44 protein-coding genes and 1 tRNA gene (1 of these 45 running past the window's edge) are annotated in these 49,810 nt (G+C 53.1%); 20 read left to right on the top strand and 25 right to left on the bottom strand.

The window, feature by feature from the left end; genetic code table 11:
* Window positions 1-160: 160 nt before the first annotated feature.
* The gene (locus tag BMX00_RS10740) at window positions 161-517 is read left to right on the top strand and encodes a site-specific integrase (RefSeq protein ID WP_177171841.1); all 357 of its coding nucleotides are present in this window, start codon (window positions 161-163) and stop codon (window positions 515-517) included.
* A 96-nt stretch (window positions 518-613) separates the two neighbouring features.
* On the opposite strand, the gene BMX00_RS10735 is transcribed toward BMX00_RS10740, so the two are convergent.
* The 5 genes from BMX00_RS10735 to BMX00_RS10715 form a co-directional block, all read right to left on the bottom strand.
* Complete coding sequence (locus BMX00_RS10735) at window positions 614-1,048, bottom strand: DUF488 domain-containing protein (RefSeq protein WP_090829015.1); 435 nt, start codon at window positions 1,046-1,048, stop codon at window positions 614-616.
* Window positions 1,045-1,656: a DUF488 domain-containing protein gene (locus BMX00_RS10730; protein WP_090829014.1), complete on the bottom strand. Its 612-nt coding sequence runs from the start codon at window positions 1,654-1,656 to the stop codon at window positions 1,045-1,047. Before BMX00_RS10730 ends, BMX00_RS10735 begins: the two co-directional genes overlap by 4 nt.
* A 57-nt stretch (window positions 1,657-1,713) precedes the next feature.
* Window positions 1,714-2,400 (bottom strand): dual OB domain-containing protein, encoded by a 687-nt coding sequence (locus BMX00_RS14400; protein ID WP_143053094.1) that lies wholly within the window; start codon window positions 2,398-2,400, stop codon window positions 1,714-1,716.
* Window positions 2,401-2,465: 65 nt separating this feature from the next.
* Window positions 2,466-3,620, bottom strand: a complete 1,155-nt coding sequence (locus BMX00_RS10720; RefSeq protein WP_090829012.1) for an XRE family transcriptional regulator — start codon at window positions 3,618-3,620, stop codon at window positions 2,466-2,468.
* The gene (locus BMX00_RS10715; RefSeq protein WP_090829011.1) at window positions 3,580-4,233 is read right to left on the bottom strand and encodes a hypothetical protein; all 654 of its coding nucleotides are present in this window, start codon (window positions 4,231-4,233) and stop codon (window positions 3,580-3,582) included. Before BMX00_RS10715 ends, BMX00_RS10720 begins: the two co-directional genes overlap by 41 nt.
* Window positions 4,234-4,763: 530 nt before the next feature.
* Between BMX00_RS10715 and BMX00_RS10705 the strand changes: the two genes are divergently transcribed.
* The 4 genes from BMX00_RS10705 (at window position 4,764) to BMX00_RS10690 (ending at window position 8,224) form a co-directional block, all read left to right on the top strand.
* Window positions 4,764-5,195 (top strand): hypothetical protein, encoded by a 432-nt coding sequence (locus BMX00_RS10705; RefSeq protein WP_090829009.1) that lies wholly within the window; start codon window positions 4,764-4,766, stop codon window positions 5,193-5,195.
* 635 nt (window positions 5,196-5,830) lie between these two features.
* Window positions 5,831-6,712 (top strand): recombination-associated protein RdgC, encoded by an 882-nt coding sequence (locus tag BMX00_RS10700; protein ID WP_090829008.1) that lies wholly within the window; start codon window positions 5,831-5,833, stop codon window positions 6,710-6,712.
* 68 nt (window positions 6,713-6,780) lie between these two features.
* Window positions 6,781-7,644 carry a DUF4747 family protein gene (locus BMX00_RS10695; RefSeq protein WP_090829007.1) on the top strand — a complete coding sequence of 288 codons (864 nt, stop codon included), beginning with the start codon at window positions 6,781-6,783 and terminating at the stop codon, window positions 7,642-7,644.
* The gene (locus BMX00_RS10690; protein WP_218141541.1) at window positions 7,622-8,224 is read left to right on the top strand and encodes a hypothetical protein; all 603 of its coding nucleotides are present in this window, start codon (window positions 7,622-7,624) and stop codon (window positions 8,222-8,224) included. Before BMX00_RS10695 ends, BMX00_RS10690 begins: the two co-directional genes overlap by 23 nt.
* A gap of 568 nt (window positions 8,225-8,792) precedes the next feature.
* Here the strand turns inward: BMX00_RS10690 and BMX00_RS10685 are convergent.
* The 11 genes from BMX00_RS10685 to BMX00_RS10635 all read right to left on the bottom strand — a co-directional run bounded on the left by BMX00_RS10685 (window position 8,793) and on the right by BMX00_RS10635 (window position 19,443).
* A tRNA-Ala gene (locus tag BMX00_RS10685) sits at window positions 8,793-8,868 on the bottom strand.
* Between the two features lie 121 nt (window positions 8,869-8,989).
* On the bottom strand, window positions 8,990-9,889 hold the full coding sequence (gene hemF / locus BMX00_RS10680; RefSeq protein WP_090829005.1) for an oxygen-dependent coproporphyrinogen oxidase: 900 nt from the start codon (window positions 9,887-9,889) through the stop codon (window positions 8,990-8,992).
* A gap of 39 nt (window positions 9,890-9,928) precedes the next feature.
* Window positions 9,929-11,239: a phosphoribosylamine--glycine ligase gene (gene purD / locus BMX00_RS10675; protein ID WP_090829004.1), complete on the bottom strand. Its 1,311-nt coding sequence runs from the start codon at window positions 11,237-11,239 to the stop codon at window positions 9,929-9,931.
* 112 nt (window positions 11,240-11,351) lie between these two features.
* Window positions 11,352-12,914, bottom strand: coding sequence for a bifunctional phosphoribosylaminoimidazolecarboxamide formyltransferase/IMP cyclohydrolase (purH, locus tag BMX00_RS10670; RefSeq protein ID WP_090829003.1), 1,563 nt, complete (start codon window positions 12,912-12,914; stop codon window positions 11,352-11,354).
* A gap of 77 nt (window positions 12,915-12,991) precedes the next feature.
* A complete protein-coding gene (locus BMX00_RS10665; RefSeq protein WP_090829002.1) occupies window positions 12,992-13,234 on the bottom strand; it encodes a helix-turn-helix domain-containing protein in 243 nt (80 codons plus the stop codon).
* The gene (gene dusB, locus BMX00_RS10660) at window positions 13,231-14,244 is read right to left on the bottom strand and encodes a tRNA dihydrouridine synthase DusB (protein WP_090829029.1); all 1,014 of its coding nucleotides are present in this window, start codon (window positions 14,242-14,244) and stop codon (window positions 13,231-13,233) included. The genes BMX00_RS10665 and dusB overlap by 4 nt, the downstream gene beginning before the upstream one ends.
* A gap of 180 nt (window positions 14,245-14,424) precedes the next feature.
* The gene (locus tag BMX00_RS10655; protein ID WP_090829001.1) at window positions 14,425-15,741 is read right to left on the bottom strand and encodes an FAD-dependent monooxygenase; all 1,317 of its coding nucleotides are present in this window, start codon (window positions 15,739-15,741) and stop codon (window positions 14,425-14,427) included.
* Between the two features lie 114 nt (window positions 15,742-15,855).
* Window positions 15,856-16,236, bottom strand: coding sequence for a hypothetical protein (locus tag BMX00_RS10650; RefSeq protein WP_177171840.1), 381 nt, complete (start codon window positions 16,234-16,236; stop codon window positions 15,856-15,858).
* A 1-nt stretch (window position 16,237) separates the two neighbouring features.
* Window positions 16,238-17,557 carry a Xaa-Pro aminopeptidase gene (gene pepP, locus BMX00_RS10645; protein WP_090829027.1) on the bottom strand — a complete coding sequence of 440 codons (1,320 nt, stop codon included), beginning with the start codon at window positions 17,555-17,557 and terminating at the stop codon, window positions 16,238-16,240.
* A 79-nt stretch (window positions 17,558-17,636) separates the two neighbouring features.
* Window positions 17,637-18,362: an N-acetylmuramate alpha-1-phosphate uridylyltransferase MurU gene (gene murU / locus BMX00_RS10640; protein ID WP_090829026.1), complete on the bottom strand. Its 726-nt coding sequence runs from the start codon at window positions 18,360-18,362 to the stop codon at window positions 17,637-17,639.
* 19 nt (window positions 18,363-18,381) lie between these two features.
* Window positions 18,382-19,443 carry an aminoglycoside phosphotransferase family protein gene (locus BMX00_RS10635; RefSeq protein WP_090829000.1) on the bottom strand — a complete coding sequence of 354 codons (1,062 nt, stop codon included), beginning with the start codon at window positions 19,441-19,443 and terminating at the stop codon, window positions 18,382-18,384.
* Window positions 19,444-19,485: 42 nt separating this feature from the next.
* Here BMX00_RS10635 and BMX00_RS10630 point away from each other — a divergent pair, with 42 nt between their 5' ends.
* Window positions 19,486-19,854, top strand: a complete 369-nt coding sequence (locus BMX00_RS10630) for an accessory factor UbiK family protein (RefSeq protein ID WP_245728015.1) — start codon at window positions 19,486-19,488, stop codon at window positions 19,852-19,854.
* A 144-nt stretch (window positions 19,855-19,998) separates the two neighbouring features.
* Window positions 19,999-21,543 (top strand): YifB family Mg chelatase-like AAA ATPase, encoded by a 1,545-nt coding sequence (locus BMX00_RS10625; protein ID WP_090828999.1) that lies wholly within the window; start codon window positions 19,999-20,001, stop codon window positions 21,541-21,543.
* Window positions 21,544-21,599: 56 nt separating this feature from the next.
* On the opposite strand, the gene BMX00_RS10620 is transcribed toward BMX00_RS10625, so the two are convergent.
* Entirely contained in the window at window positions 21,600-22,832 is a 1,233-nt protein-coding gene (locus tag BMX00_RS10620) for a DUF445 domain-containing protein (RefSeq protein ID WP_090828998.1), read from the bottom strand.
* Window positions 22,833-23,270: 438 nt separating this feature from the next.
* Here BMX00_RS10620 and BMX00_RS10610 point away from each other — a divergent pair, with 438 nt between their 5' ends.
* From BMX00_RS10610 to BMX00_RS10590, 5 genes are all read left to right on the top strand, one after another.
* On the top strand, window positions 23,271-23,744 hold the full coding sequence (locus BMX00_RS10610; RefSeq protein ID WP_090828996.1) for a DUF5132 domain-containing protein: 474 nt from the start codon (window positions 23,271-23,273) through the stop codon (window positions 23,742-23,744).
* The gene (locus tag BMX00_RS10605; RefSeq protein WP_090828995.1) at window positions 23,744-24,262 is read left to right on the top strand and encodes an HMA2 domain-containing protein; all 519 of its coding nucleotides are present in this window, start codon (window positions 23,744-23,746) and stop codon (window positions 24,260-24,262) included. The genes BMX00_RS10610 and BMX00_RS10605 overlap by 1 nt, the downstream gene beginning before the upstream one ends.
* A 168-nt stretch (window positions 24,263-24,430) precedes the next feature.
* Window positions 24,431-25,420, top strand: coding sequence for a hypothetical protein (locus tag BMX00_RS10600; RefSeq protein ID WP_090828994.1), 990 nt, complete (start codon window positions 24,431-24,433; stop codon window positions 25,418-25,420).
* A gap of 170 nt (window positions 25,421-25,590) precedes the next feature.
* Window positions 25,591-26,580, top strand: coding sequence for a magnesium transporter (locus BMX00_RS10595; protein ID WP_218141538.1), 990 nt, complete (start codon window positions 25,591-25,593; stop codon window positions 26,578-26,580).
* Between the two features lie 86 nt (window positions 26,581-26,666).
* The gene (locus BMX00_RS10590; protein WP_090828993.1) at window positions 26,667-27,032 is read left to right on the top strand and encodes an HMA2 domain-containing protein; all 366 of its coding nucleotides are present in this window, start codon (window positions 26,667-26,669) and stop codon (window positions 27,030-27,032) included.
* A 158-nt stretch (window positions 27,033-27,190) separates the two neighbouring features.
* Here the strand turns inward: BMX00_RS10590 and BMX00_RS10585 are convergent, their stop codons facing one another.
* The 3 genes from BMX00_RS10585 to BMX00_RS10575 form a co-directional block, all read right to left on the bottom strand.
* Window positions 27,191-27,529, bottom strand: coding sequence for a DUF3562 domain-containing protein (locus BMX00_RS10585; protein ID WP_090828992.1), 339 nt, complete (start codon window positions 27,527-27,529; stop codon window positions 27,191-27,193).
* 298 nt (window positions 27,530-27,827) lie between these two features.
* Window positions 27,828-29,015 carry a methionine adenosyltransferase gene (metK, locus tag BMX00_RS10580; protein WP_090828991.1) on the bottom strand — a complete coding sequence of 396 codons (1,188 nt, stop codon included), beginning with the start codon at window positions 29,013-29,015 and terminating at the stop codon, window positions 27,828-27,830.
* A 2-nt stretch (window positions 29,016-29,017) separates the two neighbouring features.
* A complete protein-coding gene (locus BMX00_RS10575; protein WP_090828990.1) occupies window positions 29,018-32,125 on the bottom strand; it encodes a cation-translocating P-type ATPase in 3,108 nt (1,035 codons plus the stop codon).
* 703 nt (window positions 32,126-32,828) lie between these two features.
* On the opposite strand from BMX00_RS10575, the gene BMX00_RS10570 reads away from it, so the two are divergent.
* The 8 genes from BMX00_RS10570 to metH all read left to right on the top strand — a co-directional run bounded on the left by BMX00_RS10570 (window position 32,829) and on the right by metH (window position 44,683).
* A complete protein-coding gene (locus BMX00_RS10570; protein WP_143053093.1) occupies window positions 32,829-33,566 on the top strand; it encodes a hypothetical protein in 738 nt (245 codons plus the stop codon).
* Window positions 33,567-33,599: 33 nt separating this feature from the next.
* On the top strand, window positions 33,600-34,736 hold the full coding sequence (locus BMX00_RS10565) for a hypothetical protein (protein WP_090828988.1): 1,137 nt from the start codon (window positions 33,600-33,602) through the stop codon (window positions 34,734-34,736).
* Window positions 34,733-36,316, top strand: coding sequence for a radical SAM/SPASM domain-containing protein (locus BMX00_RS10560; RefSeq protein ID WP_090828987.1), 1,584 nt, complete (start codon window positions 34,733-34,735; stop codon window positions 36,314-36,316). The genes BMX00_RS10565 and BMX00_RS10560 overlap by 4 nt, the downstream gene beginning before the upstream one ends.
* A complete protein-coding gene (locus tag BMX00_RS10555) occupies window positions 36,313-37,560 on the top strand; it encodes an aKG-HExxH-type peptide beta-hydroxylase (protein WP_177171839.1) in 1,248 nt (415 codons plus the stop codon). The genes BMX00_RS10560 and BMX00_RS10555 overlap by 4 nt, the downstream gene beginning before the upstream one ends.
* Complete coding sequence (locus tag BMX00_RS10550; RefSeq protein WP_090828985.1) at window positions 37,557-38,219, top strand: hypothetical protein; 663 nt, start codon at window positions 37,557-37,559, stop codon at window positions 38,217-38,219. The genes BMX00_RS10555 and BMX00_RS10550 overlap by 4 nt, the downstream gene beginning before the upstream one ends.
* A gap of 6 nt (window positions 38,220-38,225) precedes the next feature.
* Window positions 38,226-38,813, top strand: a complete 588-nt coding sequence (locus tag BMX00_RS10545) for a tetratricopeptide repeat protein (RefSeq protein WP_090828984.1) — start codon at window positions 38,226-38,228, stop codon at window positions 38,811-38,813.
* Window positions 38,803-40,770, top strand: coding sequence for a flavin monoamine oxidase family protein (locus BMX00_RS10540; RefSeq protein WP_090828983.1), 1,968 nt, complete (start codon window positions 38,803-38,805; stop codon window positions 40,768-40,770). Before BMX00_RS10545 ends, BMX00_RS10540 begins: the two co-directional genes overlap by 11 nt.
* Before the next feature lie 181 nt (window positions 40,771-40,951).
* On the top strand, window positions 40,952-44,683 hold the full coding sequence (metH, locus tag BMX00_RS10535; RefSeq protein ID WP_090828982.1) for a methionine synthase: 3,732 nt from the start codon (window positions 40,952-40,954) through the stop codon (window positions 44,681-44,683).
* Between the two features lie 35 nt (window positions 44,684-44,718).
* On the opposite strand, the gene BMX00_RS10530 is transcribed toward metH, so the two are convergent.
* The 5 genes from BMX00_RS10530 to BMX00_RS10510 all read right to left on the bottom strand — a co-directional run.
* Complete coding sequence (locus BMX00_RS10530; protein ID WP_090829023.1) at window positions 44,719-46,860, bottom strand: RelA/SpoT family protein; 2,142 nt, start codon at window positions 46,858-46,860, stop codon at window positions 44,719-44,721.
* Between the two features lie 152 nt (window positions 46,861-47,012).
* Window positions 47,013-47,219 (bottom strand): DNA-directed RNA polymerase subunit omega, encoded by a 207-nt coding sequence (gene rpoZ / locus BMX00_RS10525; protein WP_090828981.1) that lies wholly within the window; start codon window positions 47,217-47,219, stop codon window positions 47,013-47,015.
* Between the two features lie 147 nt (window positions 47,220-47,366).
* A complete protein-coding gene (gene gmk, locus BMX00_RS10520) occupies window positions 47,367-47,999 on the bottom strand; it encodes a guanylate kinase (RefSeq protein WP_090828980.1) in 633 nt (210 codons plus the stop codon).
* Between the two features lie 112 nt (window positions 48,000-48,111).
* Window positions 48,112-48,537: a thioredoxin TrxC gene (gene trxC, locus BMX00_RS10515; protein WP_090828979.1), complete on the bottom strand. Its 426-nt coding sequence runs from the start codon at window positions 48,535-48,537 to the stop codon at window positions 48,112-48,114.
* A gap of 199 nt (window positions 48,538-48,736) precedes the next feature.
* Window positions 48,737-49,810, bottom strand: partial view of a type I restriction endonuclease subunit R gene (locus BMX00_RS10510; RefSeq protein WP_090829022.1) — the 3' portion only. Its footprint extends 1,782 nt past the window's final position; the window shows 1,074 of its 2,856 coding nt (coding positions 1,783-2,856); the start codon falls outside the window, past its right edge — the gene reads right to left on this strand; the stop codon is at window positions 48,737-48,739.

Here is a 49,810-nt window from a genome sequence, read left to right as displayed (position 1 = left end):
CTGACCCCAAGCGAATACGTTAAAACCAAGCAGGTCAGACTGCCAGAAGCGGCCAGATTCTAGTTTTGAATCCCAGCAGAATTGGGGGGACGTCAAGCAGGGAAGAATTCTACTTCTGAACTGTCTACTTGACGGGGAAGCTTACGAATTATTGGAATTAATGAAGAACTGGCGCATGGGCGATTATGTATTTAGTTCGATGGGCAAGGATGGCAACGCAGGACGAATTTGTGAGCCACGCAAGGCGATGCTGAGGGCCAACAAAGCTGCCGGCAGTGAAGTCACTGTGCACGGCCTAAGACGAACTTTTGCAACAGTGCTAGAAAGTCTGGATTGTCCAGCCTATCCGCTTAAGGCATTGCTCGGGCATAGTATGAAGGGTGATGTGACTGCATCTCATTACACGCAAATTGGAGTGGAACGTTTGCGGCCGTGGTTGGAAAAGTATGAGCGTTTCATGCTCAAACTTATTGACGGCCGCCCAGAAGCCAAAGAAGTTGATACTACTGAAAATTAGTTACTTGCGCTTTCTTTCCTTAGGATGAGAATATACGATTGCCTCAAAATATACCTTATTGAGAGATTAACTAGGTATTGATAGTGTAGGTCACGATCATAAGTGGCAAATGTTAACTTCCCCCCACTTGTCTCCAAGATATTCTGCAACCAACCTACGATGACAATGATGAGGTGTCGCTTCACTACAAAGCAAACATCCTCCCTCAATAACGCTTCTATCTATTGTCGTTTCAATGCGACGCTGTGCTATTAGATCCAGGTACTGTTTCTCGTAAACATCCCAATCACCGCCATTCTTTCTGTACGCGTCTAATATATCTTTGGTAGGTGCCAACTGGGGCAGATGGAGGTAATCTAAGTTTCCAATCTTACGGCTAAAATATCTTAGATCATTCATTTTTGTGAAACCGGCAAGCTGGGAAGTATTGTTGAGTCTGGTATCAATAAGACGAACAAGCCCGGGCTGATTTAGTCTCGTAAAAAACTGTTCTGCACTCTTTTGGGTAAATCCAATAGTGAAGATTTTCATGAAGTGGCGAGTTGTTCCTCTTGCCTCATTGCTTCGTCTTGATAAGCAACGCGTTGCCCTTGAATAAAGTATGCCTCAGCAACAAATTGTTCTCGTGCCTTAAACATGTCACCTTCCGGTAATTTACATATAGCAAGTAATCTGGACTCCAGATGCTCATGGCTTTCAAGAACACCATCAGCATGAATGTGATCAATAGATATGCCTGAATCAAAAATATTACGTGCCACTAACAACGCTCTGTGACAATCTAAAGGGTCTTTTTCTGAACACATCAGTGCAATGCTATAACGATTCATGCCTTCGTTAATTCGCTGGATTCCAGTTCTAAAACCTGGCTGCTTGGCTAACCGGTCATACTGAACCTTCCCATGTAGGTAACATGCGGGATCATCACTTCGTGCGCCCAATTCCTTACCAAGAAACACATAGGCAATTCCTGCATCAGCTAAAGATACTTTTAAGGTTTCTCTTGAATACTGCGGCGCGAAGCGACTATAAGGGTGTGACCGCACATCAGCAAGAGCACTTATATCGTAGCGTTTTAGTAACGCAATAAAAGTATTAATGTCGTGATTAGAGTGTCCGATGGAGTAAACAGCGGTCATATTAAATTGCTCCTCGAAATCAAACAAACAAGCCACGAATTAGGTTCAATATCCAATCTAAACTATCCGTAAGCTCCTTATCTCTCTATGGTAATTAGGGAAAGTGTATATTCCATTTACTTGCATCCAATACCCAGGGCGCTGATCCCAGTTTCTACTTAAACCTATCCGTATATAAACTTCTTCTTGTTTATAGATGAACGAATTCAAACTCTCTAGATCACCAGCCTTTTGATGTGTCATTGCATGACGGTAAAATCCTAAATCGGTAATTGGAAGATATCTAAAATTGCGACCTGAGCCATCTGTAAGGTGCAATTTTATTCTGCCAGGGCTATATGCATCTTCCTCTAGTTCAATATTAGCTGGTTTGATGCGAATTGTGATAATCGATCGTCCCAGTTTATGATCAAGAGGAATATGCTTTTGATCGACAGCAAGGTTTATTTCGAATCCCCTCTCGATACTACTGAACAATCCTGCCTCCAATGCCCACTTGAATTGATCAGAAGTACATGCGCCATCACCGTGCAGGTCTATATGACTTGTGTCTTCTTGATGCGGGCCAGTTAAATGAGGAATAGGGTTGAATGTTCCTGTAAGAATTGTGCCAGGCAGAATTTGCAATCTTTCACACTCAGCTGGTGCCAAATAGGGCCATGGTCGAACACATTGTCCAGTCACAATATCTGTACCAGCAATACAAACTCTCTGGCCGTTTTTAAACCTTGTAAAGTCTGTCACGATAATGCTGCGCGTCGGCATGTCCCCCCCAATAACCTGGCTATTGCATCATTGGTTTGCAATCTTCATTTAACTATGGAAAATATTGGCCTCGGCGGCTGATGTGAATTGTTTTTTCTTACGACATCATCGCGCTCAGGAACTGGCCCAATTTTAAGTAAGCCATAGGTCAGCTCATCGATTTCATAAGGCGTAATTTTAAGATCACGTGCGATATCTCCCTTACCTATGCCTTCAGTTCTTAGTGCATTGAACACTTTATCTAGGACCTGAGAAGTCTCGCGCTGTACCTCATTGGGCTCACGCGTTCTGTAGCCCGCCTGAGAAATCTGTATACAAAGACTTCTGTTAATCCATTCACTAGTCAGGCCGAGTGAATGAAGTCGATAATTAAGTGCCGCAACAGAAACCGACCAGTACCTTTTAGCTTTAATCAGCCCATCCAGCGTAGGAAAGCGGAATTGCTTCGACATGACACTTCTCGACGGCATTAGAAATGCTGAAGCAAAAGTATTCGCTTCTTTCTCAGCTTCCTGTCCATGTGGCTGGCCATGTCGATGCATCACTAAATGACCCAGTTCATGCGCGGCATCAAAGCGACTGTGTTCTGCAGACTTCTGCGTATTTAGAAAAACGAAAGGAGTCCCATCCCACCACATGGAAAAGGCATCTACTTCTTTAGCTTCAATTGCCAAGGAAAATACACGCACTCCCTTTGCTTCTAATAAGTGAACCATATTACTAATTGCTTGTTCACCAAGTCCCCAGTATTTACGAAGCGCCTCCGCTGCTGCCTCTGAATCAATATCGCGCCCAAGCTCGGGTAAATCCGGCGAAGGCAGCTGAAACTTATTTTCTATCCAGGAATTAAGCTGTACAGCAATCGTACCCGCCCCAAGCGCCATATTCTTTAATGTGGCGCTCATCTTAGACATTGCCCTGAAGCTAACGGCATCTGACTCAATTTGTTCTATAGGGTCTTCTTCAAAGAAAAAGTCTCTCGGAAACTTTAAGGCACCTGCAATCTGATCAAGTCTTTCCAACTCAGGGGGAAACTCACCGCTTTCATAACCCGTCATTGAGCGGGGAGTTACACCAATTTTCTTTGCTAGATCGGCTTTTTTATAACCTCTACGAGTTCTAGCGAACGTCAGCCGGTTAGGGTTAAACTTTTTGATATTAGCTTTTTCGTTCAACGTCAATATCAAATTCTTGTCCATTATCATTTCCGCCATTATTATCCCCAATCTCAATATCAATCTGATCAAGTGTTATCGCGGGAAACACTAGTCTTTCATGCCATGAGCGGATTTTCCCATCGACTATATCGAACGGTAGAGAAAGCTCAAATCGGATTTCATATGGAGTGACGTGGTAAAGCAAGATCCACATTATTCTATTTGCACTGCCATGAACTAATGGGATCTCAGGTAAAGCATCAAACAGAGATAATTGTTTTTGATTTGTCCAAATAGCCTGCTCTGTATTAGTACCTTTTGCGGCACGATTAGAAGGATTATTTCCGGATATTCCTGCGTCTTTATCACCAGTATGAACCGCTACAACTATGTTGCCAGAAGGATGTATGGAAAGCGGAAAATTATTATCGTCGCTACTTGACCAACCCATAGGCAATGTCTTATCCCTTAGAGCTCTTATCGTTTCAGCCCATTGAGTCAGCCCAGGGTAAATTCTTGGGTGGTGGGACGTGCAAGTCTTTCGCGCAAATAGCCCTTGCATAATAACGTCCTTTACGTCTTCAGTCTCTAAGCCAAAAACCTCATTAAGCCGATATTTGCATTCAAACTCTTCATTGCGAACCAAAAGTGCCATTTATCTACTCCCGAAGGTTACTTCCGGTTATTATTCCTCATATGAGGTAAAAAAACAAGAAGCAACGCCTTTTGTTGACTTACGAATCTGAACTAATTGCTAGTCTAAAACTTACATTGCGACAGCAGAACTGTCGGTCAGATGAATTTGAGTGTCGCAAAATCTGGGATGTCTGCTGGTTTCTTTTCTAGTTCCAGCAAAATATTTTCAAATAATTCCCCTCATTTTTGTCGAACTTTCCTGTAACGGTAACAGTTACAGCACATATCACTTTTTTTCCAACTCTTGCATTCTTTCTCCTCCAATTAACAACCTGTGGAGACAGAAACCATGCAAGAGAATTTACTCTCAACTAGAGAAGCTGCTTTATACCTCGGCGTCAGTGAAGCGTTCCTTGAACGTGATCGATGGGTCGGAGCACGTGTGCAATACATCAAGATTGGTTCACGTGCGGTGCGTTATCGCTTGCAAGACTTGGAAAATTACATTCAGTCATGCATTTGTAAACCTACTAGTTATACGGACCGGAAATGAACAAGCTAAATGGCCCCGAACAGTGCCTGTACCAATTCTCTGCGATAACACATATGAGTATGGCGCTACTCCGCAATGGATGGATAAATGACGGAAAGCCAGCATTCCTATCCGTAACGGTAACGGAACCATATAAGTATCAGGACCGTTGGTACGGTAACAGGAAAAATATTCCACCCGTTCCTGTAACAGGAATAAACATCCCTGTAACGGTAACTGGGAAAAATATCCATTTCATTCCCGTAACAGGAATGAACACTCTTGCTGATCCTGTAACGGTTACAGGAATTCTCGCGCGTCTTGCCGTGAATATTGGTGGCGTCGCTCTTTACGTAAAGTCCATGTCAGACTCTTCGAACATGGCACTATCCGACTCGGGCTGGTTCATGGCCGCAAGGGGTAAGTACGTCAATGACGAAAACTTGTAAAGGCGACGGAAACAAAACCGTGGTAACCGGACCATCCTCCAACTACGGCAACGAACGAGCTGGGGCAGGAATTTAAAAAAAGCGTTTCCAATATCTGGCTAAGCAATGGAACGGTAAGCCGAACCGTTATAGGCAACCTAAAAGGTACGAAATCACCGGCATAACATGGGAAAGGATTGTATTCCCCTACCCGAATTCGTTAGTGGACCACAAGCACAAATGCGACCCGGATGAAGAAGTCAGCAGAGCTTGGGGGGCTGTTAACGAGCGCTCAGTCATAATCACAATACATCAAGGCCGACCGATGCTGCAGCCTTAGAGTACTGTCAATAACTGTACAGTACGGTAAGTAGATCAGGGGAAAAGATACTTCATTGGAATAGCTAGCCGAAGAATAGCTAATCTTTCGCGTGATTCAAAATAAATTGGCCGAGAATATCCCTACTCATAGTTAGGTGTACCAACGTCCAATGGTCATGGGTATCGAAGTAGGTAAGATGGAACCCATTCGCATAAAATAACATCGTCGAAGCTCTAGAGAACGCTGTTCTCACGCGGAGTACTTTGGTACGGGGTAATCCAAAAGCGTTGCTTCTATTTCAAACAATATTTGTACCGATTCCCTTAAGGAAATTATGTGGTTTAAAAATTTAAAGATATATAAAATCAATATGTTAGATCAAAGTCTAGATTCTCTTGACGAAATATTTGCCAAGAATTCTCTTAGAGAGCTGGGATCACACGAAATTGAGGTTCAGGGATGGATTCCTCCTAAAAAAGATACCGATAGTTATGTTTATAAGTTTCGCGAACATTTAATGATTTGTTTGGCTCAGGAAAAAAAACTCTTGCCAGCTACTGTAATTAATCAATATTTAAATTTACGATCTGAAGCATATACAGATCAAAAAGGACAAAAACCTGGTCGCAAACTCTTGAAGGAAATGAAAGAAGCAGTAGTCGGCGACCTCATACCTAAGGCATTTTCCTTGCTGTATAAGACATATGCATGGATTGACCTAGTTCATGGTTGGCTTGTGATTGATACAACGAACGTCACTAAAGCAGATGAATTAGTATCGTTTCTACGTAAAAGCTATCCGGATTTTGAACTGTCATCCCTGAATACGAAAACGTCTGGCTCAGTTGCAATGACCGAATGGGTAATTACGGAAGCCCCTACCTTTTTCACGGTAGATAAGGACTGTGAATTACGCGGAAGCGATATTGAAAAATCTACCATTCGATATGTTCGACATTCACTTGATTCCAAAGAAATTCAAAATCATATAAGAACAGGTAAGGAAGTAACCAAATTAGCTCTTACATGGAATGACAAATTATCTTTTGTATTAACCGAAAATCTTCAAGTTAAGAAAATAATACCGCTAGATATTCTGAAAGAAAATGCGGAGTCCGACGAAGATATTTTTGACAGCGATTTTGCAATTATGACTGGGGAGTTGAGTCAGCTTATAGCCGACCTAGTGGGAGTTCTAGACGGAGTAGCCGAATAGCAGAATTACAAGAAATAATAAACTGGGTATAGATCAATAATAATTTGCTTCCTATCAATGGAAATTTCATGGCTCAGAATCGGAAAATTACAATTTCAGGATTGAACATTGTTACGCACCCTCATTCACCGCAAAAATATGTAGATTTGTTCCGAAGCGCGTATCGTATGAAGAAGAGCGTTGCGCTAAGAACAACCCAGCGATTGATGATTGGTGAGTTGAGGCGTTTGGACTCAGACAAAGAAATGATAGAAGGTATATATGGCCGTATATATCGTTTTGATCAAATCGATCCAAATGCTCCGTGGTTTAACGTCGAGACAAATGAGGTTGCCACTCAGGATGAAATAGCTGCGATAACGATCCCAGATGAGTTAAAACCGAATCTAGCAATGTCTGATTATGTCTTCTATCCACGTACTCATAAGCTTTATTATGTTTCTTACCACACCGGTGTCGTGCTATCTCCAGGTTCGCTGTTGAAGCTCTTTGATAACTTGTTCAGTACCCCCACAATTACGAAAGAGTTTGGAAAAGTTGAGATAACAATAATCCCAGATCGTACTCAATTATCAAAAATATTAGCGCTACATAGATTGGCTAAACTTACGATTGATGTGGTTCGACCTAACCCTGACGACAATCACGATGATGAGGAAGAGGTTTTTAGACGATTTGATCGACTAAACGTAAGAAGAATTTTCCAAGTTTATACAGCCGAATCAATGGAATCGATTAAGCCAGATCATGATACAACGTTACTTGCAAAAGTCGCTGCCGACAACGGAAAAGTAACTGCAATTGGTTACACGGCTAGTGGTCAACGTGTTGAAGAATCTACTTCCTATGCTCCCTGGAAAGAGTCGATTACTTATAGCCCTGATGAGCAAAACTCGCCCGATGTTCTAGTTGGCTATACGTCAGCCTTATAAGATGGCAGCAGGAAACCCTTATGCTGGTGTTATTAGTATCCTGAATAGATATTGGACCATCTATGGTGGCATAAGAGCTCTTATAACTTCACCATATGCACATTTTGCGTTATTGCTGTCCATTTTAACCGGAGATTTTTGGCTTCACCATGAATGGTGGGATCAACCAATAATAGTTCTACCTAATCTATTAGGATTTACACTTGGTGGATTTGCCGTATTTGTATCATTTGGGGATGAAAAATTTAAGGCTCTTATAGCCGGCAATGACCCAAATGGTAATGGTAGAAATTCCCCTTACTTAAATATCTCCGTAACTCTTCTACATTTTGTTTTATTTCAGTTAATTGCTCTGGTTTGGGCTGTGGTTACTAATGCACTTCACTTTGATGCCCCAGCTTGGCTTGATTGTTGCAGCCATGTTTTCTTAAGGCTTGAGCCAATAGGTAATGGTATAGGTTATTGGTTATTCCTCTACAGTATTTGTACTGCTGTTGCGGCTGCTCTAAATATTTTTAGGTTGACCTTCATTTTTGATGCCTTTGTAACTCGTTCAAAACAAGACAACAAGGACCAGTGATCTTGGTATACGCTCCGTGGCTCCATAATGGACTTCCCCAATTTGGACAGGCTATAGTCGACACACCAGCACGGGTGTTAGCTTCGCTGACAGGAATCTTTGTGTTCTACCCAACTCAATCAAATTCGAGTCCAGGTACGGCGTTCCATATTCAGCGGTTCGTATTTTCTGACGGCTCTTTGATCTTGGGTGCGGGCGCGTGGATGAGACGCCGGATAGCTAACAAGGAGTAAGTCTGACGGGGGGAAAATTGATTTTGGCACGCAGTACGTTTGCTGGTGGTTCCTGCGCCCTCAGCGCCGCTTTCAGCGCAAAAAATCGTTGTAATAGTAAGTAGGGGGAGAATCCTACTATGAGGCTACTAAACTTAAAACACCAAAGACTAGCATTCGGCAAGTCCTCGTTTAAATGGTGGGTCGTGAGCGTCCCAAACGCTCTATCTAGGATTAAGAGTTAGGAACTAGCCACCTCTAGAGTAGCCTACTTGATTTCCTACATAATTACTACGCGTACTTATTTTTACGGACCGATATTGTTGATGTAGTAACAAAATATCGTTTACAATCAGTGGTGGAGACGAGGAGGATCGAACTCCCGACCTTCGCATTGCGAACGCGACGCTCTCCCAGCTGAGCTACGTCCCCATTTAGGCTTATTTTATAACAAAAAGCCCCATCATTTACGCTATTCCCGAAGCAGAAGACGAATGCAAGCGGGTCTGCCTCAGCCGATGAAAATTTAGCCAGCAAAAAGGCTCAAGCCTTCTTACACCCAATCCCTGCCAATCAAGAAGTGGGTGTAGAGTTTACCCTCCGGACTGCCCGCCAGCGGGTGCCAGTCGTAGCGCCATTTCACTATGGGAGGCAGCGACATGAGGATGGATTCGGTGCGCCCTCCCGATTGCAATCCGAATAAGGTGCCACGGTCCCACACCAGGTTGAACTCCACGTAGCGGCCGCGGCGGTATGCCTGGAAATCCCGTTCGCGCTCGCCGTAGGGCGTGTTCAGGCGCCCCTCGAGAATGGGGACATAAGCGGACAGGAAATGGTCTCCGACACTCTTGGTCAGGCTGAAACAGGTGTCGAAATCCGGTTTGCCTAAATCATCGAAGAAAATGCCGCCGATGCCGCGCGGCTCCCCGCGATGCTTCAGGTAAAAATATTCGTCGCACCATTTCTTGAAGCGACGATGATAGTCCTTGCCAAATGGTTGCAGCGCATCTTTGCAGGTCTGGTGGAAGTGTATGGCGTCTTCTTCAAAACCATAGTAAGGGGTCAGGTCCATGCCGCCGCCAAACCACCACACCGGCTCGGCGCCTTCCTTGCGCGCTTCGAGATAGCGCACATTGAGATGCACGGTGGGTGCATAAGGATTGCGGGGGTGCAGCACCAGCGACACACCCATGGCCTCGAACGAGCGCCCGGATAGTTCCGGCCGGGCGGCCGTGGCGGAGGCGGGCAGCCCACCGCCAAACACATGCGAATAATTGACTCCGCCGCGTTCGAGCACATTGCCCTCTTCCAGCACGCAGCTTAAACCCCCGCCGCCCTCGGGTCGCTCCCACAGATCCCGGCGAAAAAATTTGCCGTCTATGTCTTCCAGGCAATCGACGATGCGTTGCTGAAGTCCGGTGAAAAATTCTTTAACGAGTTGTGTTGAACTCATTGCACTCCCGATACGCTCGTACAACAAAGTACTAAGCCGTTATTTCCGATTATTGATAGCCCGATACCCTATATCGCGCCGCATCTGGCAGCCGTCGAAGTGGATCTGCTCGGCAATTTCATAGGCGCGGCGCTGAGCCATTTTCACACTATCGCCCAACACGGTCACGCACAGCACACGCCCCCCCGCCGTGACGATTTCCTTGCCATTCTCTTCGTCCAAGGTCGTGCCTGCGTGGAATACGTAATAGTCTTTTTCCTTTGCCGGCATAGAGGGGAGCTCAGCCAAGCCACGGATCACGTCACCCTTCTTTGGCGAGTCGGGATAACCATGCGCGGCCATGACCACACCCAAGGCAGGGCGGCGGTCCCACTCGGCCTCCACCTTATCGAGGGTTCCGTTCAGCGCGTGCTCCAGCAGCGAAACCAGACAGCTTTTCAGGCGCATCATGATGACCTCGGTTTCCGGATCACCCATGCGGCAATTGAACTCCAGCACCTTGATGCCGCCGTCTGGCGCAATCATCAGTCCGGCATAGAGAAAACCGGTATAGTTTTCGCCTTCCTGCTCCATGCCGTTGATCGCCGGGTCGATGACTTCTCGCATGATCCTGGCGTGCAGGGCGGGGGTGATCATTGGCGCGGGAGAATATGCGCCCATTCCGCCTGTGTTCGGCCCGTTATCGCCCGCTTTCAGACGCTTGTGATCCTGGCTGGTAGCAAGCGGCAAGACGTGGCGGCCGTCGGCCATGACAATAAAACTGACTTCTTCACCTTCCAGAAACTCCTCGATGACCACCCGGGCTCCTGCATTGCCGAGCTGGTGGGACACCAGCATTGCGTCGACCGCTGCATGCGCTTCTTCCAGTGTCACAGCAACTACGACGCCTTTTCCAGCGGCAAGACCGTCGGCCTTGATGACAATGGGCGCGCCTTTCTCGTCCAGATACTGATGGGCTTCGGCAGAGGAATCGAAGGTTGCGTACGCAGCGGTAGGGATGCCATGGCGCTGCATGAATGCCTTGGAAAAATCCTTGGAGGCTTCCAGTTGAGCGGCTTGCCGCGTCGGGCCAAAAATTTTCAGGCCTTCAGCGCGAAACGCATCCACAATGCCGGCGACCAGAGGCGCTTCCGGCCCGACGATTGTGAATGCAACGGCCTCGTTTTTGGCAAATTCCAGCAGCTCAGGAATAGCCGTGAGCGCAATGTTTTCCACGCCATCTTCCAATGCTGTGCCGGCGTTTCCGGGTGCGACAAAGATCTGTATGGGGCGAGTGATGGTTGACGACTGGAGCAGTTTCCAGACCAGGGCATGTTCTCTGCCGCCTCCACCAACTACGAGCAATTTCATCAAGGGTATGTTAACGCAGAGATATAAAAAGAAACCGGGCCTACTCGGGCTTATTCGGGCTTATTCGGGCTTATTGAGGTTTACAAAGGCTGGCAGCATCATCTGTCGATAATTAATGCCTGAAATGCCGCACGCCGGTAAAAACCATCGCGACACCCTGCTCATCGGCTGCGGCAATAACTTCCTCGTCACGCACGCTGCCGCCCGGCTGGATGACTGCCCGGGCGCCCGCCTGAACGACCACGTCCAGCCCGTCGCGAAACGGGAAAAACGCATCGGAGGCAACCGCCGAACCGGCGAGGTCGAGCCCGGCATTCTGTGCCTTGATTGAAGCGATGCGTGCGCTATCCACGCGGCTCATCTGGCCTGCCCCAACTCCCAGCGTCTGGCCGTTGGCACAAAACACGATAGCGTTGGATTTGACGAACTTCGCCACCCGCCAGGCAAACAGCAAATCATTCAATTGCTGTACCGTTGGCTTTACCTTAGTCACTACCCTCAATTGGGAGGCGGTAATATTGAGATCATCCGGCGTTTGCACCAGCAGCCCGCCGCCCACGCGCTTTAAGTCGTAGGTATTGCTGCCGGCCTCCAACGGTACAGTCAAAACGCGCACGTTGGCTTTGCGGGCGAGTATCTGTTGCGCCTCCGCGGTGAATTGCGGCGCAAGGATTACCTCGACAAATTGCTGGATCACCGCTTCCGCGGCAGATTCATCCACCGTACGATTGAAAGCGATGATGCCGCCGAAGGCGGATGTCGGGTCGGTGGCTAAGGCGCGCTTGTAGGCCGCAAGCGGCGTATCGGCCACGGCTACCCCGCAGGGATTGGCATGCTTGATTATGACGCATGCAGGGGCGTCGAACGTCTTGACGCATTCCCACGCCGCATCCGCATCGGCAATATTGTTGTAAGACAGCTCCTTGCCCTGCACTTGGGTATAACTGGCAAGAATGCCTGGAACAGGTGCCGGATCACGGTAAAAGGCGGCGCGTTGATGCGGGTTCTCGCCGTAGCGTAACTGCTGGACCATAGCGAAGTTGAGATTGAGGCGGTCGGGAAAGGTTTGACGCTCCCCCGTTTCGCCGTCCATCGAAGTCAAGTAATTACTGATGGCGCCATCATAGGCAGCAGTGTGCGAGAAAGCCTTGCAGGCGAGCCGGAAGCGGAATTCCTGCGAGACCGCGCTGCCGCCTGCTTTCATTTCTTCCAGTAAAAAGGCGTAATCGTCCGGATCAGTGACGACCGCCACGCTCTTATAATTCTTTGCCGCAGCCCGCACCATGGCCGGGCCGCCGATATCAATGTTTTCAATCGCCTCTTCCAGGCTGCAATCCGGCCGAGCGATGGTCCGGCTAAAAGGATAAAGATTCACCACGACGAGCTCGATCGTCGGAATTGCGGTGCTGCTCATGGCCGCCATGTGCTCGGGCGAGTCCCTTCGCGCGAGAATACCGGCATGAATTTTGGGATGCAGGGTTTTCACCCGTCCGTCGAGCATTTCAGGAAAACCGGTGTAATCGCCCACTTCAGTAACAGCCAGCCCCGCATCCCTTAGCAGCTTGGCAGTGCCTCCAGTAGATAAAATGGCTACCCCCAGACGGTTCAGCTCGCGCGCGAATTCGATGATTCCGGTCTTGTCGGAAACGCTGATGAGAGCCTGTTTGATGTTCATTGGGTATTCTTGGGTATCACTGGCTGTCTCAGATTGAAGTCGCGGTAGGGGTGTTATGCCGGGCTTGGGCTAGTCGGCTATTTGATCTGATACTGCTTCATTTTATTGCGGAGCGTGTTGCGGTTGATGCCGAGCAATTCGGCCGCGCGCGTCTGGTTGCCGCCAGCCTGCTCAACGACCATCTCGATGAGCGGCTTCTCTACGCTGCATATCACCATTTCATAAATCGCGTGGGGCTTTTCGCCATCCAGATCATTGAAATACTCTTCCACGGCTTTACGTACGCAACGGGCGATTTCATTTTCATTGATGATGCTCATGCGACCAATTCCTCAGGCTCGTCGTAAGTCAATCGCCGCCCGTAGCCGGCAAGTTCATTGAAAAATTCGTTAACCGCCGACATTTGCTGATCAGCGGTTTGCAATTGGTTCATTGCATGCCGGAACGTGGCCGAGCCCATCAATCCCTTCGTGTACCAGGAGATATGCTTGCGCGCTACGCGTAAGCCGGAATATTCACCATAGAAATTATAAAGCTCATGCAGATGGTTGGTAAGCACCCGGTGGATCTCGGTGACTTCCGGCAGCGGGAGATGATTGCCGGTCGCTAGATAGTGGCTGATCTCGCGAAATATCCATGGCCGTCCCTGAGCGGCGCGGCCGATCATGACTGCATCCGCCCCGGTATGTTCGAGTACCTGTCGTGCTTTTTCCGGCGTGGCGATATCGCCGTTGGCGATGACGGGAATGTTCACCGCAGCCTTTACCGCGGCGATTGTGTCATATTCAGCATGGCCCATGTAGGCGCAAGCGCGGGTACGTCCGTGAATGGCAAGTGCCTGCACCCCGGCACGCTCGGCAATCCGTGCTACGGAGACCGCGTTTTTATGCTGGGTATCCCAGCCCGTGCGGATCTTCAGCGTAACAGGAACGCTGACCGCCCCTACCACGGCGTCAAGTATCTTGCCTACGAGCGCTTCATCCGTCAGCAACGCCGAGCCCGCCATCACGTTGCAGATTTTTTTAGCCGGGCAGCCCATGTTGATATCGATGATTTGCGCCCCGTGAGCTACATTATAGCGAGCGGCTTCGGCCATCATGACCGGATCGGCCCCGGCGATTTGTACGGAAATAGGGTCCACTTCGCCTTCGTGGTTGGCGCGGCGCCGCGTCTTCTCCGAGCCCCACAAAAGCGAGTTGCTCGACACCATTTCCGACACCGCCATCCCCGCGCCCATGCTCTTGCATAACTGCCGGAAGGGGCGGTCGGTCACCCCGGCCATCGGCGCTACGATAAGGTTATTTTTAAGAATATGCGGACCGATTTGCATGGCGGCGGGCATGATGGAGTCAGGAAACCGCGCGAGGCGGGCAAAGGGCAAGGGCAAAAAGGCAGAATCTTAACAGGAAAGTTGTAACTTCCGAAGCAGGTGCTCGTTCTACGGCCCCCGTTTGGAAACTTCTGAACAGACGCTCCCGGCACCAGGCTCATTCAGGGGAGCAACCCAAGATCAACCTCTGGCCCCGAATATCATGCGCCGGGCCACAAAACGCTTGGCTGGCGGCAGGCAATCGAGTGCGCTCAGCCCCATGCTGCGCATCGCCCCCAGCACAAGGTTGTCATTGGAAAACAATCTTACCAAAGAGTCGGTAAACATGCGTCCCACACCACTATCCATGCGGCGTTTATCCCGATATCTTACCAGCATTGCCGGGGTACCCAGGTCGACAGGTGATGCAACGATTTCCTCGGCCAACTCCCATGCATCACGCAACCCCAGGTTGAAGCCCTGCCCGGCAACCGGATGCAGGGTTTGCGCCGCATTGCCCACCAATGCGACCCGGCAAGCCGTAACAGGATCAACGTATTTGAGCGCAAGAGGAAAACCGGAGCGTTGACTCGTTTCAACAAATTTGCCAAGGCGGTCGCCGAAGTGATCATGCAACCGGGCCAGGAAGGCCGCGTCATCCAGCGCGAGAATTTCCTGCGCAGCGGAGGGCGAAACGGTCCACACCAGGGCAAAATGCTCTCCAAAAGGCAATAACGCCACGGGTCCGTCAGGTGTAAACCGTTCATAGGCCACACCGGCGACGTTGGCCACGGCGGCTATATCCGTACCGGGCTGAGCGGCAGCACGTAGCGCACGCGAGCGATGCGGTCGGCCCTTCCGCTTCGTTAGTGCGTGTGTCACTGATGCCGTCGTGTTGAAGAAGTCAGGACGGCGGCGCTCGGTTTTGACATGTGCAACGACCGCCCACTGCTGGTAGTCATGCATATGCTGTGTCACGCCTTCAATTTGTCCGGTCAGGCGTCCGCCATCCGCGACAGCGAGCAGCCTGGCGGTCTTTTTTTTCGTAACGCCCTCGTGATTGAATTCAATCTGCCCCCGCCCGGCGCTGGTCTGCAATTTTGTTACCTGTGCCCCGGCGACGTAGTCGATATCTGCAATGCCGGTCTTCCTATCGGCCGTCAGTGCCTCATACATGGACCTGAACAGGTCATGGTGATTCAGGACATAACCCAAAGCGGGCACATCTGCTTCAGCAGCGTTCAAAACGGTTCGGCCAAATCCTCCGCGATCAGATATATGGATGGTTGTGATGGGCGTGGCTTGAGGTAATGCATCCCATACACCCAGGCGCTGCAGGATGAGCCGGCTGCCATGAGACAACGCTAATGGACGCGGATCTTCCGTCTTGGTGGGTAGCCCTCGCGCCTCCAGTAGCAGCACGGTTGTGCCGCTGCCGCGCAATGCCAGCGCCAACGCCATGCCTACCGGGCCGCCGCCGATGATGATAAGGTCGTAGTCGTAATGTTGGGTGTTCATCGCTTCGGTATTCGCTTGCTTCAGTTCGCTTTATCGGTACTCTTTTTCGGTACTTGCAGCCGGCTCATGTTTTCCATGTCTGCTTTCGCCGCTTAGGTATCGCATAAGTATTCTTTATCCGCCCTTCGTACTGTTCGCGTCATCCGCCTTTGTGGTCCCCTTTGCGGTTCTTTCTTCGACAATTTCCGCGTCTTCGATGACAACGTAGTCTCCCTCCCGCACATCCGGGGAATTACCCGGAGACTTGCGCATTTTACGGCGCAACCACCACAACCGAAACCCCAAGGCAGCGGCCGCAACCGCAAATAAAGCGAGAAATGCGGTAAAAAAGAAAATGCCAAGGACCGCCATGATGATAAATGCCGGAACCAGGAGCAGGTAGACGAGCCAGCGGCTCGCCGGGCTGGGATGAAAAACGTGCACGGTCTCTTCCGCGGAACCCGTTTTCTCATGCCGCGCGATTCGTCTTATGACAATTTTGTTGTGGTCGTCCACGTCAGTTTTTTCGGTTTCGCATCAATTCTTCTATTTCAGCCGCGGTCTTGGGAACGGCTGACGTCAGCACTTCAGACCCATTCTCCGTCACCGCCACATCGTCCTCGATGCGTATGCCAATATTCCAGAAATGTTGGGGCACGTTATCAGCCGGGCGGACATAACATCCCGGTTCCACCGTCAGGGTCATTCCCGGCTGCAGCGGCCGCCATTCACCCTCAAGCTTGTATTCGCCGGCATCATGCACATCCAGCCCCAGCCAATGGCCCGTCCGGTGCATATAAAAACGCTTGTAGTCTTCTGACTGAAGGACCTGATCGACACTGCCCTGGCACAAGCCGAAATCGATGAATCCCTGTGCGAGCACCCGCACCGCCGCTTCATGCGGCTCATTCCAGGCACTTCCCGGCCTTACGGCGGCAATTGCCTCTGCCTGCGCAGTGAGCACCAATTGATATAAATCCTTTTGAGCCGGGCTGAATTTGCCATCCACGGGAAATGTGCGGGTGATATCGGAAGCATAGCCGTCCAACTCGCACCCCGCATCGATTAGTATCAAATCGCCGCCCTTCAACCTGGCATTGTTTTCGACGTAATGCAGCACGCACGCGTTCGCGCCGCCCGCTACGATGGAGGTGTAGGCAGGCGCTTGCGCAGCGCCGGCCCGAAACTCGTGAAGCAACTCGGCCTCCACCTCATACTCGAACATGCCGGGCTTGGTTTTGCGCATCGCACGGCGATGGGCGCCGGCGGAAATTTCTGCCGCGCGACGCATGATTTGAAGCTCTTCCGCGCTTTTAAACAGCCGCATCTCATCCAGCGGAAGCCGGATATCATGAATTTGGCCAGGAGCAGTAACACCGCTGCGTGCCCGTTGCCTCACACGGTTAATCCAGCCTGTAACACGCGTGTCCCACTCCGTGTCGTGCCCGAGCGCACAGAATACGGCAGGCTGGTCCGCCAGCAACCTGGGGAGCATTTCATCCAGCTTGAAAATGGAGTATGCCTCGTCGAAGCCGAATGCCTCTCGTGCAGCGTCGGGGCCGTAACGAAATCCATTCCAGATTTCCTGCTCCAGGTCCTTATCGCGGCAAAACAGGATGTGCTTCGACGCTTGCTCATTGGCATCCGCCACGATTACCAATACCGCCTCGGGCTCGGCAAAGCCGGTGAGGTAATAAAAATAGCTGTCGAAACGGTAGGGATAATATGAGTCCCGGTTCCGCACGCGCTCCGGTGCGGTGGGAACAATGGCCACACCCTTGCGCATGCGGGACGCTAAATGGCGGCGCCGTTCGCCGAAGGATTTTATCGGGATCATGATGGAGATTTTTACAGTATTTGCGAGAGAACGCAAAGAACCTTTGAACAACGTGGATTTGAAGGGTTGCGTTGCCTCATCACTTCATGGACGCTGCCTGAGCCGCAATCGTATCGAGCCGAAGATCGAGCTGACGCAGGCGCTCCGGCGTGCCGACATCCACCCACAACCCCCGATAATGTTCGCCAGCGATTCTTTCCGCTGTCATCGCCTGGCGCAACAGGGGTGCGAGCTTGGCCGTCGAGCCCGGCACGACATCATCGAAAAGGCTCGGCAGGTAAACACCGATCCCACTGAAAGTCAGATTATTTTTTCCCGAAAGCGATACTTTCCCACTATCAAGAACAAAATCTCCCATGGGGTGATGCAGCGGATTATCCACCAGTACCAGATACGCGAGCTCTCCATCTGGATGCGCTTGCATGTCCCATAGAACGGGTACCAGGCTGGAAAATTCGATTTCGCAGTAAATGTCGGCATTCACCGTGAAAAACGGCTGTCCTCCCTGGCGATTTGGGCCGACTCCCAGAAGAGGCAGTGCCTGGGCAATACCCCCGGCCGTTTCCAGGGCAACCGGCTCATGCGAATAACGAATTTTAAGACCGTAACGTTTGCCGTCGCCCAGCGCAGCTTCAATTATATGCCCCAGATGAGCGTGGTTAATGACTACATCATAAAAACCGGCACGCCTGAGGTTCTGCAGGTGATACTCGATCAATGCCTTGCCGCCTGCGCGCAACAAAGGTTTAGGCATGGTATCGGTCAGAGGACGCATGCGCTCGCCGCGGCCAGCGGCCAGGATCATGGCCTTGAATGGCAGCGTTTCAGAAGGTGTAGCCAACTTTTGTTTCCGGCGGCCTGTTACCTTCCCACTCGTCCAGCAGCATAAGCAGCGGGCTGAGTTCGCGGTAGCGTTCGCAAGCTTTTCTCAGGTAACCCTCCACTAATGGCAAGTCCGCCAAGTATGCATTTTTGCCGTCGCGGTAATTAAGGCGCGCGAATATCCCCAGAATCTTGATATGGCGCTGCACCCCCATCCATTCGAAATCGCGGTAGAAATCGGCAAAATCGCGCCCAACCGGCAACCCGAGTTTTCGTCCCTGCTCCCAGTATCGGATCAGCCAGTCCAGGATACGTTCCTCGTCCCAGCGAATGTAGGCATCCTTGAATAGGGAGACCAGATCATAGGTAATGGGACCGTAAACCGCATCCTGAAAATCGATAATGCCCGGATTGGGATCGGTAACCATCAGGTTACGCGAGTGATAGTCCCGATGCACAAATACTCTGGGCTGCACCAGGTTGTTTTGCACAATTTTTTTGAATACGCTCTCAAGCTCCATTTTCTGTTTTGCATCGGGCACGACCTGCAAGTGCTTGCCAAGGTACCAGTCGGGAAACAGGTTCAACTCTTTAAGAAGCAGGGCTCCGTCGTATTCCGGCAGAACACCCGGCTCGCTCGCAAGCTGGATTTTAAGCAGAGCGGCCACCGCGTCGCGATAGAGAAGGTCTGCCTTATTGTCGGCGTTACCGGGGTTTTCGTTCAATGGCTCATTCAGCGCCTGGAGATAGGTCGTGCTTCCGAGATCGGAAAGCAATAAAAAACCGTCCGCCAGGTTCTGTGCCAGCACGGCTGGTACGTGCGTGCCTGCCTCGCCAAATAATTTGGCCACGTGCACAAAGGGCCTGCAATCTTCCTGCTGAGGTGGCGCATCCATTGCTATCAAACTTCGATCGCCTGTAGTTAGCCGAAAATAACGGCGGAAGCTTGCATCGGCGGAAGCGGGCGTCAGCGTGACATCCTGAGGAGAAAATTGCGAATGAAACTCGGCCAATTGGGGTAGCTGTGCCTTGATCCAGTTTTCCAGAAGCTGCAAACGTTGCATAAATCGCCGATTGCCTAATTGCTCGAAGTGTGAGATTTTATCATGCGTACGTACGCTCTTCCGGCAGAATGCCGGGTGTTCTTCCGGCCGGATGCCGGAACGGAATTCATGGAGGAAATCATGCTCAATCAAAAAGTGTTGGATGAAGTCGTAACGAAGGTTAACGAACTGCTGGCTCAGAGCCCCGTAAAGGATGTTGAGAAGAACCTGAAGGTTATGCTGGCGGGCATATTCACCAGAATGGATCTGGTGACGCGCGACGAATTCGAGGTTCAGCAGGAGGTACTTAAGCGCACACGCGAGAAATTGACCGAGCTGGAAGCGAAAGTAGCCAGGCTGGAGTCTGCCGCAACATCAGACCAGATTGATGTTCCACCGGAAACACTGGATGATCTTTCGGAAACGGAATAATCCATTGGAGCAGGCGGGGTCAACAAAAAGTCAGGCACGCCATAACAGGTAATAACAGGTAAAGAGTTAGATACAAATATTCGTGTGCCGTTTGCGGGGGCTATTTCGCGTTGATCCTGCCGCTTCTCGTTGAGAATTTTTTGCATGCCCCTAGCGATTCTTTATAGCCGCGCTATCTCGGGCATGGAATCTCCACTGGTCACGGTGGAAGTTCACATTGCCAACGGGCTGCCCAGCTTTACCATTGTCGGACTGCCTGAAGCCGAGGTAAAAGAAAGCAAAGACCGGGTGCGGGCCGCGCTGCAAAATGCCCAATTCGAATTTCCCTCCCGGCGCATCACCGTCAACCTTGCTCCCGCCGACCTGCCCAAGGAAAGCGGGCGCTTCGATCTGCCCATCGCCTTGGGCATTCTGGCAGCGACCGGCCAGATTCCTTCGGATAAGCTTGACCAGTACGAATGGGCTGGCGAGCTCGCTTTGACGGGGGAATTGCGCGCCGTACGGGGAGCACTGGCGATGACTTATGGCGCATCGCGTTGCGGACGCTGTTTCGTACTGCCTCATCAAAATGCCGCAGAAGCCGCACTGGTCAGGCAGGCGACTATTTATCCCGCCACTTCGCTGCTGCAAATCTGCGCACATCTTGCCGGACGCGAGCTATTGCGTCGTTACGGCGTCAGCAGTTTATTAAACACGGGAACGGACTCGGGAATAGCCATCAATTCAGATACAAACTCGAGTATATCCCGTTATCCTGGCATGGATGAGGTAAAGGGCCAAGGGCACGCAAAGCGTGCGCTGGAGATCGCGGCCGCAGGCGGCCATAGCATTTTAATGGTGGGTCCGCCCGGTACCGGAAAGTCCATGCTGGCGGCGCGTCTGCCGGGTATTCTGCCATCGATGACAGAAGATGAAGCACTTGAATCGGCCGCCGTGCAATCTTTAGGCAGCGGCGGCTTCGATGTTGCCAATTGGAAATGCCGCCCTTATCGTTCACCCCATCACACAGCCTCCGCAGTGGCCCTGGCAGGGGGCGGCAGCACTCCACGCCCCGGCGAGATTTCGCTTGCAATGAACGGGGTACTGTTTCTCGACGAGCTGCCGGAGTTCGATCGCAAGGTGCTGGAAGTCTTGCGTGAACCGCTGGAATCGGGTCGGATCACCATATCGCGTGCGGCGCGCCAGGCAGACTTTCCCGCACGGTTCCAGTTGGTCGCTGCAATGAATCCCTGCCCTTGCGGCTACCTCGGGCATTACAGTGGCAGATGCCGCTGCACGCCCGACCAGGTAGCGCGCTATCGCGGCAAAATCTCCGGCCCCCTGATTGACCGCATCGATATGCTAATCGAAGTTCCCGCGGTATCCGAGCAAGATTTGACAGGACGAGCCAATGGTGAGTCGAGCAGTGCAATCAGGCAGCGCGTTGAAACCGCGTACCAGCGGCAACTGGAACGACAGGGCAAGGCCAACGCCAGGCTGACGGTCAAGGAGATCGATGAACACTGCGTGCCGGACAATTCGGCGAAAAATCTGCTCAAACAAGCCATTGCCCGACTTGATTTTTCCGCGCGGGCGTACCATCGCATCCTGAAAGTCGCGCGCAGCATTGCAGATCTGGCGGCAAGCGACGCGCTCACCAGTATCCATATTGCAGAAGCAGTGCAGTATCGCAAGCTGGACAGAAATTAATTTTTGCCCTTCTGGATGCCGGGCAGAAGCTTGGCAATAATTCACGATGGGAAAATTCAGCCAAAGGCCCGCGATAACACATAAATCGCAAGCCCTACCAACCCGCCGATCAACGTGCCGTTGATGCGAATATATTGAAGATCTTCTCCCACTTGCTGTTCGATCCGGCGCGTGATGGTTGCAGTATCCCAGTCCCGGACCGTATCGGCGATCAATAAACCCACATCGCGTTGGTGGGCCTGCACGACTTCAACTGCCACGTTGTGGATCCAATCATTGAGGCGCCAGCGTAACTGTTCGTTTCTCAGCAGCGCATGGGTGGCCGCTTGCGTCGCCTCCGTCAACCACGCCTTGATGTGCGAGTCCGGGCTGCTTATGTCCTCCCGCATACTGCGAAGAACATCGTGCCACACGTCGGCTGCGTAATCGCGTAGCGCCGGATGGTCCAGCAGCTTGCGTGTGTGTACCGCAATCTGCTCCCGATACTCGGGGGACGTGGCAATGTCCGTGGCCAGCTTCCCGATAACTTCATCCAGTCTCAGGCGCAGCGGGTGCACCGGATCGCGTGCAATCTCCGCGACGATTTCGCGCAGCACCGCCACGACACTGTCAGCGACCTTGTCATCCATGGCGAGCCGCTGCCACAGCCACGCCGTATTCTCGCGTACGCGTTGGCGGATGCGCGGTTCGTTGTCGCTGACATACTCATCGGCTGCCCGCAGCCACTTGTCCAGCAGTACCTGGTGCCGCTTCTCTGCGGTGAGCATCGCTATCACCTCTGCCAGCAACGGGCCGAGATTAATTCCTTGCGCCCGTTTCGATACGCTGTCGGAAACGAAGTGCTGCATTTGATGGCCGTCGACGGAATCCAGCAGTTGCGGAATCAGGGAGGTCACACGGTCGGCAAACACCTCGGCGCGCTCCGGCTCCGATAGCCATTGGGCCAGTTTGCCGGATAGATCCACCCCTTTCAGTTTGGCAGAGACGACTTCGGGGGACGCGAAGTTCTGTTCGACGAAGCGTCCCAGCGATTGGCCAATGCGTTCCTTGTTGCGCGGAATGATTGCGGTATGAGGAATCGGCAGGCCCAGCGGCTGGCGGAATAACGCAGTTACTGCAAACCAGTCGGCCAGGGCGCCGACTACCGCCGCCTCTGCAAAAGCGCGGAGGTAACCAACCAACGGATGAGCTGAGAGATATACGTTGGCGAGAACGAGAATGACAAGCATCGTAATAAGCATCCCGGTCGCCAGCCGCTGCATTCTTTTATTGGGGAGAGATGGCTCCATGAGTCACATGTCGTGGTTCGCGGTCTTTGTTTCCGAAACCAAATTCGTTAAGTGGAAGAGGCAGATCCGCCCTTTCAAAAGTATTTTTGCGGAAAGCGCACTCTGCCAGACCGGGTTGTCCGATGTTTCCGTTCCCCATAAAGTACACTTTAAAGCACTTCGTGCGACTTCGCGACATCCGAATGGTGCATTCGCGCTGCCTGCGGCAAATGTTCGCTGCGGTCTGATGGCAGCAAGGTCGGCTGTTGCGGCAGAGCCTGATGCGTCGCTAGCTGAGCTGATGCTGTGCAGGAAGCGCTGCCGTTAACAGATTCAGTATCCGTTTTTGAACGCGATTTTGAATAATAATTTTTATGACAAAACTTGCATCCGAAAACTATTTGTCTATAAAGAAATCTCCGTGAGGTAAACATGAAGGGCAAATAAGGAAGGTAAACCATGGCCGAAAACTTTTTCAAAAGCAATATTGTGACCGGATTGGTAGCCGGGTTGGGCGCGTCGGTACTGGCGCCGGTGCTGCTTCCTGCTCTTGCAAACATCGTCAAGCCTGTGACCAAGGCGGTTATAAAAACGGGCATTGTGCTGTACGAAAAGGGAGCGGAGACGTTTGCCGAATGGGGCGAGGCGGTCGAGGATCTGGTGGCGGAAGCCAAATCGGAGCTGGAGTCTGAGGCTGCGCCGGCTGCGGCGGTTTCTTCCCCGGTTGGTGCGGCTGTTGCCGGCGGTCAAACTGCTCCGGCCCCAAGCGCTCCGCCCGGCCAAGCCAGCAATGCGAATAAAGTCCCGACTGCGGAGGCTGCGGCCCAGGCTGAGCAGTCGAGTGGTGCCACAACTCCGGCTGGGGCAGGTGGTCCGCCACCCCGTGAAGCCGGCGGTGGGGATAAAGCTCCGCCTGCGACTCCGGCTCCCTGATGGCCCCGCTTGCACGGGTGGTGCACGCTCTTCCAGGCAGGAAACGGATCAAGGTTCCGGAAAAGCGTGGGGAGGAGGCTTATTTCACCCTGCTGAAGGAGAGGCTGGGTGGCTGTCCGGGCGTTATAGCGGTGGAGACAAACCCTGCTACCGCGGGGGTGCTGATACGCTACTCAGAAAATGAAGCCGATTTTTTGCATTCCGCGGCGGAGCAGGGATTATTTGATCTGACGGAAGGCACTTCGGCTACAAACTTGGCTACACCCGCCGGCGTGGCCCGGGCGGCCCGCGCGGTTCCGGCCAATCCAGGAACCACCGACATGAGCAGACATGCCTCCGCAACCGGCCTGAACATGCGGCGCCTCATATTCCTGGGTCTGATCGGCACGGGTGTTACGCAGATGATTGAGGGTAATATTGCCGTGCCGGCGGTGGCTGCATTTTGGTATGCGCTGAATACCTTACCTTTGTTAAATGATTCAAGCAGTGCGGAAGGAGGCCGCCTTGATCGCAAGTAGCGTTCGCCACACCACAGCCATGTTTAACGGAAGATCAAGTTTAAAAAAATACGGGGAATCATCAGTAAGCTGAAGTCGAAATAGAGACAGCCGCACACGCGGCAAACGCATCCACAGGATGTGTCCGAAGTGATGACAGCAATTAAACCGTAACCAGGAGAAATCAAGATGACAACGCCGAAATCAGATAAGCAACCCAACGCGGAAACCCGAAGCAGTGAGGAAAAACGAACCAGCGAGGAGAAGCGTACCAATGTAGAAACTTCCGAGAAAGAAATACCCACCAATGTGGAAATGCCTCCTGCTGACGTCACACGCGCCAGTGTTGAAGCGCCGCCTAAGGAAGAAACCCGCCCAGGCGCAGGGTATTATTCCGATAAAGAGAGGCATCCTGGCGTAGAAACGCCGCCAGGCAAAGAATTTCGCTCCGATGACGCCTATCGCCGCGAAGAGACGCGTACCGAGGCGGAAGCCCGCGAAGACAGGTGTACCCGCGAAGCGGCCGAGTCCAAGGCAAGAGCTGCCGCACAGGACATAGGCGCTGCAGGCACTACCGTAAAAACGGGTATTGCCGGCAGTCTGAGAGGCATGGACGAAATCGAATCGGAAATCGTCAGCCTGGTGCGCAATACCGTGTCCAACACGCTAAGAGCTACCGGCGCTGTCGGTACGGAAGCGGTCACTGTTGCCCGGGACGTGGTCAGGGGGGCATTGTCCGCGACCGAAGATGTCGGGACCGGACTCGTGGTTACTACCAAAAGTGTCGCCAAGGGGGTAGTGCTGGGTGTGTCCGACGTGGGTGGCGACGTCATCTCGGTGGCTACTGAGACTGCGAGAGCCGCGGTAAATGGTACTGCTGCCGTAGGAGGCGACACCCTGATGGTGGCCAAGCGGACCATAGATGGCGTTGTCGAGGCAACCACCGAAACGGGTGGTAATGTCGTAGAAACTGCCAGGGCAGTAGCTGGCGGCGCAGCGGAGGCAATTGGCGGCATAGGTACCACGGCGGTCACCAGCGTGCGCGACATCCTTCTCAGCGTTGTCACAGGCGTCAAAGACGTTGCAAATGCCGCATTGCCCAGATCGGTCCCTGCGGAGGAACGCGCCATTCCCCCTGCGGATCGCCCCATCGCGCCGGGTCCCGCTCCTGTGATGTAATGCTGCCTCGGTCCGGGCACGCCAAGTGCCCGGAGCCTGCCATTATCAGGGTATTACCTGGCGCCCCCGCGAGGGAAGCCTGGAGAGCGGGCCGGTTCTGGCGTGGCTAAATAAACGATGGGGCTGGACGCGCCCGTCGTTATGACATTCTTTCAGACGGCCACTCGCTCATGCAAAACCCGGCCTCGGGACAACGCAACCATGCACGCGAGACGGCTGTCAGCCACTTGGTTAGGCGCGTGCCGACCGGCAGTCCGGAAGAGACTGTTTCGTCGGTTTTGGCGAGATTGCCCGGTAGTATTTTCGACTATGCTGACACGATCTATGTTACCGACAGGATAAATACGCTGGTGGGTATGGTGCCTATGACGCGGCTGCTGGTGGCTGCGCCACACCACCGTTTGTCAGATATTGCTCGAGAGCCGCGCCCGGTCGTGCATCCGAAGGTGGATCAGGAAATAGTCGCATCGCTCGCCCTTGTCAACGGCATTTCCGCAGTCCCTGTCGTGGATGAACAGCAGCGCCTGCTCGGCGTAGTGCCGCCGCAAGCCCTGCTGGAAGTGCTGCGCCACGAGCACATGGAGGATCTGCACCGGCTGGTGGGGATCCGCCATTACACGCTGCAGGCGCGCAATGCCATGGAATCGCCGCCAATACGGCGTGTCGGGGACAGGTTGCCTTGGCTGTTGGTGGGGCTGATGGGCAGCATGCTGGCAACTTATGTGATGACCCGGTTCGAACACGCGCTGCAGTCGCAGGTCGCGATCGCGTTCTTCGTTCCGGGCCTGGTTTACCTGGCTGATGCAATCGGCACCCAGACCGAGGCGATTACCGTGCGCGGGCTGTCCCTGAGCCACGCGACCGTGCGCACCATGATAGTTGGCGAATTGCGTACCGGATTCATCATTGGTCTCACCCTCGGCGCGCTTACGTTTCCCGTCATCTGGCTTATATTCGGCGACCCTCACCTGGCGCTGGCCGTTTCATTGGCGCTGCTTACGGCAGGATCCGTCGCGACCAGCATTGGCTTTCTGTTTCCTTGGACATTCTTCCGATTGGGCAAAGACCCTGCCTTCGGTAGCGGCCCGCTTGCCACCATCTTCCAGAATGTTCTGACTCTCGTCGTTTATTATTTTACTGTCCGCCTGATCGTTCAATAAGCGGAGGCTGCATTCATTATCGTGTAACAAAGCCATGTTTAAATACGACCGTAAGGAGAAGGAGAATACCCAAACGGAGCAATATCATGGCGTGTTACGTTCACCACGTGCCTGGCCGGCTGCGCGTCAAGACACAGGCCCTGAAGAATAATTTGTCCGGGGCCCGGCAAGTGAAATCTTGCATGGAAACAGTGCGCGGCGTCCTGGAAACCGAGGTCAGCACCATTACCGGCAGTGTTGTGATTAAGTACGACGCATGCCTCGTAAGTTCCACTACGATTCTTGAAACCTTGCGCGACCAGGGCTGCATTCAGAACGCGCATTGCCTCGCAGCGCACCAAGCTGTGCACCGAACCCATCCGGCGCAGAAGTTGGCAGATACTTTAGTGGCAAAACTGATCGAAACTGCTGTGGAGCGCTCGGCGATCGCTTTGATTGCGGCGATAATCTAAGTCCAGGCGAACGAAGCAGTTCAACTGTGGTTCGAGCGGATTGACGATGCCTTTGCACGTAAGCCCGCCATTCTCACGCCCAATAGCGACAATAAACGATGCGGGTGACCCACCAGCTTGGTCGACGTTCGACAACTTATGTTCCGGCTGGATTCCGGCTATGCCTTCGTGCCCGGCGAGGCAGCAGTTCGGGAATCTTCGGCAGACTCCACAAACTGACGACCGGGGTCGGCCTTGAGTATAAAGGGAGAGGATTTCCGATGCCTGACCGAATCTCGGGACACTGTGGACTTCCGCGCATGGCGCAGCACCTCGCGGACTTTCTTATAGGTAAGCACGGTCAGGAAGTCGTGGATTCTTGCGCTTGAACTGAGGCGTCCTAGAATTTCAGCGTAGATGTCTTCCACTTCTTCGACGGGCCAACTTATTTCTTTAGCGAGCCCCTTGATAATGGCAAAATCCTCGGGCTGTAACTGAGCGTGATTCGAGGTGCCCATGAAATTTTCACTCTTTCGCTTAGCCGAAGAATTGTCCTAAAGTCAGAACCGTCATGATTATGCTCGAACAATGAAGCCCGGAACCTCTTTATAGGCCGAAATAACCACAATTGCAAAATAGCCACGGTCGCAAATAGACGGGATAATCAAGGATTTCTCAACCCAATCCGTCGGGCTGGTGGCGTTGAGGATTACGTTCGCCGACACCTGATCAAAGCGAACTCTCGCAACAAGTTGTCCCGATCGTTATGTGTAACGGCAGGCCCTGATCGTTCGGAAAGGTGATGAAATATCTCGGCTAGCGCAACAACTCTGCTTTATCCGTGCTCTCCCACGGAAGTCCCACATCCATTCTTCCCACCTGACCGTATACCGCAAGTCTGCGGTAAAAACCTCCCCGATACAGTTGCGGTTGATAGCGCAGGTTGAACGTACGGATGATCGCCGCCGGGCGGAAATCGAAATGAGCCTGAATCCGGGCTGCAATTTCCGTGTCAGGTATGGTCCCGGTGCCGAAGCTGTCCACCTGGATGCTCACTGGCCGCGCTATCCCGATCGAATATGCAAGATGTACCTCGCACGCCTGTGCGAGATCTGCAGCGACAACATTCTTGGCGGCGTAGCGCGCTGCATAGGCGCCCACACGGTCGATTCGGGATGGATCTTTGCCGGATAGCGCGGACTCCGAGTGCCGGGAATACTCGCCATAAGTGTCAACTGCATTCTTGCGGCCGGTCAGTCCCGAGTGCAGCGCTGGCCCCCCGTCCACAATCGGTCCGTCCGGGTTGATGAAAATATGAGTACGCACGTCGGGCCGCAACTCTTCGCCGAGGAACGCCGGCTCGATCACATGCTGACAAAGATCGTCGCGCAGGGAAACAAGGTTTTGCAGAGCCTCCTTTCGCTGGCTCGCCACCAGGGTAATGGAGTGGATGCGATGCGGCCTACCGTCGCGATATGCCACGCCCACCTGGGTTTTTCCGTCCGGGGCGAGATAGAGCAGTTGCTTTTGCAGCCGCGCTGCTGTCAGACGGCGTGCCAGTTTATGAGCGAGCCAGATGGGCAGCGGCATCATGGCTGCGCTCTGGTTGCAGGCAAAGCCGAAAACATTGGCTTGGTTTCTGGCCGTTACGCCTTCCAGCTCTCCCTCACTCATTTCCCGCTCGTCCAACTGCGGATGGGATAGCGCCGGAAGTTCCATCAGGCTGGTCATGACGGTGCAATCCCTTGCATTGAAATCCCCATGCTCATAGCCGATCTGGCCGATGACTTGGCGCGCAATACTGGAGATATCAATCGAGGCCAGCGAGGCGAAGCGCGCCGCGATAAACAGTATCCCTTTCGATACCGCGCACTCAGCCACGACCCTCGAAAATGGATCCTGTTGAAAATAGCGGTCGATTATTGCGTCGCTCACCTGGTCGCAAAGTTTATCCGGGTGCCCATCGGTAACGGATTCGGATGTAAACATGAAATCCTGTTTCATTATCAGGCTCCCGCTGGTGAGGTCGGTGAATATAAGAGCCCTTGGCGCCGCTTGCGTTTCATGACTGGCCCTTTGCTCGCCTCGTTCATAATAAAAGGCAGCGCCGATCCCGCGCCTATCATCACCCAATCGATGGGGCTTGGGAGTGTATTTCCGAGCAGGCTCCTGAGTCCCGGCACAGCTACCGAAGCTAATTGCAGTGCGGCCGTTCCGCCCAGCGCCAGGTTGAGATATGGATTTGGACCCAGCGTTTCACCACTGAAAATGCCGCTGCGATCGGAACGGCAGCTGTAAGCGTGCAACAGTTGCGCCATGGTAAGAGTCATGAAGGCCGCGGTGCGGGCCTGCGGCCCGATCCCATAGCGCGCCACCGCGTAGCCATAACTGGCCATGGAGCCGGCGGTCATGGTGAGCGATTCCAATCCGTAGCGCTTGAAGTCAGACGGTTTTACGAGGGGTTCCTTCGGATCTCTTGGCGGGCGATGTAAAACGTCCGGCTCGGGCGGCTCGACGGCGAGCGCCAGAGCTGGAAAAATGTCCGTCACCAGGTTGATCCACAACAACTGCAGGGTGGTGAGCGGGGTGCCAAGTCCGGTTCCAATGGAACCCAGCATCACCATAATCTCCGAAAGATTTGTCGCGGTCAGAAAATGTATCGATTTGCGGATATTGTCGTAAATCGTGCGCCCTTCCGAGACAGCTACGATCATGGTATGCAGATTGTCGTCCTCCAGTACCACGTCGGCCACGTTGCGGGCCACATCGGTGCCTATGCCGCCCATGGCTACGCCGATATCGGCGGCTTTGAGCGCCGGCCCGTCGTTGATTCCGTCTCCGGTCATGCCCGCAATTTTGCCGGCTCGCTGCAGCGCTTGCATGATTTGCAGCTTGTTGGCCGGGCTGACGCGAGAGAAAATGTTGACCTTCTGGGCAAGCCCTGTTAGCACTTCCGGATCCAGTTGCTCAAGCCGGATAGAATCGAGAATGTTCAGTTCCTCGCTGCCGGATATGCCTAGTTCTTTACCTATAGCATAGGCGGTGGCGCTTTGGTCACCGGTGATCATCACCGTATCGATGCCGGCCTGGTGGAATAAGGCGATAAGCTCCCTCATTCCTTGTCGCACCGGGTCAGCCATGCCAGTCATTCCCAGCCAGATGAGCTCTTCCGCGGGAAGCAGATCGGCGTGCGCCAGCTCTACATAGGCAAATCCCAGCACGCGCAAGGCCTCCCCTGCCATGCGATCATTTTCGATAAGTATCGCGGTGCGTTCGGTTTCTGTAAGCGGCAGGCGCACCCCATCCTTGATCCACCAGCCGCACATCTCCAGTACTTCGGCTGGGCTGCCCTTGACCGCAACCAGCTTTCCAGCCCCTCCTGTTGTGTGGGTTGTACGCATGAAGTTGTGCTTTTCGGCGCGGTATTCCACCTGCACCTTGGAGTAGCGTCGGCGCAGCATGCCCACCTCCACGCCAGCAGTCAGCGCCAGATGCACCAGTGCGTTTTCGGTCGCCGAACCCTTTAGCGCGTAATTGCCTGCATCTCCATTCAATTCTGTCTCGTTGCACAGGACAGCCACGTGTATGAGCCTCAATAATTCATCGCTCTGAGCGGGGTCCATTCTCACGCCATCACCGTAAAACATATCGTTAGCTAGCGTGATACGACGCTCCCCGCTATATATCGCCAGGACGGACATGCGGTTAAAGGTGAGTGTTCCTGTCTTGTCCAGACAGATCACCTGCATCGCTCCTAGGGTTTCCACCGCGTCCAGGTGCCGCACCAATACGCGGTGACGGCGCATGTTTCGTATGCCCAGCGCCAATGTGGTTGTAGCCACGGTGGGCAGGCCTTCCGGAATTGCCGCGACGGCAAGTGAAATTGAAGTCTTCAGCATCTGCAGCCAGCCGTAGCCGCGCGCCAGCCCGATCAAATACACGACTCCGCATATCCCGACGGAAAGCAGCACCATCTGGTTCCCCAAGGTTCTAAGCTGCCGTTGCATGGGAGTTTCCGGTGGCCTGGTTTCGCTCACGAGCGTCTGGATGGTGCCGATCTCGGTATGCCCGCCCGTGGCGACCACCACGGCTAATCCACTGCCTCCGGTAACTACCGTACCCATATAGACCATGTTGAACCGATCCGCCAGCGGGACGTCCGGTTCGTCCAAAGATTCCACCCTCTTAATGACGGGCAGGCTTTCGCCAGTGAGTGCGGACTCGTCCACGGTCAAGTTGCGCGACTCCAGCAGTCGCGCGTCCGCCGCTACCTGAGTTCCTGGCGTCAGCACCAGAATGTCCCCGGGGACCATAACTTCGGCCTCCACTTCTGCAAGTTGCGCATCGCGAATTACCGCGGCGTTCTGCTGGACGCTTTCTCCGAGAGCATTAATTGTTCGCTCCGACTGGGACTCGGCGGCATAGCCGGTACCGGCATTGATCATGACAACCCCGAGGATTACCACAGCGTCGGCAAAACCCCCAGTTGCTGCGGAAAGCATGGCGGATACGCCCAGTAAAATAACCGGCAGGCTCTTGAATTGGCCCAAAAAAATGCTCAACCCGGAACGGGGCAGTGCTTTAGGTAGGCGGTTGATGCCATAACGATGCAGCCGCAACTGTACGGAAGCTCGGCCAAGACCGTGCTCTCTGGAAGTTTCCAGGTCTGACAGCACTACATCCGCAGGTAAAACATGCCAGTTGCTCTGTCCCTGCAAGAGAGCCGGCCTGACGCCAGCAGTAGCGGTCGACGGCAAGGAATGCAAGGGATGAATATTGGCATCCAAGCGCTGCTTGGATGCGGTAGGTATCGACCCCTCCAGCGATTGCTCCACCAAGACCCTGATCTCTTCAATGCCATGAATCGGATCGAAAATGATCAATAGCCTCCCGGTCAGAATATTGGCGGACACCTGTTTTATTCCCGCGCGGTGAGCGAGCTCGGATTCGATCCTCAGCCTGACTGGCTCACAGCGATATAAGCCGTTAACCTCAAACCTGACGCGGCCCTTCACCGCAGCGTGAACCACGCGCACCAGCCACCGCCGCTCAGCCTCGTCCGATGCTGCTGCGATAATTGAATGGCCCTGCGCGTGATCGAGGATTTGGGACATTATCTTGATAAGCCAAAGATTAAGATTACACCCCTTCAGGTGCTTCTACTTACCGGCCGGCCTTGCCGCTTTTGCTCAGTCCCGGACTGGTGGAAGTTCATCAGCCCCGCGAATTGAAATTTAATGGGTATGCTTTAATTTGTAGACGAAGACTATAGCTTGCTCAAGTTATTTGCTGCATGAATGTTTCAGGTACTTATATTAACCCGGAAGATTGGCGATAAAGCCTGGGTAGGCGCAATAGCATCCGCGCAGGAATGAAGCAAATCCTGCTCAAACAAGAGCACAGCCATCAGGCTCAACCAAACAAGCTCATCACTGACGTGAAAACCGGCGCATACTGCTGCAACCAGTGCGGCCAATTGGTATAAAGTTTCCTACCATGAACGTTTCCTAGCGCGAAAGCGGTGCAATACAAAACGTGAGAAGAAATCGGAAATGGAAGTATCTTAAGCATCATTTCACAGATTCTGTTGTGCCATGAATTTGTAAAGTAGAGGTGCTAGAATTCGACCGTTATTTCTCTTGACAATAACGATTTGTCATATTAGTTTGCCAACAGGAAGAATCATGCCGCTACCGAGGTTAATAAATTTTTGTTTTTCAGGTACAAGTGCCTGCGTTCCATTCTAATTCCACCTGATATGCGTTTCAGGTTGGCCCGCGAGTTATTGCTATACTTCACATAAAAAGGAGTTTAATAATGCCTGATGAGCATAACCCAGACGATTCTCCACCAGCCACTCCCGGTTCCCCGCAAGCCGCAGAAGCGCCACCTGCACCTCAACCTCGCTCATTGCCCGCCAGCGCCAAACTCGGCGATTTAACGGTTGGCGATTTGAATGCCATTATTGCAGCCGAGACTAGCAGAGCAATTGCATCCCGGCTGGGTAACCTCGGCAATATCGGTGCGGCCGGCAGCCATGTAAACTCCGGGCCTCCGGGGTTTGTCAACGGTGGCGGCCATGCTAATTTTGACCCCAGAGCAGCTATCGGAAACCGGGGTAATCTGGGTGATCTGGGCAGGGCGGGCGTCCATGTGAATTCTGGTCCTCCGGGGTTCGTCAACGGTGGCGGTCATGCCAATTTCGATCCTTCCCGTGGCCTCGCGAATCGTGTAAATATCCCCGATCTCGGCAGAGCAGGCGTCCATGTAAATTCAGGCCCTCCCGGGTTCGTAAACGGTGGCGGTCATGCCAATTTCGATCCTTCTCGTGGCCTCGCGAATCGTGTAAATGTCCCCGATCTCGGCAGAGCGGGTTCTCACGTCAATTCCGGACCGCCTGGATTTGTCAATGGAGGCGGCCACGCCAATTTCGATCCGAGAACCGCTGTGGGGGCCGGCCTCATCAATGTAACCCTCCCGGATGGCGGTCACGTGGCTATTCCCGCCACCGGGCCGGTGGATTTACACGTGCGCGGTTTTCATATCACACGCTAGATATTGCAGTCCTGATGAACCCAATCACAGCCTATGCGGGCTAACGGCGCGGGCTGGTCAAGCCGCGCCGCCGGGTTGCTTCATTCATTCGTGGAGGCCGCCTGCCACTCCGGGATGCTACGCCGGTTGCTGGAAGGAGATCCTTCGGCCGCGCTGCGTGAATGGCAATGGGAATGCAATAATGTTCCCCCATCCCTGCCTCCGCCCAGCAATGCAATATCGGTGGCGATCGATGATGCGACCCTGCTTGGCCCGGTACACTGGCGAACAGAGCCGGAGGAGGAACTGTTGCGTCAACCGCAGTTGCGCCTTCTGCTTGCCGGCGCCAAGCCTTTGGCATTGATTCATGGCAATGAGCGAAGTTTGACCGCCCTGGCGAACTGGGCTCGGGTACGCGGTTATTTTGGAGTGCTGGGGCCCCATGAATTTCTTCCCCAACACGACTCAGATAAAGGCGAGTACAGCAACCGCATGATCGACGTGACAAGCGCCCAGGCGGGCTCCGGGGCGTGGCGCGGATTGCTGTTGGCGCCTGACGAGCAAACCGTGCTTATTGCCTGGTTATGCCAGCTATTTGGATGGGAAGGCCTTTTAGGAAGATTGCTTGGTTACCCGCCCTGCTGTTGCGATGCGTTCGAGGATCGCTGGCCAATCGCTTCACAAAAATACGAAGGCGACGTTGGCCTCATGTATTTGGCGGAAGTCAGTTCACGAGCGGGGGAACCGGTTCATGAACTGAACTGGACGGTAAATATTTTTGCCCGGTATTTTGGCTGGGAAGTCATACAGCATTTTCCCTGTCACTGGGGTTGTATGGCCACAACGGCACTGGCCCAGCGCTATTTTTCGGTGCTTTCACACTATTGGCCCACAGAAATGCAAAAAACACTGCAGCATCTTGCAGCGCCATTGCTGGTGATCCCCAACCACGGCTTTAGTCTTTTCCCTGGCGGACGGGTCGTACGGGAAAATGGCTCCGCGAGCCTGATATATGAGCCTGAACTGGTTCAAGTCATCGGGATGGAAGGCGCACTTGTCGATTCAATTACCTCCTCGCCGCGTTTGACCTCTAGCCGAGGCGGAGGCTGGCAAATCGGTGGCAGCAAAGTTCCAGGCTGGCTTTTAAATATCAATTCCGATCCGGCTGCGGTTGAGGGAACCATGAGATGAGATACTTCAGCAGACCCTCCCGAGAAAGTGCCGAAAGCGCGTATCTCACCGACCTATATGGTAAGCATTACGAGCCTTTCGGCGCGATCAGCCTGAGTGACGAGACAATTATGGGAACTGATGGCATCGTTCTGGAAGAGGTTGCAGGCGAAACGCTTGCGATTCATCCCGAGAACGCGGCGTGGGCATTTCTCAATGCCGGCGAGGCGAAGTGGTATAGGCAACTGGACAGGAAACCCTTTGGCTGGTTGCGTCATAATGTGTCGTCCCACGGCACAGATGCAGCGCTCGGCTTCATCGCGCATCTTTATCGTCGCGGGTTGCTGACACTTAACTCGCATGCCGCGGTGGACCACAGGATGTTTGCCGACGGGGCAAACTACGAAGAGGGAAACCTGATCGAGTTACTGATTACCGAAAAATGCAATCTCGCCTGCCCTTATTGTCTGGCGGGCGCCAATTCTTCCATGCCTGCCATGGATCGGGATATCGCCAGAAAAACTGTGGATCTCGCGTTTGCCATGCGTGAGAGCGATACCCTGGCTTTCGAATTTGCTGGCGGAGAGCCGTTTCTGAAATATGACCTCATGAAAGAGACGGTACAGTACATCCGCAATCACCCACAGCGACGCAACCGAAGGTTGTTCATCAGTACCCAGACGAACGCCACGCTACTGAATGAGGAGCGGGTCCGCTGGCTGAAGGAGGAAGATGTGCGCGTCGGCATTTCCATTGATGGAGGCGCCCAAAGCCAGAACCTGAGTCGTCCTCAGGTCAACGGCAAGGAATCGTTCAGCAAACTGTCAAAAGGGATCGATCTGCTGCACCGCTTCGAGGTTTCCTTCGGCGGCCTGGTCGTGCTGAACCGGTCCAATGCGGATGATCCGGCAGCTTTGGCGGCTACCATGCTCAGTCTCGGTATTCACGGCTTCAGGTTGAATCCGGTGGCATATCTGGGCGATGCCCGTAAGAACTGGAACAAGGTTGGCTTAAACCAGGAGCATATCATCGGCTTTATCAAAGGTCTCATGGATCATATCGTGGAGCAGAGATTGCCATTGCTGGAAGATAACGTCCGCAGCATGTGTGACTTTCTCACCAGTAAACAACGCCGGACGCGTTGCATGCGGACGCACTGTGGGGCTGGAGACACCTTCCAGGCAATCGCAGCCAATGGCGATATTTACCCCTGTGGCCGCGCCACGCAATCACCTGGCCTCAAGCTGGGCAATATTTTTGATCCAGGAGTGGAGAGCCTGTCGCAGCCGTCCCGGAACAACGTCATCATGGCGCAAATCCGGGAACGCCGGCCGGCTGATCTTGAGGGATGCAATAGCTGTTCCTACCGCCAGCTATGCCAATCCGGGTGTTCCGCGCAGGCTTGGGAACGCTATGGTGCGGTACGGCACCGGACGCCGGAGTGCTCGTTCTATAAAACGCTGTACCCCTATTTGATGCGCTGGCTTTCTTTCGATGAGGCCGCGTTCGACCATCTGAATGCATACAATTACTTCAACAATGAAGGCATGCGCTTTTCCCATGAATTTATGCCCTTGCAAGATGGGGCGGTCGTGACGTGAACGCAGAGGACGCTCGCCAGGCGGGCTCTACGGAACCGTTTTTAAAGTATGTGCTGAATGACTGCGCCGGCTTGTGCTATCCCTCCGCACCGGGTAATACCGTCGACGTGCTGTTTGGGCTCGCCGCTTTAAGGCGGGCAGAGCGTTGGCGACACCAACTGGACGCGGCAGTTGCCGCGGCGGATTCCAGCGAAGCTCAACTTGCGCAGCGAGCGATTGCTGTGCTTGGCAGCTTGTTCGCCGGTAGCCGCGCGCGGCTGTTCTCGACTCCCCTGGCGGAAATTGATACCGTTCCCTGCGTGGATCGAGCTGATTTCAGTCGCCTTGACGAAAAGAAACGTGTTTTGTCAGGGATTCGGAACTTGCTTCATCACCCCGACGTCCGCAACATCGCCTTTGTTTTACCTCCGTGTCTGTTCACCGATGGAGCATTTTATTTGCCGCACGCCCATGCTCTGCTTTTCAGTGGCCCCCCCGAGGTTACGATAGCGGTGGTGGAAAGTGAGGGGAATACGCGTTTCACCTGGAGCGACGGATTGACCCTGACGTTGCCTAACGATGGGAGCAGGTTGCCATCGGGCTTTTCCCATTCCCGACTAAAGCCTCTGCCCCATATCGGGGGTTTTCCCGTTCTTAATTCCATAGCTGAAACTGCTCCCCTGTTATCAGGTTTCGGGCCCGCAGCGGACCATGAAATTGGCCCGGCAGCGGAACGCATTGAGGCGGCGCTGGAACTCCTCAGTCAGGTATGGCCGCTCGCCTATCATGCGCTCCAACGGCATGTCCAAGCGTTATGTATTCTGAAGCAGCGCAGCTATTCGCGCAGCCATAGCCCCTCGGAACTACCGGGGACGATTTTCATGAGTGCCGATGACATCGAGCGCATCGGCGATCTGCTCTGCCATGAATCCAGCCATGTGAGGATGAATGTGTTCCGGCTCTATGACCCCCTTGCAGCTGCTCGCACACCAGAATCGGAAGCCGCCGGTTTCACTTCCCCCTGGCGGCCGGATTTACGACCGCTACGCGGGCTGTTGGATGGCGTGCATGCTTTTCTGAATGTTTGCCGCTATCATCGCAGACTGGGAGAGAGGCTTTCCAACGCATGGGCTTCCGCTGCGATTTATCAGCGACAAAAGCGCAATATAATTCAGGCCAGCATGACACTTCGCCAGCATGCGATTCCAACGCGGCTTGGAGCGATGCTGCTGGAGGAATTTTCCCGTGAGGAAGCATTGCTATGATCAGTTTTACCTCTGCCGCAACGATCACTGGCGAACCCGAACTTGAGATCGATCGAGTCTCGCTTGCGCGGCTCCGAACTGAATTCGACAACCGGGGTGCAGCGGTATTGGGTCCTCCCGCTCTTGATACTGGCGCGCACCTGAGGCTATTGGATGAGGCCCTTAGGCAACGCCGGAACGCGAGCTGGAGCCTGGTTGCTGAGCGGTGCCCCGGAGAAATCTCCCAGAATAATTTGCGCGCACATCTCGGACCCCATGCGCGCAGTTTCCTCTCTTCGGGATCGGTGCTTGCTTCCCTGGAGCAAGTGACCGGCCACAGGCTTGTTCCGTCCTGGAGCGCCAGCTGTTATACATATTACGATGGCCCCGGCCAACACATGGGCGAACACTGCGATAAAAGGGATGCCTGCCGGATCGCTTTGCTTGTATACCTCAAAACCACCTGGGCTCCCCCCGCCCCTCCCACGGCAGGGCTTCAATTGCATGTCTTTCGCGGCGACAATGCCTCGAGTGAGCTGTTGGTTCGTATCACCGGGTTGTCGAACCGGATCGTCTTTCTGAATGGAGCCGAGCAGGCGCACCTGCGGCCCGGATTGGCCGCGGGGGAAAATATGACGATGCTGGCAGGCTGCTATCAATTGGCAATCTCACCAACCTGAAACGGTATGCAATGGAGTGACTGGCCCCCGCTCGATGAGGCGCTTATGCCCGGTTACGAGGCATGGCGGAACGGAAGACTTCAGGAAGCCCAGCTTTTCTTTCAGAAAAAAGCTGAGGAGCAGCCGGACAGTGCCGATATCTGGCGTGGCCTGGGAAATGTTGCGTGGACCCGTAAGGATTTCAACGCGGCTCTTATCCACTTCAACACAGCTTTACGCCTGGAGCCGTGGAGCCCGATGCACTGGGGGAACATGGGGCTGATTCGCCGGGATCTTGGCCAGCCCGAGGCCGCAATTGCCGCCTTTCGCGTGGCGCTGGGATTTGATTCACGTTATGCTCCGGCACTCAACGAATGGGGAAATGTTCTGTTTGATATAGGCCGGTACGAGGAAGCACTGCCGCTTTACGACGTCTCCCTGGCCATCGATAATAACCGGGCAGTGGTGTATCACAACAAAGGGGTATGCCTGCGGCAGCTCGGAAGGTCCCCCGAGGCAGTACTCTGTTTTAAAGCGGCACTAGCCTTGGACCCGGAATACCGCTATTCCAGGGAAGAGCTACGGCGATTACAAACAAACGTCCATGTCAGATAATAAAATCGATACGCAATTCGCGGGGCCCTATGATGTGGTTATCGTAGGCGGCGGTATTGCGGGCTTATATTGCTGCCATGAACTCATCAAGAAAAACAAGGGCGGTGCGCTCAACATTCAAAGCATTCTTCTTCTCGAAGCATCGAGCCGATTTGGGGGCCGGATAGAAACCTGGTCCTTGCAAAGAACTGGCGAGCAGAAGGGAGAGGCCATCGGGTTTCAAGATACATGGGACCCGTGCAACTGGGATTTCGCAGCCGCACCCCCAGACCCTTCCAAGCCACGCGCAGACAAGGAATCTCCTTATAAAGGCCCTGTAGAGAAGAAGTGGGTACAAAAAGACGGTAGAGAAGTTGAAAAAGTATCAACGATTGAGTATTTTCGCGCGGAATTCGGACCAATGAGGATTGAGCCGCGTGATCAACCTTTATTGGAAGCGTTGCTCAGCGAATTGGGAATCAGAGAACAAACTCCGGGTGAAGAAGAAAGCCTGGATGATCTGGTACCGTTTTCTTCATATATCTCGGAAGATCCGATGGAGCCCAGATTCACCCTTCGCGAGGAGGAAGCTCAACAGAAAACGCCTTTCGACTTGATGATACTGGCTCTCAGGCGGATCTTTGAACTCGTTGAAGACATTGAACCCGAGGCGACGGATTCACAAGCGCTCAATAAAGAAGAGAATAAGAAAAAATCAGGTCCCTGGCATACCGATGCCGCCAATGAGCAGTGGAGGAATTTGCATGATGCAGCGTTCTTTTACCGCCATTACTGGAAAGGAGAACTGCTCGAATGGATCCACAATCTTACCGACGAGGATTTCGTAAGGATTCGCCAACACGCCCGTTTCAGAGGCGAGCCGCTTTGGAACTTGGGGTTCTGGAATGTCCTCAGCGAGGTGTTAAGCCATTACGCCGTAGTCAAGATCAGGGACTGGGGAAGTTACTATCATTTTGTACACGAGAATCTGAATGCTGCCGAGTGGATTATATTTTGGCTTAGAGCAATTCGAAGCACAGGATCGCTTCGCGGCATTCGCGGAGGCATGAGCCGGATCATCTGGAGGCTTCTGGAAAAACTTCACAAAGCCCGGGAAGAGAATCCATCACTGTGTATTCAAATTCAGAAAAATACAAAAGTAACTGATATTCAATCTGATGGCGATGCTATTAATGTCGGATTCACGGTCACGAATGAGGAGTATGAGAATAAGGAGGAACAACTCGTTAGGGCGAAAAGGGTAATTCTTGCTTTGCCCAAGCGTCCGCTCGAAGAGATATCCTGGGGTGGAAATCCGCCCGTTTACCTCAAGAAAGCATTGAACGCCGTCGCCTGCCTACCGTTATTGAAGTGCTTCTTTGTTATCGAAAGACCCTGGTGGGAAGACAACAGGCCTCTGAACCGCTATGCCGCGGATCTCCCTACACGTGAGCTGCTCTATGTGAAAAGCAACGACAGAACAAAAGGGCTGATCATGGTATACACGGACCGCCCGGCGATCACATTCTGGTCCGACTACCTGAGAGAGATCGAATGCGATCACCAAAAAAGCCATCGGGATCCAGCAGAAAATCTGGAAGATCCTCAGCTTGAGATCCAGGAGATGGCCAAGACCTGGTTTTCAAGGAAAGAGAAAGGTCCGGATTATCCTCGGTTGTGGCAGCGTTTTGTGCAGTTTGCGCGGGACTATGAGCACCATGATTTTACGCAGGATCGCCTCCTCGCCTGCGGTATGCGCGATTGGGGCAAAAAACCTTTTGGCGCAGCCGCCCACGGATGGTTGCCAGGCGTGATGTCCTGGAAGCACATCGAGTATCTTGAAGCATTTTCCCTGGATCAGGATAATGCCAGGTCGAATGTCCATATTTGCGGTGAAGCATTTTCGGATTATCAGGGATTCATAGAAGGTGCGCTCCGATCCGCAACGCGGGTTTTGGACAGGATCTCGGCCGAATGAGCCGAAATCGACGCCACGTTGCCACAAACTAATCCGCGGTGTTGTTACCTCAGTAATTTATTCGATTCTTTCTCATTCTTCCCCTTCTCGCCCGGTAAGTGCCATCTCGGGCAGAAGTGTGCCGATAAAATATGCAGAGCTGGCGTGATAGAATCCAGCCTCTACCGGAACCAGCCCCGTCATGAAAGAGCATCCCCGCGCCACATTACTTCAAGACCTCCTGGCCCGCCGCATCCTGATGCTGGACGGCGCCATGGGCACGATGATTCAGAGCTACAAGCTCAACGAGGCGGATTATCGCGGGTCGCGCTTTGCCGATTTTCCGCACGATGTGAAAGGCAATAATGACCTTCTGACACTTACCCAGCCACAAATTATCCGTGCCATTCATACCGGCTATCTGGAAGCCGGAGCGGACATCATCGAGACCAACACATTCAACTCCACCGCTGCCTCGATGTCGGATTACTACATGGAGGATTTGGTATACGAGCTGAATTTTGCGGGAGCCAAGCTGGCTCGGGAAGCCGCACAGGCTATGGAGACCAGAACGCCGGAAAAGCCACGCTTTGTTGCGGGAGTGCTGGGTCCAACCACCAAAACCGCATCGATTTCGCCGGATGTGAACGACCCAGGTTTTCGCGGCATCACCTTCGATCAGCTGGTGGCGGATTACTCAGTCTCCATTAGCGGCTTGATTGACGGTGGCGCGGACATACTGCTGGTCGAGACGATATTCGATACACTCAACGCAAAGGCTGCACTATTTGCCATCGATCAGTATTTTGAGACCCACGGCATGCGAGTGCCTGTGATGATCTCAGCAACCATCACCGATGCGTCAGGCCGCACGCTCTCCGGCCAAACGCCCGAGGCCTTCTGGAATTCTGTAAGTAACGCACGTCCATTATCAGTGGGACTTAACTGTGCCTTGGGAGCGGAATTGATGCGTCCTTACATTGAAGAGCTATCCCGGGTTGCCGGCGTATATGTCAGTGCGCATCCCAATGCCGGACTGCCCAATCCGCTGGCGGAAACCGGCTACGACGAGTCGCCCGAATATACCGCAAGTCTGATCAAGGGATTTGCGCAATCGGGCTTTGTCAATATTGTCGGCGGTTGCTGCGGCACTACGCCCGCACATATCAAGGCCATCGCCGATGCAGTGGGTAATATCCCGCCACGGGCCATCCCCGACATTCCAAAGAAGCTGCGGCTATCGGGTCTGGAACCGCTTAGCATCGGCGACGACTCACTGTTCGTGAACGTGGGCGAACGCACTAATGTCACGGGCTCGAAAGCCTTTGCCCGTTTGATACTGGGTAACAATTATGCTGAAGCCCTGAGCGTAGCCCGAAATCAAGTGGAAAACGGCGCGCAAATCATCGATGTCAATATGGACGAAGCGATGCTCGACTCGCAGAAGGCGATGGTGACGTTCCTGAATCTTGTCGCCGCCGAACCGGACATCAGCCGTGCTCCGATAATGATCGATTCAAGCAAGTGGTCAGTAATCGAAGCGGGACTTAAATGCGTGCAGGGCAAGGCCATCATCAATTCCATCAGTTTGAAGGAGGGGGAGGCGGAGTTTATCGAGCATGCAAAACTGGCCCGCCGCTACGGAGCGGCGGTGATTGTGATGGCGTTCGACGAGTCGGGTCAGGCTGATACAAAAGAACGTAAGGTGGAAATTTGCACGCGCTGTTATCGCATTCTCGTGGATCAGGTCGGCTTTCCGCCAGAGGACATCATTTTCGATCCCAACATTTTCGCGGTCGCCACCGGTATCGAGGAACACAACAATTACGGCCTGGATTTCATCGAGGCCACCCGTCTCATCAAGCAAACCCTGCCGTATGCCAAGGTGAGCGGGGGCGTCTCCAACGTGTCCTTTTCTTTTCGCGGCAACGAGCCGGTGCGGGAGGCGATCCATACCGCTTTCCTTTACCACGCGGTGCGAGCCGGCATGACCATGGGCATTGTCAACGCCGGGCAGCTGGGCGTTTATTCGGACATTCCCAAGGATTTGCTCGAACGCGTGGAGGACGTGCTGCTCAACCGCAAGCCCAAGGAAGGCGGCGACGCCAGCCCCACCGAACGGCTGGTGGAATTTGCCGAGAGCTTCAAGGGGCAAAGCAAGGAGATAACCGAAGACCTTTCCTGGCGGGACCAGCCCATACAGGAACGCCTTACCCATGCGCTCGTCCGGGGCATCACCACCTATATAGTGGAAGATACCGAAGCGGCACGGCTGGAAATCGCCAGGGACGGGGGCAGGCCCATACAGGTAATCGAAGGGCCGCTGATGAATGGGATGAACGTGGTGGGCGACCTATTCGGCTCAGGCAAAATGTTCCTGCCCCAGGTCGTCAAATCCGCGCGCGTGATGAAGCAGGCGGTAGCGCACCTCCTGCCGTTTATTGAAGCGGAAAAGAAATTATCGGGCGATTCCAGGCCCAAGGGCAAGATCGTCATCGCCACGGTAAAGGGCGATGTGCATGACATCGGCAAGAATATCGTTACGGTGGTACTCCAGTGCAACAATTATGAAGTCGTCAATATGGGCGTGATGGTGCCTTGCGCCCAGATTCTGGACATGGCTCGGCGGGAAAATGCCGATATGATCGGACTATCCGGGTTGATCACGCCCTCCTTGGAAGAAATGGCGCATGTGGCGAAAGAAATGGAACGTGAAGGCTTTACCATACCTTTATTGATCGGCGGCGCAACCACTTCGCGCGTACATACCGCCGTGAAGGTCGCGCCGAATTACAGCGGCGTTACGGTATGGGTACCTGATGCAAGCCGTGCTGTCGGGGTCTGCAGCAATCTTCTATCCCAAGATTTGCGAGCTGGTTATGTTCAGGATCTGAAAACGGAATACGAGAGAGTGCGCACCCAGCATAAAGCCAAAAAGGGGCCATCGCCAATGTTATCCATAGCGGAAGCGCGCAAAAATGCTTTTAAAACCGAGTGGGAAAGCTACACTCCGCCTGAACCGGACTTTATCGGCGTGAGGTCCCTGCGAAATTATCCCCTGGAAAAACTGGTTCCGTTCATAGACTGGACGCCATTCTTCCAGGCATGGGAGTTGTCCGGGCGCTTCCCCGCGATCCTGCAGGATGAAGTGGTAGGCGAGGCGGCCAGCAATCTGTATCGCGATGCGCAGGCCATGCTGAAAAAGATCGTCGAGCAGAAATGGCTGGGCGCCAATGCCGTATTCGGCTTGTTCCCCGCCAATACCGTCCATAAAGATGACATAGAAATCTATGCCGACAAAGCACGTACCAGGATAGCGATGACGTTTCATAATCTACGGCAGCAAACCATGAAACCTGCCGGGCGCCCCAATCTATGCCTCGCCGATTTTGTCGCTCCCAGGGAAACGGGAATTCGGGACTTTATCGGTGCGTTCGCAGTGACCGCCGGGCTCGGTATCGATGCCCGCGTGAAGGCATTTGAGGAGGCGCATGACGATTACAGCGCCATCATGTTGAAGGCGCTGGCCGACCGACTGGCTGAATCTTTCGCCGAGCATATGCACTGGCGGGTGCGGCGCGAATTCTGGGGTTTCGTCAAGGATGAAAACCTCAGCAACGAGCAGATGGTCAACGAGGAATATCGCGGCATCCGCCCCGCGCCGGGGTACCCGGCGTGCCCGGACCATACGGAAAAAGGACCATTGTTCGAACTGCTCAAAGCCCCGGAAAATTCAGGCATCATCGTGACCGAATCCTACGCCATGGTTCCTACAGCGGCGGTGTCGGGTTTCTACTTTTCTCATCCTGGAGCGGACTATTTTGCAGTGGGCAAGATTGGCAAGGATCAGGTGGAAGACTACGCGAAGCGTAAAGGCTGGCCGCTGGAAGAAACAGAAAAGTGGCTAGCGCCCGTTCTGGCATATGAAAGGTAGGCCACAACGGAGCAATAGGAAATCGTCAGCCTTTTTCAGCCTTTCATTCGGCTGATTTTCTCGACTTCAGGGATGCGCCTCAAGCCCCGCATCACTTGAGCCAGATGATGACGATTGCGGATCTGCAACATGAAGTTCATGGTGGTGTATGCGCCATCCCCTTCCATCACAACGTTGTCGATATTGGAGCCCGCGTCGGCGATTGCGGCCGCCACTCTTGCCAATACCCCACGCTGATTGGCTACCATCAACCTGATGCTGACTTCGAAATGCCGGGTAATGTCTTTACCCCATGCGACATCCAGCCAGTTATCCGAGGTTCCGCGGATTTTTGTGATTGCCGGGCAGTCATCAGTGTGAATTACCAGTCCCTGATCTTTCTTGATAAAGCCGACGATCGGGTCTCCCGGTATCGGTCGGCAACATTTGGCAAATTGCACCGCCATGCCTTCGGTACCCAATATCGTGATGATGCCCACCCCGGTTGTGCCTGAAACGGTTTCGGCAGGTGAAGCCAGCCTTCTCGCGATGACTGCGGGGAGATGCTTTCCCAGTCCGATATCTGCAAGCAGGTCCTGTCTGGATTTAGCGCCGCTTTCACGCGCCAGCTTGTCCCATTGTGCCGCGCTTACCGTCTGCGGATCGATCTTGAGCGATGTTAGAGCCTGATTCAGCAGGCGTTCGCCCAGCCTCGCCGATTCATCGTATTGCATCGTCTTTAGAAAACGACGAATATGGGAACGTGCCTTGCCGGTAACTACATAATTAAGCCAGGCGGGATTAGGTTTTGCATGCGAAGCAGTAACAATCTCGACCTGGTCGCCGCTTTGAAGAACCGTGCGCAACGGAACGCTTTCCCCGTTGATTTTGGCAGCCACGCAACAGTCTCCGATATCCGTATGGACCGCATAGGCGAAGTCGACCGCTGTTGAATTCTTCGGCAAAGCCAATATCTTGCCTTGAGGTGTAAATACATAGACTTCGCCAGGAAAAAGGTCAACCTTGATGTGTTCCAGAAATTCCAGAGAATCGGTCGAATCGCTGAGAGTTTCCAGCAGACTTTGCAACCACTGATTGGTTTTTATGTGCAGATCGTTAAGATCGGCATCCGTACTCTTGTAGAGCCAGTGAGATGCGACGCCGGCTTCGGCAATTCGGTGCATCTCAGGGGTGCGAATCTGAACTTCGAGCGGCGTCCCATAAGGTCCCCAGAGCGTGCTGTGCAATGACTGATAGCCGTTTGCCTTGGGAATAGCGATGTAGTCTTTGAATTTTCCGGGAATGGGGTGGTACAGGCTATGCAGCGTCCCCAGCGCAACGTAACACGAAGGCACGTCCTTGACGATGACGCGGAAGCCATAAATGTCGAGTACCTCGGAAAACGTGAGGTGCTTCTCCACCATCTTTTTGTAAATACTATAGAGCTGTTTTTCGCGGCCGCTCACCTCCGCGTCCAGCCCTGCCGCTTTCAGCCGCTGCCTCATGGCGTCGAGGATTATCGTTACCATTTCGCGTCGATTTCCCCGCGCTGCCTTGGTAGCGTTGCCAAGGACCCGGTAACGCGTCGGAAAAAGATAGCGAAAGCTGAGATCCTGCAATTCGTGGTAGATATTGTTGAGCCCCAGCCGGTTGGCGATCGGCGCGTAGATCTCCATCGTTTCACGCGCAATACGGCGCCGTTTCTCGGGACGCATTGCCTCCAGCGTGCGCATGTTGTGCAGCCGGTCCGCCAATTTGATCAGTATGACGCGGACATCTTGCGCCATTGCCAGCAGCATCTTGCGAAAATTCTCCGCCTGAGCGTCGGCATAAGTCTGGAACTCGATCTTGTCGAGCTTGGAGACGCCATCCACAAGCTCCGCGACAGGTTTGCCGAATCGGTCACTGATCTCGGCCTTGGAGATATGGGTATCCTCCATCACATCATGTAACAGTGCGGCGGCCAGCGTCTGGGTATCCAGGCGTAACTTGCCGAGTATGCTGGCTACGGCAAGCGGGTGGAAGATGTAAGGTTCGCCCGATTTGCGGAATTGTCCGGAATGGGCGCTTTGACTGAAAAGATAGACGTTCTGAAGCTCGGAAACATCCTCGCGCTTGAGATAACTGGAGAGTTCGCTAAATAGGAATCCGGCCTCGGGTAAGGTAGCAGAGGAACTGGGCAAACCTCGTGCTCGCATGGTCATTTCCTTCATTTCAGCGTGACAGACACCCGCTCCTCTGGCGTTTTCCTCAGAACGTCAATCCCTCATGAAGTCTTTATTTTTGCGGAGTGTGCAACCGGTGAATACTTTCAGGAACGCTGATTTTTTGTGGGATACCTTTTCGGGCATTAAAGGGGACCGGCGGAGAGAAGTTCCATACCAATCTTCCCTTGAGCGAGTTCGCGTAACGCGATGACAGTAGGCTTGTCTCGCGCGGGCTCCACCATTGGACTACCACCGACTGAAAGCTGCCTTGCTCGAATGGTCGCGACCAAAGTCATATCGAAACGGTTGGGAATTCTTTTCAAACAATCGTCAACTGTGATGCGTGCCATGATTGTGCCCCGCTAAGTTATCAGAAATAACAGTATAGAACGCCCGCTGAAATAAGGGCAACCCATTTGGAATCTGAGGGAATCAGATGTATCGGAAGCTGGTACCCGCCCGAAAGTGGGATGGAGATGTTCCCGATAATTGCCCAGTTACGGAACAGATATGTTTACGAGTTGTGTTATCAGACTGTGGTGACGAGCAAGCTGTTTTGCCGTTCTCAAACGCTCGGCTTGAATAATGCACCTCAACTCTTGCGATGCATCGTCCAGCTTTTCATTGATAATAACATAGTCATACTCGCGCACATGGTTGATTTCCTCGCGGGCCGCAGCCAAACGCCGCCCGATTGCTTCGAGGCTGTCCTGTGCACGGCGCCTCAAGCGCATTTCCAGCGCGTCCAGCGAGGGGGGTAGAACAAAAATTGTTACCGCCTGAGCGAATATGCGCCGCACCTGCTGGGCACCCTGGCTGTCGATTTCGAGCAAAATATCACGGCCGGATGTGATGGCGTCGTTGATCCATTTTTTCGAAGTGCCATAAAAATTTCCGTAAACCTGCGCACTTTCGAGAAAATCATCCTGCTTCTGTCTTTGTTCGAAATCTTCGCGGCTTATAAAATGGTAATCCTGCCCGTCAACTTCTTCCGCACGCGCTGGCCGTGTGGTGTAGGAAACCGACAGGCTCAGATCAATCCCGGTTTGCAGCAACGCCTTGACCAGGCTGGTTTTGCCTGCGCCTGACGGCGCACTGATGATAAACAGGTTACCCGGCGTTGTTGTCATATGGAAATTCACCTTTGCAGCTTACGGCACACCACAGCTGCTGCGCCCCTTTCCGGCTTGGTTCGCAGCGGCTTTATGAAGTGTACCAGCTTTCCCGCTAGCGGGACTGTAGTCACTGAACCCAGCGTACGATATCCTGTGCCGTCATGGCACCGGCCTGCCGTGCTGCCTCGCGTCCTCCCTTGAACAGCACCAAGGTGGGGATACTGCGGATATTGTATTGCGCACCCAGCGTCTGCTCATTGTCCGTGTTCACCTTGGCCAGGCGCACGCGCGGCTCCAACGCAGACGCTGCTTGTACGAACGCCGGGGCCATCATCTTGCACGGGCCGCACCATGGCGCCCAAAAGTCTACCAGCAAAGGAATGTCGTTGCGCTCGAGGTGTTTGGCAAAGCTGGCGTTGGTGAGCTCCACCGGGTGACCGGTAAACAAGGGCTGGTGGCATTGTCCGCACTTGGGATGCTGCTCGAGCCGAGGAGTTGGAACACGGTTGATTGCCTGGCAATGAGGACAGACAAGATGGGTGAATTCGGTCATGAGAATTACCTCCAAATAACAAAGTGCACCTGAATCTATATTAGCCACATAACTAGATGATTTATCGTTTTATACTTTAATGTGTCTTTTGGTTTGGTACATGTCTTGGTACACGATTTTGCAGGGTGTATCGTGTCAGCGTCAGTGTGCAAATTTACACTAAACCAGCTTCAGAAATCCTGCTGGTCATGTAACTCGATCAAATGCTGCCGCCCATTCCCTCAATAAAGATGTCAATAAAGGCTTTAATCTTATCCGCGACACGCTCAAGGATGGATTTACGCTCTAATATTTTTGGCTTAAAGCTCAAAGCCTCAACAATCTCTTGGTCTCTGGGCAAGCGGTTAGCAAAGACATAAGTTTGCAGCAACTTTTCAAGTTGCGCGGGGTTGATATACTCATCGGCACACAACTGCTCAAAGGCTTTTTGCTTGTGTTTTGTCCAGTAGCTCTCAAACTTTGCAATCACATTGTCATTGGGTTTCAGCTTGGGCAGATTCTCTTCAACAAACTGCTCAATCAGTTTCCGCTTGCTGCGAAGCTGCACTTCACCGGCCACCAGATCAATGATTTCTTTTTGGCGCTTCTTGGCCTCATCTGGTTTGAGCTTGTTTAGGCTCACCAACAGATTCAGGATATACGCCACATTGATTTCATCGCGATGGATCAGGCTCAGCTCAAAATCCACATCTTCCAAGATGGACGCTTTTTCACCCTCGCCTTGCTTTTTAACCTTGTCATGCAAATCAAGGTATTTGCTCTTGTAGTCTTCAAACTTTTGCAGCTCAAGTGCTAAGTCAGCCTCAGAAAAATCGGCAAAGGTGGTCAGAATATTTTTGATGCGTAGCAACTCTCTAAATCTGATTACAAATTTAAGTTCTGCGTTTTCGTCTGGAAGGGCATCAACACTTTTAACTGTTGGTGCTATTTTCAAAAGCTCGATCGTTGCTTCATTGAACTGCTTAACGTAATCCTCATACGGCTCAAGCAGCACGGTTTCCTTGGCGTTCTTGTTCGAGAACAAGGCAATCGCTTCATCGGTGGTGGTCTTCAGGTTTCTGAAACATACGATATTGCCTTGCGATTTCTTGTCGTTCAGGATGCGGTTAGTCCGCGAGAAGGCTTGCACCAAGCCGTGAAACTTGAGGTTTTTGTCCACATATAGGGTATTCAGGCGCGGGCTATCGAAGCCCGTCAGGAACATATTCACCACCAGCAAAATATCGATCTGCCCTTGTCTCACACGCTTAGCAATGTCTTGGTAGTAGTTGTA

The sequence above is a fragment of the Nitrosovibrio tenuis genome (assembly GCF_900109785.1).
GTDB classification, from domain to species: domain Bacteria; phylum Pseudomonadota; class Gammaproteobacteria; order Burkholderiales; family Nitrosomonadaceae; genus Nitrosospira; species Nitrosospira tenuis_A.
Note: the sequence above shows the minus strand (reverse complement) of the source record. Positions and strands in the feature narration are given on the sequence as shown.

Coding starts and splice junctions, on each gene's coding strand:
- BMX00_RS10605 (WP_090828995.1), top strand. CDS start 23,744: ATGGCCCCGCTTGCACGGGTGGTGCACGCTCTTCCAGGCAGGAAACGG.
- BMX00_RS10585 (WP_090828992.1), bottom strand. CDS start 27,529: ATGGGCACCTCGAATCACGCTCAGTTACAGCCCGAGGATTTTGCCATT.
- pepP (WP_090829027.1), bottom strand. CDS start 17,557: ATGATCCCGATAAAATCCTTCGGCGAACGGCGCCGCCATTTAGCGTCC.
- purD (WP_090829004.1), bottom strand. CDS start 11,239: ATGAAATTGCTCGTAGTTGGTGGAGGCGGCAGAGAACATGCCCTGGTC.
- BMX00_RS10730 (WP_090829014.1), bottom strand. CDS start 1,656: ATGACCGCTGTTTACTCCATCGGACACTCTAATCACGACATTAATACT.
- BMX00_RS10590 (WP_090828993.1), top strand. CDS start 26,667: ATGGCGTGTTACGTTCACCACGTGCCTGGCCGGCTGCGCGTCAAGACA.
- BMX00_RS10620 (WP_090828998.1), bottom strand. CDS start 22,832: ATGGAGCCATCTCTCCCCAATAAAAGAATGCAGCGGCTGGCGACCGGG.
- BMX00_RS10630 (WP_245728015.1), top strand. CDS start 19,486: ATGCGTACGTACGCTCTTCCGGCAGAATGCCGGGTGTTCTTCCGGCCG.
- BMX00_RS10530 (WP_090829023.1), bottom strand. CDS start 46,860: ATGCGAGCACGAGGTTTGCCCAGTTCCTCTGCTACCTTACCCGAGGCC.
- BMX00_RS10665 (WP_090829002.1), bottom strand. CDS start 13,234: ATGAGCATCATCAATGAAAATGAAATCGCCCGTTGCGTACGTAAAGCC.
- metH (WP_090828982.1), top strand. CDS start 40,952: ATGAAAGAGCATCCCCGCGCCACATTACTTCAAGACCTCCTGGCCCGC.
- BMX00_RS10595 (WP_218141538.1), top strand. CDS start 25,591: ATGCAAAACCCGGCCTCGGGACAACGCAACCATGCACGCGAGACGGCT.
- BMX00_RS10610 (WP_090828996.1), top strand. CDS start 23,271: ATGGCCGAAAACTTTTTCAAAAGCAATATTGTGACCGGATTGGTAGCC.
- gmk (WP_090828980.1), bottom strand. CDS start 47,999: ATGACAACAACGCCGGGTAACCTGTTTATCATCAGTGCGCCGTCAGGC.
- BMX00_RS10655 (WP_090829001.1), bottom strand. CDS start 15,741: ATGAACACCCAACATTACGACTACGACCTTATCATCATCGGCGGCGGC.
- BMX00_RS10715 (WP_090829011.1), bottom strand. CDS start 4,233: ATGGCACTTTTGGTTCGCAATGAAGAGTTTGAATGCAAATATCGGCTT.
- BMX00_RS10740 (WP_177171841.1), top strand. CDS start 161: ATGAAGAACTGGCGCATGGGCGATTATGTATTTAGTTCGATGGGCAAG.
- BMX00_RS10565 (WP_090828988.1), top strand. CDS start 33,600: ATGCGGGCTAACGGCGCGGGCTGGTCAAGCCGCGCCGCCGGGTTGCTT.
- BMX00_RS10735 (WP_090829015.1), bottom strand. CDS start 1,048: ATGAAAATCTTCACTATTGGATTTACCCAAAAGAGTGCAGAACAGTTT.
- dusB (WP_090829029.1), bottom strand. CDS start 14,244: ATGCAAATCGGTCCGCATATTCTTAAAAATAACCTTATCGTAGCGCCG.
- BMX00_RS10560 (WP_090828987.1), top strand. CDS start 34,733: ATGAGATACTTCAGCAGACCCTCCCGAGAAAGTGCCGAAAGCGCGTAT.
- rpoZ (WP_090828981.1), bottom strand. CDS start 47,219: ATGGCACGCATCACAGTTGACGATTGTTTGAAAAGAATTCCCAACCGT.
- BMX00_RS10540 (WP_090828983.1), top strand. CDS start 38,803: ATGTCAGATAATAAAATCGATACGCAATTCGCGGGGCCCTATGATGTG.
- BMX00_RS10720 (WP_090829012.1), bottom strand. CDS start 3,620: ATGGACAAGAATTTGATATTGACGTTGAACGAAAAAGCTAATATCAAA.
- BMX00_RS10705 (WP_090829009.1), top strand. CDS start 4,764: ATGAACAAGCTAAATGGCCCCGAACAGTGCCTGTACCAATTCTCTGCG.
- BMX00_RS10625 (WP_090828999.1), top strand. CDS start 19,999: ATGCCCCTAGCGATTCTTTATAGCCGCGCTATCTCGGGCATGGAATCT.
- BMX00_RS10695 (WP_090829007.1), top strand. CDS start 6,781: ATGGCTCAGAATCGGAAAATTACAATTTCAGGATTGAACATTGTTACG.
- trxC (WP_090828979.1), bottom strand. CDS start 48,537: ATGACCGAATTCACCCATCTTGTCTGTCCTCATTGCCAGGCAATCAAC.
- purH (WP_090829003.1), bottom strand. CDS start 12,914: ATGAACATCAAACAGGCTCTCATCAGCGTTTCCGACAAGACCGGAATC.
- BMX00_RS10575 (WP_090828990.1), bottom strand. CDS start 32,125: ATGTCCCAAATCCTCGATCACGCGCAGGGCCATTCAATTATCGCAGCA.
- murU (WP_090829026.1), bottom strand. CDS start 18,362: ATGATCCTGGCCGCTGGCCGCGGCGAGCGCATGCGTCCTCTGACCGAT.
- BMX00_RS10700 (WP_090829008.1), top strand. CDS start 5,831: ATGTGGTTTAAAAATTTAAAGATATATAAAATCAATATGTTAGATCAA.
- BMX00_RS10545 (WP_090828984.1), top strand. CDS start 38,226: ATGCAATGGAGTGACTGGCCCCCGCTCGATGAGGCGCTTATGCCCGGT.
- BMX00_RS10635 (WP_090829000.1), bottom strand. CDS start 19,443: ATGCAACGTTTGCAGCTTCTGGAAAACTGGATCAAGGCACAGCTACCC.
- metK (WP_090828991.1), bottom strand. CDS start 29,015: ATGAAACAGGATTTCATGTTTACATCCGAATCCGTTACCGATGGGCAC.
- BMX00_RS10550 (WP_090828985.1), top strand. CDS start 37,557: ATGATCAGTTTTACCTCTGCCGCAACGATCACTGGCGAACCCGAACTT.
- BMX00_RS10570 (WP_143053093.1), top strand. CDS start 32,829: ATGCCTGATGAGCATAACCCAGACGATTCTCCACCAGCCACTCCCGGT.
- hemF (WP_090829005.1), bottom strand. CDS start 9,889: ATGAGTTCAACACAACTCGTTAAAGAATTTTTCACCGGACTTCAGCAA.
- BMX00_RS10600 (WP_090828994.1), top strand. CDS start 24,431: ATGACAACGCCGAAATCAGATAAGCAACCCAACGCGGAAACCCGAAGC.